Genomic DNA, 57671 nt, shown 5'->3' with positions numbered 1-57671 from the left:
CATCCGGCGGTAGACGGCTCGTTCGAGAAGTGCGCCTTTTCCGCGAGCGACATCGATACGCGCAAACTCGCTCTGTTTGCGGTCGAAAAATCGTCGATGACCGAATAAGGCTCCCCAATAAAGGTTCGTGCGCAGATTACCGGCCGCGCCGGCAGCCGGGCTCCCGCAATCGATTTGTTCATTCGAGCAGAGCGGCACGATGACGTGGATGACGAGCGGTGCACTGGCGCCTGGCTCGCCGGCTCGGGCGATTGGCATGGTCGAGCACACGAGAAGCGCAGTCGCAACGAGGAACATGGCAAAGATTCGAGCGTGCATCATGGTGGTTGCACGTTCATCGGACGAGCCGGCCATAGTGTGACGAGGTGACGGGATTTTTTGTCAATGCCCATGCTGCCCCCGTCACCCTCAAGGAAACGTCAATTTCAACACCTCGGTTTCCCAGCGTTTCTTGAATGCATCGAGGTCCTTTTCGCCAAGCACTTTCAGGAGCGTCGAGTAGCCCGATGGATCCGTCGTTCGGTCCTGCAGATACGCCTTCCAGAACGGCACGAGCTGCCCGCGCTCCTGCAAATAATGCAGCAAGTATCGGCTCTGCGCGTAATTCGTCCCTGGATCCTCATTGTAAAATTCGCTCCGCGTCGTGTGCGTGAGCGCCCGAAAACTCGGCACGGTGCCTTGGACGATGGCCTTTTGCAAGCTCGGAAGACGCCAATTCGTGAGCCCAATGATGTGCCCATTTCGCTCGGCAGATTGCTCGAAAAGCGACCCGAGCCCTTCATTGAGCCATGCAGGACATTCCGGAACGTTCGCTTCGACGAACGGATGCACGATTTCATGCACCAACGTGCCGCCCCCCGTCGCGATGTTCATCACCAGCGCGTGGTGTTCAGACGAGTAAAACCCGTACGGCGTGCTCGGCGAATTCTCGAAGTGCTTTCGAACCGCCGCGTCGTACGATTGTTTTCCTCCAAAAAGCCAGATCGTGAGAATGCGTTCCGGGTCCTTGGTGAAAAAATCCTTTTTCAAGTGCTCGACGGCCCAGCGTACCGTACCCGCGGCGTGTGCGCGCACTTTTTCCGGCGATTCGTCTCCAACGACGACGAACGGAGGTTCGATGACCACCGTATGCTCGCGGCGAAGCATGGGTTTGAGCTTCAAAACATGTTGCGCATAAGCGGCCGGGGAAAAACCATTCCATGGCTGCATGGGCGGAATCGATGGAGAACCAGCGAGCCGCATTCGAATGACCGTCCATTCATCGGATTTGTACTGGAGCGGCCAAAGGCGCAAGAATCGGCTACGCGCCATCCGCATGTATCCGCCATTGTCAATGGCAGGATCGCTGTAAATCACTTCATCCTTGTCGTGATCGTATCCGAGCACCAATCGAAAATGCTCGGTCGTTTGAGGCTGCTCGTCGAAATGCGTGCATACGATTGAAGGAATCCCTTGCTTCAAGTCTTCATGAAGCTCGCGGAAAAGATTGCCGAGATCCGCCTCCGCATGCGCCGCGCGGGCCACGAACCACACGCGGCCAACGTCGAGGCCGAGGTTCACGAGGCCCTGCGTCAATTCACGCGTCGTCGCCCCCATTCCTCGAGCCGGATCCATCCCCGTAATACCAAAAACAGCGTCCTGATCGAGCGATACACCCTTGGCTCGAAGAAACATCTCGGTTGCCGCCTCGCCACAAAAATCCGGCTTCTGGCGAACGTGCGGAATGCCGGACACGAGCACCGTGGCAAGCTCGGGCAGAGGCCCCTCGATATGAACGTTTGGTACCACCGAGGGTGACGACGCATCCGGAGGACTCGGCACGCTGCTGGTGCAGCTTCCAAGGGCGAAAGCGAGGGTGCCAATCAAGATGGCTCGGTACATGGCGGGCTTTGACGCAGCGCGAAGGATTGTCATTGGGTCCATACGCGACGTCATCGCGCGAGGCCCGGAAAGTGTGACCGGATTTGTTGCATGTCGTCGTGAAAAAGTTGGATGGACGGAAAACAATTTCTGTAACGCAACGGAAGTTTGCTCTTGAAAACATCAATATATCGCGTTTACCATGTTATCCATGCGTCGATCGCTGATTCTCATCGGCTCGGTCGTGGCGATGGCAAGTGGTGGTTGCGGTGGCGGTCACGTTGGCGATCTTCCGCTCGTCGTGGTGGATGGCGCACCGGCGATTCCCCCGTACGTGCCCGGCGGAGTGTCCATTGACGTGCCCGAGGAGCTCACGGCGCTTGGAGCCAAAGGTAGTCGTCTGCTCGTGGGCACGAATGCGACCGTTTATGGTCTCGGCGATGTCGTCGGGACGCTCGAAGAATTGTCGGTATGGAGTGACGATCCGACGGTCCCTGCGTCGACGGGCGCGGTGCATGCGGTCGGGCGAAGGTCGGCGAATGTGCTCGTCGCGGCCGATGCGGGCATTTTTCATACGTCGGGTGAAAAGCTTCTCGTGTCCCCTGCCAGCAATCAGCTCGCGGCATTGGGCATTTCGGGATTCGCGGCGGAAAATGCCAATGGAACCGAACGGTTATGGCTCACGACGTCGTCCGGGCTCTATGAGCTTTCGAATGGATCGCTCTCCGCGTGGACGGTCGAGGGCGAAAGTGGCGCGCCGACGATCGTGGAATCGAGCGGTCACATCGTATTCGTTGCATTTGGGGAAAAGCTTTACGAATTGAATTTGGAGACGAGCGAAGCTGTCCTGATTCCGCATTCGTTCGGAACGATTCACGGCATTGCTCATGGTGCCGCAGGCACGGTGTACATTGCCGCGGACCGAGGTTTGTTCGAGCGAGGTGCGGATGGCGGCTACACGCAATACACGCTTTCGGATGGACCGGACCCCGTAGCGGCGTACGCGGTGGTCTTCGATCCGAAGAAAGGTATGTTCGGCGTGACGGCTGCGGGTATCGTGCTTGCGCAACCCGGAAAAACGCCGGCCGGGATTACGGCATTTCCTGCGAGTTTGCCGGCGGAAGCTCCGCCCATGGCAACGGCGGACGACATTGGCAATGTGTGGATCGGTGCAGGAAACAAGCTCGAGGGATTGCGTATAGGCTCGACGCTCACGTTCGACGCCGACGTGGTTCCGGTATTTCAAACGTATTGCGGATCGTGCCATCTCGATGGAGCGGGCAACTCACCCATCATTGACATGACCGACTACGAAACGGTCGTCGCCATGTCATCGAAAATCGTTTCCCGCATCAGCGCGGGACAAATGCCACCTGCGGCCAGCACACCCATGCCGGCCGAAGCGTTCGAAATCCTTTTGCGTTGGGAGGCGAGCGGAAGAAACCGATGAGCCATCTCGAAAAGAATAAAATAGTATTGTCCGTTCTGGCGATGATGTGTTCATCGCTGGCAGCGTTGCCTCGGGCCCATGCGGCTGATGACAACGCGTGTCTGCTCCACCGCCCTGCGCCCATCGAGCGGCAATTGCGGCGGCTATCGATTACGCTTCGCGGCCACGTGCCCGATTACGAGGAATATGCATCGGTCGAAGGCCTCGACATCGTGCCCGATTCCATCGTCGACGCGTATCTCGCGAGCGACGAATTTCGTTTGCAAATGCGAAGGTTCCACGAACAGCAGTTGCATACCAATCCAGCGACGGTCGCTCTCCGCTACAATGGCATGACGCTTTCGGAATCCACGGCGGAAACCGCAGGCTCGTCGACCAAAGTATGGAACCTCACTTCCACTGCGCGACGCAAGGCCTATCGAGGTGGACTTGGGACCCATGTTTGCCAAGATTTGCCGCAGAGCGATGCATCGCTTGGTTATGTCAATGGAGTTCCGAAATGTAAAAACATTGGGCCTGATTCGAGCGGCAACGATGTATGTCTCGAAGGCTGGGTGAACGTCGCTCCTTATTGGGATCCGGCGAACCCCATCAAGATATGCGCCTTCGACGCTCAAGACGCATTGACGTACGAAAAAACGACGAACCCGAATCCGGGGACGTATGCGTGCAGTGACTTTTCCGCGCAGAGTCAGCCGCGATGTGGTTGTGGGCCGAATCTTTCGTATTGTATGCGGTCGACGCTCGAACCGACGATTTGGGGCGATCTGCGCGAGCAGCTCCTGCGCCTCGTGGACGACCATGCGACCGGCATCGAGCCTTATTCGGAAATGCTCACGACGAGGCGAATGTACACGAACGGAAGGCTCGACTTCTGGAAGAAGAACCTCGCACCGACGCTCACGTATTCGCGAACGTACAACGAATGGCATACCGGCGACGCGGCGCTCGAACAAAACCCAGATTGGCTGGACACGTCGTGGCGTCCGGTGATGCGCGAGGCGCCGCATTCGGGTATATTGACGCTTCCGGCATTCACCCTGCGTTTTCAGACGAATCGCGGAAGGGCAAACCGTTTCCGTATTGCATTCCTGAACCAATACTTCGTCGCGCCATCGACGCCTGATCGCGTAGGCTGCACGGACGACGCAGCCGATGTTACGGAACGCTGCTATTGTCGCGATTGCCATCGCGTGCTCGAACCGCTTGCAGCACACTTTGCCGTGGTATCGGAAGCGGGAAGCGGGCTGCTCACGGATTTCGACAAAATCGTGTATTCGCAGTCGGCATGCAATGCGCAGGTGCTTCCTGGTTCGTCCAGCGTATGCAATCGGTTCTATGCCAAAGGGCAAGCGCCGGACCCGGACGATCCGACGAAAACGATTCCGGCGTGGCGCTTGATTCCGCTCGAATATGCCGACGCGCACCCCGAGGTCGCGGAAAACTTCGACAAGGGACCGGAAGCATTGGCAAAACAAATCATCGCCGATGGTTCGTTCGCGCGAGCGACCGTGGCCCATCTATTCACGTTTCTCATGAGGCGTGAAATGAACCTCGACCCGGCCAGCGAAGACAACGAGATCCCGCTGCTCGACGAATTGGCAAAGGAATTCCAGGCGGACGATAACCTGCCGCGCCTGGCCAAACGCATCGTGCAGCTTGCGGTGTTCCGGAGGATGCCGTGAAAATCCACTTGTCTATCCTCGCGCTCGTGGCGCTTTCCGGGTGCAGCTCGGGTGACGCACGAGACGCAAATACCGAATCCAAAGGCACCGTGCCTGCCCTCGATGGTCATCCGATTCCCGGCGGCGGCGTACGTCGATTGACGGTCGACGAGCTCCAAGCGTCCGTGCCGGTGGTCGCCGGAATGGACGAAAATGGCAATGCCATTACGTGGACGGTAAAGAAAGGCTCGAATACGTACGAAGGGTTCTCGAACGAAGGTTACGGAGCCTCGCTGGGACGTCCCGATTACGTGGTGACGACCGCGGAGAACCCGGAACCGAGCCCGCTGTATGCCAAGTTTGCCCGCGACATGGCGCTCGACGTGTGCGGCAAAATCATGAAGGCCGACTTGGCGCGCGCGGCTGGTGAACCGACGACGCTTTGGCACATGACCAAGGTCGACGGCACGGCAACGGCTGCGACAAACCAGGAAAATACCAAATACCTCGTCCTGCGTTTCTTGGGATTGCGCCTCGTGGACGGCGATCCCATGCTCGCATCGCTCGAAAGCGTCCGAGCCGAGGCTGCGGCAAACCCGAAGGACCCGGCAGGAAATGCCGAGGCGCAAGGGTGGCACGCGGTATGTGTCGCATTGTTCCAGGACCCCGCATTTCACATTGATTGAGAGGGAGGACGACGTGTCGAATAAACCTTGGATGACGCGCCGCCGAATGCTCTCCACGCTCGGCCTTTCCGCCGGTGCGTGGCTCATGCGCGATCTGGTGCTGCCTACGAGCGCCAATGCCGATGCAGCAACGCTCGCAAAAAGGCCACTGCTCATTTTCGCATACTTCAGCGGTGGATGGGATACGCTCCTCACGCTCGATCCGCGCGACGGGACAAAATTCAATGATCCCGCCGCGAAAATCCAAACCGGATACGATCGCGTTTGCGACGCCGTACCGGCAATTGAAAACGTGATGATGAATTGCGGGGGCACCGGTTTGGTAAAACCTGCGCAATCCAACATCACGTTTGGGCCGGCGATCGGGAAAATTGCCCAGCAGCATTACCAGGATCTTTGCGTCGTGCGCGGCATTGAAATGGCCACGCTCACGCACGAGGTCGGAAGGCGATATTTCTTGACGGGGAAGTTTCCGCGAGGACTCGCCGCATCGGGGAGTTCATTGCCGACGTGGGTCGTGCACGACGACCCTGGAGCGTCGGTCATTCCAAACCTCGTGGTGGGCGGCGTCGAAACGTACAACGAAGGTCTCGATCCGCGCGCGACGGGCCTCATGATTCGGTCGTCGAGCGATCTTTCGGCCATTCTAAAACCGCTCGTGGCGGGCAATGAACCGAACGACGCGACGAAAGCAGCGCTCACGGCGTATGCGGGCCAGGATCACTGCATTCACGAACAAATCGGGACGACGGGCCTGGTCAAGTCGTATCGAGCGGCCATGCAAAACGCCGAGCTCCTTTCCGAAGGCACGCTGTGGCAAAACTTCGACTTCAAGTCGAATCCGAGCGATCCTGCCATTCAGGAGCTTTACGCTGCGTTTGGCATCAATGCGGCGTCTCCGTCCTCGGACCTGGCGGGTCCCAAAGGCCAAGTTGCCATTGCAGCGCAGGCGCTCACGAAAAACATCAGCCAAGTCGTATCGATTCAAGTGGCCACTGGGCTCGATACGCACGACGACGATTGGGAATCGGTGCATCCTCCGAAGCTCATCGCCGGATTCGATGCACTGTCGGACCTCATTTCGTACTTGAAAACGAAAACGGATCCGAACGGTCAGCCTTTCTGGAATCGTACCGTGCTCGTGTGTTTTTCGGAATTCTCGCGCACCCCGAGCATCAATGTGCGCGGCGGAAGAGACCATCATTTGTCGAATGCGTGTCTCGTCGCCGGCATGGGGATTGCAGGCAACAAAGTCATTGGCGCAACGGGCGTGGACGATTACGCGTCGCGTGCGATCAATCTCGCAACGGGCGAGGTCGAAGAAGGCGGATCGCCGATACGGCCGGCCGATATCCACGCCACGGTGCTCGAAGCAATGGGTCTCGGGTACGACCACATTTCCAACCAAAGCCCCAAGATCATCGACGCGATGTTGAAGGGCTAGTTTCCTGCCGGGTCTGGATCTGGACGCTCGCTTCGCGCGGCTTGATTCGGCGCTGCGGCGGGGCCCTGTTTTCGTTGAGGGGCCGAAGGCGGCGCGTCCCGGGTGCTTTGCGCTTCGCGCCGAGAAACAAGGCTCGCCCGAAGCTACTTATTCAACGAAGTGGCGGAGGATCGCTGCTCTAGGCTATCGCTCGATGCGCATTTTGTGCACGATAAGGCTTGACGCCTCGTGCACATTCTTGTCTCATCTGATCATGCCCGACGACCTCGTTCACGTTCGCCTCGAATCCGAAGACTTTTCTTGCGACGACGTGCAAATCTTCGAAGTTGCCGGGCGCGAAAGCTTGGGGCGCCTTTTCGAGATTGCCATCAGCGTCGTCACCACCGCGCCGGGAGGTCTCGACATCGCCGCGGTCGAAGGAGCAACGGCAACACTCGTCTTCCAAGTGGAGCAGCAAGACGTTCGTCGCATCCACGGAATGATTGCCGTGATCGACGACTTCCTCGATACGCAACCCGACACGCGTTCGTATCGATTGCTGCTCGTGCCGCGCGCCCATCGCCTGACGCTGGTACGCACGCAAGAGATCTTCATGGACTTGTCGGTGCCGGACATCATCAAGAAAAAACTCGAATTGGTGGGTCTCGGTGCAGCGGATGTCGAAATGCGTTTGTCCGATTCGTATGCGCCGCGCGAGTTCGTCGTGCAATACCAAGAATCGGACCTCGCCTTCATTTCACGTCTGGCCGAACACGAGGGCATCACGTTTTTCTTCGATCACGAATCGGGCGTGGACAAAATGGTGTTCACGGATCGCAACGTCGGTTTTCCCGCGCTCGCTGGACATGAAATGATTCCATTCCGCGGACGCGGCGACAAGCGGGACATCTATCGCGTGGAAAACACCTCGCGTGTCGTGCCTCGAGCGCACGTCGTGCACGATTACAACTATCGCTTGCCGCTCGTCGATCCCACGGGCAGCGCGGAGGCTCCATCCGGGTTTGGCGGCGGATTGGTCGAATACGGCGCGCATTGCAAAACGCCCGAAGAGGCGCTACGCCTGGCGACCATTCGCGCCGAAGAGACCGAAGCGAGGCACCGAGTTTTCACGCTCGAGAGCGATCTCGGCTTCATTGCTTCGGGAAATCGATTCACGCTCGAAGGGCATCCTAAATTGGGCGATACGGAATTTCTCATTACGGAAGCGGTTCACTCCGGGCGGTTTCCTGTCACCATCTTCGGTGGGAAGCAAGAAATGCCATATACCAATACGTTCCACGCGATCGAAGCGTCGATTCCCTTTCGCCCCGCGCGCACGACGCCCAAACCGCGCATTCACGGCGTGGTCAATGGCATCGTTGCGCATGAAATCGAGGGGACGGAGAGTCTGTTTGCACGCCTCGACGAACATGGCCGGTACCTCGTTCGTTTGATGTTCGACACATCCCAGACGGGTGATCGCCAATTCGTTTCACGCCGCATTCGAATGGCGCAGCCGCATTCCGGGGCAAACTACGGCCACCATTTCCCGTTGAAACCAGGCACCGAAGTGCTCGTTGGTTTCGTCGACGGCGACCCCGATCGCCCCATCATTCTCATGACGGCGCCAAACCCGATTACCCCTTCGCCCGTTGCAGCGAATTGCGCTCCCGCGCATCGCATCAAGACGGCCACCGGCATTCTCATCGAAATGAAGGACGCATGACTGTTTCGTTGTTTTGCCTCGATGGCGAGAAGGCGCCCGACGCAATCGCGGCCGATTTGCGGCTCGTAGCGAGTTTGCCCGAAAAGGCTCGCGCGCGATTCTGGGAAGCGCTTGGACCGGCGCTCCCCGAACCCGTCCCCGAATCCGTGGAAACGGCGCTCGATGCATTCTCCCGCGCCTTCGACGTCCCATCCAACGAGCTTGCACGAGCGCTCAGGGCAAGCCGATTCCTCGTGCGTGAAGCGAGCGCTCGGGGCCTCGACCGCACCCAATTCGAAGAAGACATCATACGCCTATGCGGCGGGACGCTTGCTCCCGAAGCTGCGATCATCGCTCCCATTCTGCTTTCGCGTTACGACGCAGCCCGAGCGTCTCTTGGGGCAACGGCATATCGCGAGACGATTGCAGACCACGGCTACGTGCTACGTTCCGTGGAATGGCGCATCGATTCCGTGCTCGCATCGAGCCGCGGGAATACCGGAGGCGCCCGCGTTGCCGTGCTGACGCTCGGATATGGCAGGAGTAACGAAGAAAAACAACTCACCGTGCATGTGACACCGGACAAACTCGAAGAATTACGGCGCGCGTGTGAACGAATGTTGCGTGTTTGATGAATTGATTGCGAAATTATCGCTTGCAGGATGACGGACGGGTACAATCGATCGAGGAGAGGGAATCATGGCAGACGAACTCACGGCAGCAGGTAAATACTTTTTGATTTCCGTGCCGGATTTCGCAAACGACCCCGTTGGCGATCCTTCGGCTGATCGTCGAAGTCAACCCATGACGTCATTCTTGCGCATGGGCGCATTTCACGAAAATGCAGCCAACGCCGGAGGTGCGGTCCAGCGCGCGTACGAACTGGCCAAACATGCGCAGGTCGTCAGCACGGTGCAAGGCGGGCACTTGACGGAACCCTACGGTGCGGAAATCGATACTTCGGAAACGGGCGTCGAGGGCAAAGGGGTTTTTCTTGCCGACCAGCGTAAATGGCACCCAGACGACGGCACGATTCCCGTCCCGAGCCGCCTCGAACAAAGCGGCGCGCTGCTCAATCGCGGTGGCTGGTGGGATCATTCCGATGGCAATCGCGTTTCAACGACGTACGGCGACAAGGTCGAAGTCATTCGCGGCAACTACAAAATGGTCGTCATGCACAGGCAAGACGACCCCGCCATGGGTGGCGGATTCGACATCTCCGGCGGCCATATACAAGATCTCGGCCCCAATTCCATGCCCGGAGCGAGCGTGCGCGTCGAGTTTCGTCCAGGCATGTTCGGCAAACCCGGCACCTGGCACCTCGAAAACACAACCAACAATTTCATTCAAACGAGCGATTACGCCGGTGACTTTTTCGAGCACTGGTATGGCAATTTGAAGCACTGCTTCGTCGGTTCGGAAAGTCCACAGGAGTGGAACGAAGCTCTCCAAAAACCATTCAACAACCCGGAAATCCTCGAAAAGACTTGGGCGCGCAAGATCGAAGGGTATACGGGCAGCTCCGCTTGGCGTATTCCGACGATCACCGAAGAAACCCACGCTGTCGTGACAAGCTCGCTCACGGACGTCTCGGTGAGCATTACGGAGACGACGTATTGCGACGGGACCATGACCTCCAAGACCGGAAGCGCGACACGCCGCGTTCCTGCAATGTTCGAGGAAACGTATGCTGTTGCGACCAATACGAAATCGGATGTCGGCAATTCGAATGACATGACCATCGTCGGCGCGGCCATGGAAACCACCATTGCCGGCGCGCTCGGAAGCTTGACGATCGCCGGCGCTCAGCTCGAAACGGAAATCGTCGGCCTCAAAGGCAGCGTCAGCATCGTCCCTTTTACGGGCGAATTCACGCTCGGCACGAAGGTTGGCTTGACCATCGGCGCGGGAGCCGAATTCCAATTTGGGCCGTTCAAAGAATTTTCTTTTCCAGACGACGACGAGACCAAGCTCGCTGAACAACGGCGCGCACTCAAACGGATCGAAATGGCGCTCGACCGCATCGAAATGAATATCCAGGAAAACCATACGGCCTTGTCGATGGCGTTCCAGGCGCTCGCCGTTCACCTCGGAATGTGATTTTTCGGGACCACGCATGCTCACGAAAAACCTCACACCCTTTCTCGTCGGTACGAAGCTCACGTCGCGGCGTCCGCCACAACCCGAAATGATGCTCGTCGTTCGAGCGTCGTATGCCATCGATCCGTCGGGCAATCTCACGCTCATCGACAAACCCGTAGACCAACGATTTTTGTCCAGTGAAACGTTTGCCGAAGGCGACGACGAACAAAAGGGCGGAGCGCTCTTTCCGAGCGACTTTGCCGATTTCAAGCTCAACGCCGAAGTTTTCTTGAAGGGTCATTGCCACGCAGCCGGAGGTATTCCGCTCACGGAATGCCTCGTGCGATTTGCGGTCGGCACGTGGTCGAAAACGCTCCGCGTGGTCGGTCGACGAGCCTGGTCGGACAGCCATATTGGAGCCGTCGCTTCCGCGCCGCTCGGTTTCAAAAGCGTGCCACTCACCTGGAACAATGCCTTCGGCGGGCCTGAATTTCCCGACAATCCAGCGGGCAAAGGTTTTGGCGACGATCTACCGAACATCGAATATCCTCACGAAAGCATCAAAAGCCGCTCCGACCGCATGACGCCTGCTGGATTCGGGCCAATCGCCGCTTCTTGGGCTGCTCGCGCCGGCAAAGTGGGCAAAGCGTACGGAAAATCCTGGAAGGACAAGCGAGCGCCCTTTTACGCCGAAGATTTCGATTGGTCGTTCTTTAGCGCGGCTCCCCGCGATCAACAAATCACCGGGTACTTGCGCGGTGATGAAGAAATTTCCTTTCAAAACCTGCACGCATCGGCGCCCACGCTCCGCACGCGCCTGCCCGGGATACGCGTACGCGCATTTGCGAACGACGACCAAAAGCGTTTTCGCGAAATCCCGATGTCGCTCGATACGCTCGTTGCCGACATGGATCGCAATGTGCTCGAATTGTCGTTTCGCGGCGTGACGGAAGTTCGCGAGCACGATTTGGAAGACGTGCGCACGCTGCTCGTCGTGTCCGAAGTTCTTGGAGACAAACCCAAACCCGAAACACATTACCGCGACATTTTGCTCGCATTCGAACAGGATCCCGTTGGTCTCTCTGCCGCAATGCCAGCCGACTTTGCCGACGTCATCGCTCGCGCAGAAGCGGAAAAACGAGGCGAAGCAGTGCCATTACGTGCAGACCTCGATCCAATCTCGGCGCGCGTCGATCAAAAGCTCGGCAAGTTCGGCGCAAGCATTGTCGACGAGATTGGAAAAAACATCGCCAACGCTCGTGCCAAAGCCAACGAAAACAACAAAGACATCGACGCTGATCTCGCCAAAGCTGCGCAGTCGATGGATGATGCACCTCCGCCCATGATCGTGCGCAAACCGGGCGTATTTCCGCCGCTTGGATTGCGGAAAACCATGCGCGGCATGCTCGAAGAAGTGGCGCGCATCAAGGAAGCGACGGCAAAGCAAGATCTTCCCGCGAACGAACGCGAGAAACTCGAAAAGAAAATCGCCGAGCTCGAGGCATTGCCGCATGATCCCCGTTGGCAAAAACTCGACCCTGCTTATCGCGCACCGACGGGCCCGTTGTCGCAAAACACGCCTGGTCCAGGGGCCGATTTGTCGGAGCAAGATTTCACGGGGCATGATTTGCGGGGGCTCGATTTGCGCGGGGCAAACTTCGAAGGTGCGATTCTCACGCGAGCCGATTTATCGGGTGCGGACCTTTCGGGGGCAAACCTTCGAGACGCAGTGCTATTCAAAACGAATCTGGATGGCGCACGACTCGTATCCGCCGATTTGCGTCGAGCCAACCTCGCCCGCGTGCGCGCTCGCAATGCCGATTTTTCCCACGCCATGCTCGAAACCGCGTTCCTCGAAGATGCAATCCTCGAAGGAGCGACCCTCACGCATGCAAGTGGCGCCTATGCGGTATTCGTTCGAGCGAACCTCGAACATGCGCGAGCCAATCGATCGTCCTTCGAACATGCTGACTTCACGGAGGCCAACATCGAGGAAGCTTCATTCGAGTATGCGACCCTTACGAATGCTCTTTTGGCCCGGTGTCGGGGCTTCAAGACAAGGTTTGTCGGTGCAGAAATCAGCGGTGCAAGTTTCAATGGAGCAAAGTTGACTCGCGCTTCGTTTGCCGACGCCCGCGGGAACAAAAGCATTTTCGAGGGAGCGAATTTGGACGATGCCGACATGTCGCATGCGGAGCTTCCCGGTGCACACTTCACGCGCATATCCGGCTCATTTACGTCGTTCGTCTGCGCAAACTTGCCTCAGGCACGGTTTTACAAGGCCACCATCGAAAGCGCAGATGCCACCAAAGCGAACCTCTTTCAGGCCGACTTCTCGCACGCCATGATGTCGCGCGCCAAGTTCGTTAAGGCAAACCTTTACGAAGCCAACTTCACGGCGGCCCGCGGGCAGGACGCCAATTTCCTCGACGCCAACCTGAAGCGTTCGACCCTGGAGCTCGAGACATGACACCTCAGGAGCTTGCAGCACGCCTTCGGGCGGGAGAATCGTTCGAGGGCGCTTCGCTCGATGGTATCGATCTGTCGGGGGAAAACCTTTTTGGAGCAAACCTCGCCAATGCTAGCTTGCGGGGCGCAAACCTCGCAAACGCCAAGCTTGTCAGGGCAAACCTCGACGGCGCGGATCTTTCTGGCGCCAATCTTCGTGGTGCGTCGCTCGTCCGAGCAAGCCTGCGCGGAGCTACACTACGCGGCGCGGATTTGACGGAAGCGGTATGCGAAGGCGCCTTGCTCGAACGCGCCGAGCTCGGAGACGCGCATTTCGTGCGCACGCTCTTTGCCGGAGCCAATTTGACGGACGCGCGTGCAGCGGGAGCGCATCTCGAGGGCACTGTCTTTACGAATGCCGTGGCGGTTCGAGCGGACTTTGGAGCCGCGACGTTCGACATCGTGATTTTTCACGAAACGGATCTGCGCGGAGCGACGTTGCCGCAGCATCTTTCCAAATGCCAATTCGATCGCGCCATCCTGAGCAAACTCGATCGTGATCGCGGCGAAGGCGTGGTGCTCGACGAAGTTCGTGGCGAGGCCGAACGAGCGGACTTATCGAACAAGGACCTCTTTTTTACATCATTGCGTGGGATTTGTCTACGCGGGGCGAATTTGGCGGGCGCGAACCTCGAAATGGCCGACCTGACGCGATGCGACCTCACGGAAGCCAATTTGACGAAAGCGAATCTGAAGCGCACGGTATTCGTTGAAGCGAAACTCGAAAAGGTGGACCTTTCAGGCCAGGACCTCGAAATGACGATGCTGAAGGGCGCGGACTTGTCGGGCGCACGACTCGAAGCAGCGCGGCTCGTCATGACGAACCTCAGCGAAACGAACCTCGACGGCGCCATTCTGTCGCACGCATTCTTGTGGGCCGCGAATGTCGCGCAATCATCCATCGACCGAGCAATCATCGATCGGACGACATTCAAGACGGTGGACTTCAGCGGTGTGGAGCTCAATGCATTGCGGCTCGCGGGGTTGTCGCTGCAGCGGTGCTTGTTTGTAAAGGCAAACCTTCGCGGAATGAATTTGACGGGATGCGATTTCACGCATGCCGATTTCACGGATGCGGACTTGTCCGGCGCGAAACTCACGAATGCCACTGCATCGCAGGCGTGTTTTTCTCGCACGCGGCTCGAAGCGGCGGATCTTTCCGGCCTTCAGGCGAAGGGCGCGTTTTTTGGCGGCGCCGTGCTGAATGGGGCTCGCTTCACCGGGGCGCAGTTGCGCCATTCCACATTTACCGGTGCGGAAGCAACGTTTGCTCGTTTTGGACAGGCGAATTTGCGCGAATCGATATGGATGAGCGCTGCGGCCAAGGGAGCGATCTTCTCCGGAGCGCGTCTCGAATGGGCCGATTTTTCGCATGCCGACCTGCGCGATGCCGACTTTTCCAATGCCGACATGACGCGGGCAAATCTGCATGCCGTGCGCGATAGCGGAGCGATTTTCGCCGGGGCAAGCGTGCTAGGCGTGCGAAGAACCGATGTCGACAGGCTCGAAGCCGAAAGTTACAGGCCGCCGGCACGCGAGCGGGTTTGACCAAGGAGGACCAATGACGAACGTGGCGCGATTACGAGTCGACGAAACACTGGAAGCGGCCATGTACTTGGGCCCGGCAAATGTCGTGCACGCTCGCGCGACCGAGGCGGACGTGGAGCTTTCGCGGGGCGATCGCGTCAAGGCGCGTTTGGCGCTGGCATACGCGTATGAACCGTGCATCGGTGACGAAGTGCTGGTCATTGGCAATGCGGACGGTCATTGGATCATTGGCGTCATCAATGGCAAAGGTCCAACCATATTGCGGTTCCCCGCAGATGCAGAATTGTCCGCTGCGGGCTCGCTGAAAATCACGGCGGACAAAGGGGTCGACGTGCGCGCGCACGAATTTTCCGTAACGACACAGAAGATCCGCTTGATCGCGTCGGAGGTTGCGCAATCGTTCAAAACGCTGCGACAACGCGTGCAAGAGCTCCTCAGTGTACAGGCAGGACAAACACATACGGTGGTGGAAGGCTCGATGCATTCACAATCGAAGAGCGCGACGATCTTGACGGAAGAAAAAGTTTCGATCAACGGCAAGGAAGTCCACCTGGGATAGGAGCTACCAATGCTGCCTGCAACGAATCGCGGCGTGGGAATGAATATCGGGTTTCCGGATGTCTGCTTGACTCCGGTAGGACCGGCGGTCGTGCCCATCCCTTATCCCAACTTCGCATTGACTGCCCAGGCGGCCGTTTTTTCGCCCATCGTGCGAGTGTCGGGGGTTCACGCGCTGAACTTGGGATCGATGATTCCGATGACGTTCGGCGACGAACCCGGCGTCGCTCATTGGACAGTCAAGGGCCCCGGACGATACGTCATGGGTAACCCGATTGTGTTCGTGGATCGATTGCCGGCGATCAATTTGACGTGTCCGACGATGGGGAACACGGGAAACAACGCGGTTGGCGCCGTGCTGGTTCCAAGCGCCGTAAATGTGTTTTACACGTACGCTCATTCCGTACCAGATGCCGTGAAGCCCAGCGTCGCCGCAGATCTCGGTGATCAGATGCTCGGGCGCGCTCCGGATGCTGCCATTTCGTGGTCGATGCTGGACGATGCGCGAGGTTACGTGCGAATCGGGGTCGTGACGAGCGACATCACGAGTCGATTTCACGTGGCCGTGATGGAGCTCGAGCGCGCGGGGGCTCGGGGACTCGTAATCGATATGCGTGGGTGTCCTGGCGGAGACCTCGATGCGGTCGTGGAATTGGCGGCGCGTTTTTTGAACGAGGGCGCAGAGATCGTACGCATCGAAGACGCCGACGGAGACGAGCTCGTTCGGCGCGCGGCATTGCCCGCTGCGTACACGATGCCGCTTGCCATTTTGATTGACGAGGGCACGGCGTCGGCGGCGGAGGTATTCGTCGCGAGCTTGAAGGCGCACGGTCGTGCGCGCATCATTGGACGCGCAACGTATGGCAAAGGGACGGTGCAACACCTCGTTCCTGGGCAAACCACTTCATTTGGTTATCCAACGGTCGCGCGATGGTTTGCCCCGGAACAGACTGCCATTGCGCAACATCGCGTCGAACCAGACGAACAGATCGATGTGGGCGCGGACGAATGCGCATGGATCGAAGCTGCGCGTTTGGCGTTGGATACTTCCTGCTAGCCCGGCCGGATGTCGCAATTTTCTTGCGCCAGCGGTCCCCCCAGACGCGCCCGCTGCGCGGGCTCGAACAGTGGGACCCACCGCTGGCGCGAGAAAGTGCCATCTGCGACCTCAATCCCGTCAAGTTTTCTTTTTCGGGGGCCCAAAGCCGCCGTAGATTGATTTGTTGACGGCAGGTTTCGCAGGTATTCGCGGCGGAGGTGCCTTGGGCGTGACGAGGGGCAATTCGGAACCCGTTTTTGCGTAAAAATCTTTTGGCGGAGCATCGCTCTTCGCCGGCGCCGGAACGTCCTGCGTCGATGGCGTGGTAAACACGGCGGACGGAGCAGCGGGAGGCGGTGCTGGCACGGGCGCGGGAGGCGCCGGGGGAGGTTGCGGCGGATCGAACAATGCAAATTCGCTGGGCCTCACGAATTTGCGCGTGGGTTCGTCGATGGGCGGGCGAGGTTGCGCATGGGAATCGGCAAGCGTGGATTCGCCAAGCGACAGCGACGCCATTTTACGCACGGGCACCGGAGACCAAGGGGCGCCTGGAATTGGGGTAGCTCGCTTCGATAGCGGGGTTTTCAATGCATCCGCGGCAAACGGCATGACGGGTTTTTCGCGTCCCTCATGGTGCGAGGCGATATCCATATCGATCGTCCCCTCGTCCTCGATATCGAATTTTTGGGCAAATGGGAGTGCGCTCGTGGAGCCGGCAGCATCGCCCAAAACGAGCGTTCCTTCCCCACCGCGTTGAGCGTCCACCTTTGGAGACACCTGAACCGTCGTATTGACGCGCCCCGCTCCCGCAGTGGGCGGACTCAGCATATGCGCATAAGAATGGTCTTCCGTTTCGACGGCTGCAACGATGCGCATCGTTTCGAGGCTACGCTCGTCCTCGATGGGCACGACGGCTCGTCCAATGACGGAGCAGGTGAGCTTGTCGGCGTCGATACGCAACATATCGAGCCGCGCCTGTACGGATATCGTGGCGTCGAGTTTTGCCGGATCGATTCCAAAAATCGTCGCAATGGGGCGCACGGTGGGCAATCGTGACGCAATACGCCTGTGCACCGGATGCATTCCCTCGATGACGATCCATTCGTTGCCGACGAGCGAAGCCAGTTGCTGGTCCGGCGGGGCCGCCTGAAAGTACGACCAATCGAAATCGGAAGGCAATTCGATGATCGGTTCGCTCAGGGCCGACGGTGAAACGTTTCCGAGCAGCGTTTTTCGTTGGCGAAGCGCTCGAGAAATAGGCCCAAAACCAGCAACCGAATTCGGATCATTGGGGTAGAGAATATTCGGAGGAGCGGATCCCGGAGCTTTCCCCGTACCGTATGGATTTTGCGCATCGCCGAGACCGCCGAGCGCGCGTTCGTAAATGAGCGGCATGCTTTCGAAGTGCACGATTTCCGGCCCATTCAAATCACCGTGCACTTCGAGAACTTTTTCGAGCAAAGCAATGCTGTGATAGACGCCAAGAGAAACCCGTTGCGAAGTGACTTTTTGTCCTTGCGGCGCCCGCGCGAAACCCGTTAGAACGACATCGACCCGCGGAAGGTACGGCACGGCATCGCTGGTTGCTCGAATGCTGCGTGATGGGTTGTCACGATAATGCATTTCGGCGCAAAACAAGTCTTCCGCGTGGACGAGCTTCATGGCTTCGTCGGGAACCAATTTGAACGTGCTCTTGAGGACGCACGTGACGTGCAGCTTGCCGTCTTGTCGAAACACGACGCTGCCGCCCTTGGATGCTCCAACGGTCGTAATGGCAACAGGCCAATTCGTAGAAGTAGCCATATCGTCCCAAGGCTCCGGTCGTGCGTGCGCGGCGAGTTTTCGCCCGTCTCGGTTCACGGTACTTGGTCGGCCACACGCTGACAAGAGGAAAGCGGAGCCGCTTTGCGCTGTTCGTCTTACCGCGCGAGATCCGCGGGACGGGCATTCAATGATCGGTCACACGTTCATCGACCCACGCGAACGTAAACCCATGTGTGTCATCCAGCGGTGTTTGCGCGATCTGGATTTACTCGTCGCCTTCGTCGTCTTCGGCGTCCTCGTCGTCCTCTTCATCGTCCTCGTCGTCTTCCTCGTCATCCACTGCATAGATCGTACGACGCCATCGCGCTTCATCGTCGATGTCGCACACTTCCAAATCGTCCTGAATGGCATGAACGAAGATGCGAAATGCGATATATGCGAGGCCTTCGGGGTCGTTATCCAAAAACCATTGCAGAAATAACGTGCCGTCATCGCGATGCGCTTCGTGCAGCTCCGGGTCGAATTCTTCCAAGCAACCATTATCGAAGGTGCGTAGCTCTTCCATGGTCAAGCGTAGCTCTTCCGGAAGCACGCGATTCAAATACGCCAGCATGTCGTCCCATTCGTCTTGAAGCAGACGATACTGCACGTTGGCGAAAACCGTAATGGATTCCAATTTCTCGCCAAAATGCTCGACCATGGCAGGAACGTGCTCTTCGATCTCCGTTTCGACGAGCTTTTCGAAGAGCGCCTTCGCCGTGACGTCGTGGCTGTCCGATTCGTAAAAACCGCGATCGTCATCGGGATCGAGATCGAGCAAGCTTTCGAGCTGCTCCAAATAAACGTGCTCGTTTTCTTTCGACGAAAGCCAAACATCGTAATAATCGACGACGAAACGCAACTCGCCAGCACGAGATACTCGGGCGAGGTTTTCGATGGGTATGTCGCGACGCACGGACTTCCACGCGTAGTAAAAACCTTCGGGGCCTTGGAGAATGCGGGCCATGGTTGCTCCGGGATATCTATCGTATGTTCAGTGATGGTTGATGAAACGACGCGGATGATGCCGCCTTCGTGCAAGCGCAGTCAACGCGAGCAAAAGCGCCCACACATGATTCGGTTGGTCGTGGTCGGCCACGTGACACGCACATCCTTTTGCGCCGGGGTTGACGGGCGGAGGAATACCACCAGGAGGAACAATGGCAAATGGCACGGGCCGGAAATCTCCAGATACCACGAATGCTGCCCAGTAGAAAGGATGTTTTCGCCCTTTTCCGTGCAAGAGCGCGAGCTGCGATGTTCGCAAAGCGTCCACGCGTCCTTCGCCGGCAGCCAATTGGTGATAATACTTGATCATCAAATCGCGCGTCGCCAGGTCATCCACTTGCCACAGGCTCATGAGCGTCGTTTGTGCTCCAGCCATCGACAATGCGCGCCGGAGACCATAAACACCTTCCCCCGCGGCGACATCGCCAAGACCCGTTTCGCAAGCACTGAGCACCACGAGCTTCGTGCCCCAAAGGTCCATGCCGGACGCTTCGAGCGCCGTCAAAAGACCGTCTTCCGCTCCTTCGCGACGATTGGCACCTGCCATTGCGAGCCCCGAACGCAGGAGCGGATTTTCCACGGGAACCTGCAACGTTTTGGGGCCGCTGCCGGTATTCGCGACATTCGACATTTCGAGCTCCAACGCGCGTGTGTTGCCCTCCATGGATTTGGGTTCGCCCCAGAAAAACCCGTGCGTCGCCATATGCAGCGCTTCGGGACCGCTCAGATCTTTGATGGTACGTTCGATGGCTTTGGTTTCGGTGACGAGCGTCGATCCTGGGAGCAATGCCGCAATGACTCGACCTTCTTCGATGGTTCCTGGAAGCGGCGGAAAATAAACGGCAAATCGTGTCTGCACCTTGCCCTTCGGCTGCCGCGGACCAAAATCAGGATTGGCCAAGACAAACGAGCGTTGCCTGGGCGCCGGAGCTTCTTCGGAAAAACGCAGCAGGTCTCGGCCCGTCGTGATGTAATCGAAAGCAAACGTTTCGATTCGGTGGCGTCCCGTTTCATCCACCAGCGCCCCGAATGGAACGAGATTGAGGCCCGCGTCGGGAGACAAGAAAATCATGCGCGGTTTGCCGCTCGGCGGAGGCGGCAAGGCATTGATCGTTTTCATGATGGGCCGCAATAACGTCTCATCGAGCGCTTTGGCCAATAGAGGCGCATCCGTACGCGACGAATCGGCGCACGCAGTCCGAAATTCTTTGACTTTCGCGTCGATTGCGTCCGCGGGCCCCAAGTCGAAAGCTTCGGGATCACCCGAGGGCATCACCACGTACGCTGCATACCGCGCAGGAGACCACGCTTCGTCGCGCTTCTTCCAATTCGGATTGTACGGATTGAAACGGATGAATTCCACGAGCGCCGAGCTCTGTGACAAGCTCGCTTGCACCTTTTCAATCGTCACCGCGTCGCCTCGGGCTCGAAATTCTGCGCTTCGTTTCGCAAGATCTTTTTCCAGCCCATCGATTCGCGCCCGCGCATCGTCCACGCGCCTCTTTTGCTCGGGCGATCCTGGCGGCGGCGCGCCAACGCCTCCGAGCACCGCGCGCGCGAGGTCCGCTCGTGCGGCCAACAATTGATCGAGCAGCTCCGCATCCGCGTCACTCATCCGCTTTCGCAAGGACGAAATGTTTTGCGAGACGGCATCGAGCACTTTGCCTTTACGGCGCAGTATCGTTCGAAGCGCAAGCGTACGCGCGGCTGGATCTTTTGGGGCCACTGTCAAATGAAGTGAAACGACACCTTCGGTTTGTTTTGCAATGCGTGAGAAAAAGTCGCGCTTCTGCGATTCGGAACCTGCCACCATGACCATATCGAGGTCTCGGTCATTGGCAGCAATCGCTTCGTCATATATATTCACCGCGGCCGCGATGTCGCCCATGGATTGGTGAACGTGGCCGAGCGCAGTCCTGGTCAAACTGATGCGTGGGTGGGATTCACCCAGGGCTCCGCGCTGTATCTTGATGGATTTTTCGATGAGCTCCTTGGCTTGGGTCAATTCACCTTTGGATTGGAGCACGTACCCGAGGTTTGCGATGCATTGAGCATACGAAAAGCTATTGGGGGCGGCGGTTTCAATCATGCCGCACGCACGCCGATCGATTTCTTCGGCGCGCTCGAGATCCCCCCGATGATGCGCTACGACGGCCAAATTCGAAAGTGTGGGCGCAATTTGCATGTGCTCTTTGCCGAGCAAGCCTTCCTGAATTCGCAAGGCGCGTTCCAAAAGCTCTGCCGCCTTGTCGAGCTCGCCTCGGGCAATGTGCAGATTCGACAGATTGTTGAGCGGCGCCACTTCGCCCATGGCTGCGAAGCCGGTGCTGCCGGAATGAATGGCAAGCGCTCGTTCGAGCATCGGCTGCGCGCGTTCGAATTGACCGAGCTGACGATAAAAATCACCACAGTCATTCAATACCATGGCAAACATTGTGCTCTTGGGACCATACGTTCTTTCACTGAGCTCGAGTTTGCGATCAAAAAGCTCTTCCACCTTGATCGTGTCGCGTTTCATCGTATACGCATTGATCAAGTAGCCGAGCGTCAAGAGAACGTATTCGTTGCTCTTGTTGGCTTCACTGATGGCGAGCGCTTTGTCGAGTTTCGCGATGGCCGAATCGACCTCGTGGCGCATCAATTCTTGCAAAGCTCGTTGGTGCAGGTCGAGCGCGTCTTTGTACCAGTTGGCGTCTGCCGGAGCTTTCGGCGGCGGCGCGGCGTGCGCAGACGAAACGGGCGGCACGAGCAGCGACAGCGCGAGGAAAATCGTGCGAAACATTTTCGAGCGCATGAGCATCGACGCGGAACGTTACCGAAGCACAGGCTCGCCGGGAAGTGCTCACGCGTCGTTAAGCGTGGTTTTTATTACGCTTTCGACACTTTTCTAACGCACCTGTCCGCCTTTTTGTGAGGCAAATTTCGTCAATAGTGAAACTCCAAGCGATAAGGAATGCACGCATTTGCATCGGGGTTGTCGACGCGAAACCACACTTGTGCATCGTCATTGACGCTGCCGCATTCGAGATTTACCGGGAATGAGCTCTCGGCGCAGCATCCAGATTGGCCACCGGGCGCGGTGGCGGGAGCCGATCCTCCTAGGCACGTGAGGTTCGTCGCGCCAGCGTCACACTTGAAAAAAGCGCAGAGTCGACCCTTCGTCCCATTGCTGATGGATTGGACGGGGTCCACCTCCGAAAAGAGGTCATCACTTCCTCGATACGTGAACCAATCCACGTCGCTCGTACCGCTCAGAATGGCACAGAAGCTCTTGCCCGCGGAATCGTTGTCGGATATCGTGCCGAAGTTTGTCGCGGTCGCTTGTGAGTCGTTCGGTTCGCCGTAACCATTGTCGGGACAATTGGCGCCCGGATCCGCGCAGGAGTCGCATCGGCCATCCGGATGGCAAATGGCGTTGTTGCTTCCGCACGACGTGCCGGTAGGTTTGGGCGTATGCACGGGGGCGCCCGCGTTGCACGAATCCACCGTGCATACCGCCGCGTCGCTCGGAACATCCGAATCATTGGGCGCGATGATCATGCTGCCCATGCCGTCACATTGAGCGCTCAGGCAATCTCCGGGAATTCCATTGTCGACGAGCGTTCCCGCCGCAACGGGCACGTACGTCGGCACGCCCTGTACACAGCCATCATCGGTGCAGACATTCGTGTCATCGGGCAGATCGGCATCATGTGCGACGGATATTTCGTTGCCCATGCCATCGCATACGATACGTTGACAATCCCCAATCGAAGGGTCATCGACGATCGCACCTTGTGCTTTTGGTGTTTGGGTTGGCATGCCCGCAATGCATGACGCATTGAAGCAGGCACCAACGTCGACCGGTATGTCGAGGTCATGAATCACGGTCATGGCTTTGCCCGAGCCATCGCATTCGATTTGCTGGCAGTCGCCAATGGGTTCCATTGTCACGACGAACCCGGCGGGCTTGGCTTCGAAAATGGGTGTCCCCGAAGCGCACGTCCCGAACGTGCAATCCGTATCGGCTGGTTTGTCGAGGTCGTCAATGACGGATACGACGTTGCCCGCGTCATCACATTCGCTGCGGTGGCAATCCCCCTCGACACCCTCGTCCACAACCGTACCCGCAGCAGCGGCGATTTCCAAGCATCGACCCGCGACACACTTGCTCGTTGCACACGGTGATGTGGACTCGACGCAATCTGCGATCGTGGAACATTCCCGAACGGGCGCTGGATACGTCTGGGTGTCGCACGCGCTCACGACGACAAATGCCACAATGAACAAAATCCCGTGCGGGAAGATCTCGAGACATTTGGTTTGCACGAGCATGAAAGCACCTCTCATAACGACGAGATGGCTCATGATACCCGAGTGCCTGCGGGAGGACCATCGACATTTCCAGCGTGACGCACTCGAGATCCTTTGCGGATCTTGCCTTCACGCGGACGCCAGCTCCTGATATTCTTCGCCACGAAGCCGAAAATGACGAGTAGCAACGCCGTCAGACAGCAGACGCAAGGGGGTTTGTCATGAGAGATCCAGCGCGAGGAATCCCAAAGCCTGCTACATGGTTGGTCATCGCTGGACTGCTGTCGGGATGCGGCGAAGAGGCTCCGCCTTATGATGTGCTGCCGCTGCGCGACGCCTTGCGTGCAACCCCCGAAGTGCTGGCGGATTTGCCATTCGAAACCCGTCACGCGATTGCACTGAGGCTCGAAGAGGCGCGCCCCAAAGATGGTGACGCGACGACGATCGTGGCGCCGCAGATTACGACGATCGATGCGGTGTCCATCGCCGTCGACGAAGCGCGCGATGACCTCGGACAAGACGCGCTCGTGCTCGGTGAGGTCGTTTCGAACGACGACATGTTCGTCGTGAGCCAACGCGGCATCGACGACGGCGCACTTGCCAGCATGACGAGTGGGCCATTTCTTCTGCGGGGTCATCCAAGTACGACCACGGCACCGCTCGAGGATGCAGCGTTACGCGGGCGTGCAGGACAACTGTTGCGCGAGTTGTCGAGACGCACCAATGCAAAAGAAATCATGCGCACGACGAATTTGCCGATGGGAGCGTGGGCAAAAGACGAGACGCTTTATGTGAATGCATCATGGCTCGTGGCCATGTCGGCGCTCGAGGAAAAGCCAGCACCAATGGCAACTCCCGGCGTGGGATTCGCGCCCGCAATCGATGACCCCGGCAAATCGCCATTGACGGTGGACTTCAATCCGTACAACTTGCCCGAAAGCCTCTTGCAATGCTGGGATCAGGTCGAGGCAACGTGTACGTGCGGTACGGTGTGCGCGCACGAGCCCACGGATCCATCCTTCGCGAATTCCGTCGAAGAATGCGCGTGGGTCAATCAGGATCCGGCGAATGGAGCCGTATTGTGCATTCTCGCGCTGCTCGATATCGATGGGGTCCGCGCATGCGTCGAATCGGGCCGATCGTGTTCGGCTCTACCCGTGACTTCGCGAGCCGACGCAATGCGATTTTTGACGAACGACACCTGCGTGAAGTTCCTCGACGACTGTCTTCGAGACGGGTACATTTCAGTCCCGCCGCCGAGCACATCGAGCGGCAGTGGCAGTGGCGGTAGCAGCTCGAGCTCCAGCGGAGGTAGCACCTGCGGCAGCGATTGCTCCGGATGCAACAATCGCTGTTCGCAATGCAATGACGATTGCAACGAATGCAATGAAAACTGGGACGAATGCAATGAAAATTGCAAGGACTGCAACGACAACTATGAAGATACCAAGGATTGTTCCCTGTACAGCGCAAAACGCGTAAAGCCGCACACGAATTCGGGACCACTTGGCACCTCATTTTGGCTCATGGCACCGGTCGTGTACGTGCTGTATCGAGGCAGACAGCGAGCATCACGGCACTATCGCCGCGATCATGTGAAGCGTTTTTGAGTAGTAATTTTATATACACCACGACGACAGCCAGCCAAAAATTGGACACATCGTTCAATTCGGTGCACGTACGTGCGCGTCTGCCATGCGTCACCACGTCCTTGCGCTCATTGCCATCGCCGCCGCGAGTCTTGGCGGTTGCCGTGATTCCAAAGGCCAAAGCCCATCGCTCATGGCCGCCGATTCATCCGCGGCTGCCCCCGCAGCCTCGGCTGACACGACACCCGCCTCCGATGTGCCCGATGCCGCTGCCTCACCGCCTCCAAGCGGCCCGACGCTCGTCGACTTGTCCGGCAACGTGCACCTTCCACCGCCCATCGCCGACGATGTCCCCAAGCTCGCAAGCATCGCCATGCGCACCGACGTGCTTGCTCGACCGGACCCGAACGCGCCGCGCGTGGGCTACTTGCGTGCCGGTGCGATCGTCGAAATGGAGCCTGAAATCGCCGGCACCGCGGGCTGCAAACAAGGTTACCGAAAAATCAAACCTTATGGATATGTGTGCATTGGGCCGGAAGCCACGCTCGACCTCGAGCATCCCATTGTAAGAGCCACCGCGCGACGTCCCGACATTACGCAAAAACTCCCTTACATGTACGGGGTTACGATGCGTGGCGGGCCGGTGTATACTCGCATTCCCACGCCGGAAGACTTGAAGAAGTACGAGCCCAATCTCAAATCACACCTTGCGAAGTGGGCCAAAGACAAAGAAAACGGCGCCACGTATGGGCTCGACGTGTGGATGAAATGGCAAAAGGACCCATCCCCACCGGCGCTCGAAGCGCTCGAGCAACGAATCACGGACCCGGACATTCCCTGGTTTTTGCGTGACGGCGGGCGCGTGCCCAATTTATCGGGCCTCATCAAGTCGAACGATCTCGTCAAAATTGGCCAAGTGGACCGTCGCAATGGCGTCGCCTTCGTCGAAACGTTTTTGCACGAAGGTCGCAGGTACAATGTTTCGACGGATTTACGCGTCATTCCCGCGGACCGATTTCGTCCCATTCGCGGCAGCGACTTCAAGGGTTATGAGATCGGCAAGGACATCGATTTTCCCTTCGCGCTCATTCGACGCACGGGCGCAAAACGATGGGAGTGGAACGAGGCCAAGAAAAAACTCGTTGCATCCGGGGAAGTTCCTTGGCGATCCGCCGTTGCATTGACGGGCAAACAAAAATTTTTCGGCGGCGTCTTGCATTACGAAATGAAGGATGGCGGTTATGTCGACGACCGTCATGCAGGCCGCGTCGATCCTGCCAAGAAAATGCCAGCTTGGGGCAAAAACGGCGAAAAGTGGATCGATATCAACATCACCAAACAGGTGCTCGTCGCGTATGAAGGCACGAAACCCGTTTATGCAACGCTCGTCGCGAGCGGCGAAAGCGGGCTCGACGATCCGGAAACGTCGAAGTCCACGAAGCGCGGCATTTTCCGAATCCATACGAAATACGTCAGCACGACGATGGATTCGGATGCGGTCGGCGAGGAATTCGAGCTGCGAGACGTGCCGTACGTACAATACTTCGAAGGCGGATATGCCTTGCACGGCGCATATTGGCACGACAAATTCGGTCGCCCGAAGAGTCATGGATGCGTCAACTTGTCGCCCGAGGATGCGCGCAGGCTGTTTTTCTGGACCGAACCCCAAGTGCCTTACGGATGGCACGGAGCCGCTCGGTCACTCACGGGAACGGTCGTCTTCATTCATCCGTGAAGTTCGAGGAACGGCCCCCTTACCCTAACCCCGCCACCTAAAGAGCCAGCGCGCTCTCGATTTCAATCTTTCCTGTCAGCATCTTGTGCACCGGGCACTTGTTGGCGATCTCCAAAAGCCGCTCGCGCTGCTCGTCCGAAAGCTCACCCACGAGCTTGACCGAGCGCTTCAAGTGGTAGCCGTCACCTTGCTTTTCCCCCGATACCGTCACCTCGACCGCCGAAAGAGGCCACCCTTTGCGGTCCGCGTACATCTTCACCGTCATCGACGTACACGCCCCGAGCCCCGCGAACACATGGTCGAACGGCGAAGGCCCCGTGTCGTCGCCGCCCAAGTCGTGGGGCTCGTCCGCCAAGCTTCGATGCGGGCCCGCGAGCACAAACTGTTGAAACTTCCCTTCACCCGTCCGAACCGTAACGCTTCGCATCTGCTCTCTATCGCTCCATTCGGGCACAAATCCAAGCGGGTCGATTTCAGCGCGGACGTAGCATGTGCTTTACACGGGCTTTCGCTTGTTCGACACTTGGCACCATGGTCGAACATGCCCCCCGAGGGTACTCTCTCATGCGAACGGAAGCTGCGCGCCTTTTCGCCCGGGCGCTCGAAAGCAGGTTCCACGCGACGCTACACGGTGCCGAACACTTGCCACGTTCGGGCGGAGCATTGCTGGTCGGCAATCACGCGTACTTCGGCATGGATGCCTGGGTGCTGACGGCCCTGCTTCTTCTGCAATGCAACGTTGTTCCACGGTTTCTTGGCGAGCGAAACTTGTGGAGAATTCCCATAGTGAAACAATTTCTCACGAGCGTCGGGGCCATTCCTGGCAAACCGGACGACGCGGTCGCTCTCCTCGAAGCCGGCGAGCTCGTCGCCGTGTATCCCGGCGGAGTCGACGATTCGTTCAAGTTATCGAGTCAAGCTTACACGCTGCAATGGAAAAACCGAGCCGGGTTTGCCCGCGTTGCAATGCGAGCGAAAGTCCCCATCATTCCGGTCGCTGCAACGGGTGTCGATGAGCTGTACCAGATCGACGAACGCGAGCCTTTCATTGGACGAGCTTTCGGAGGTTCGTCCAGGTACGATCTTCCCTTGCCCAAATCCCTCTCACCTCGCCGAGTTCCGCTCGATTATTATTTGCTCGAGCCCATTGATACATCGGGCGATCCCAACGATGAAGCAGCCGTCGAGCGTGTCAGGCATGCGACGGAGAGCGCCATTCGCAGCATTCTCGATCCGTATCGGGAACGCCTCGTTCACAAAACATTTTAGTACCTGGCCCTCGAATATTGGGAATTGAGGTCGTAGCGCGAATATTTCCGGCGCTCGAGGGGGGTCCCACTGTTCGAGCCCGCGGAGCGGGCGAGTTTGGGGGGAACCACAAGCGCCGGAAATATTCGCGCTACGGCCGAGTCAATCAAATCGAAATGTTATCGTATGCCAAACCCATTGAAAGCGGCAGCGTGCTCGACCCAAAAGAACCCTCCCCTGCCCCGCTTCAATCACCTACGGCCATGATGCCATCGGCCTGCTAGCATCCGCCTCGAAATGCTAGGCCGCCCCGCCGATGTCTATCGCGTTACGCGCAAAAAACACGACCAGGTGTGGAACACGTACGTCATGCGTCCACTCGCCGCGGTCGTCGTTGCGGCGATCCATCGAACGAGCATCACGCCCAATCAAATCACGCTCTTCAATCTCGTCGTCGCCGTCATCGGCTCCGCACTGCTCGCGCTCTTGCCCACCTACCACGGCGGCCTCGTCGCCATCCTCGTGCTCGAAGTCGCATACCTGTTCGATTGCGCCGACGGGATGCTCGCGCGGTACAAAAAGCTCGCTTCACCAACGGGTCATCTCTTCGACTTCTTCGTCGACGAACAAAAGGCCGTCTTGCTCGTCGCAGTCCTCGGCATTCACCTCTATCGCAAAGGTGGTTTCGGCATCGACGGTGCGCTTTGGACGCCCGGTTCTCCAGGCTTTCTCTTCGCCGCTGCCCTCGGCGCCGTCATCGTCGCATCGGCGATTGGATTGACGAACTTCGTTCGGCGTCCCGAGCTTTCGGGCGAAGCCACGAAGACCGAAGCGCACTACGAAACGCACGCGCAAGCTCGACCAGCATCCATCGGTGCGCTCGTGATGACCTTCCTGCGGTTTTTGAATCATTACCCGAGTCACATCTGGATATTCGCCCTCGCCGATAGGCTCGACGTCTTCTTCTGGATGTACGTCACGCTGAACCTCCTGTACCTCGCACGCGGATGGCTCGGCCTCGTGTTGCGCTTCGGCAAGCCCTGATCGAGTTCGCCCCGGACAAACCTCGTTCGACGAGGACAATCGCAGCGTTCGGAGTTGCGAGCTGCACGCGGGCGGGGTACTCCGAGCGTCACATGACGGCATCGTTTCTTGACCGACGCGTCGCTACATGGTGCTTGGTGCTGGCCGTGTTTTCGTCTGGCTGCGCGAAGAGTTGCGCAGGCTCGAAGAGCAGCAAGCGCGGCGAAGAAGAGTCGGTGACGACGACGTCGAACGACCTTCCACGCCCGAGCACGACGCCTGGAGATGCCGGTGCGGCTCCATCGTGCGGACGCGAAGTGCAACTGCACGGGCAGGGCTACGATGCGGCGGCACGCAAGTGTTTGTGGGACGCGTATCAAGCGAAAAAGCCTGCCGGGCTATCGCTCACACGGCACACGATCGAAGGTGATCCGATCACGTTTACGTTGCGTGTGCTCGAGGATTCGTCGATCGAAGTGGTCGAAGACAACCAAGACAGGTTCGGTGCTCGAGGTGTTCGCCGCTCCACGTGCAAGACGCTAGAGCAACGTCCATCGGCGGATGGGCGGAGCGGCTTCCTCCTGAGTGGCTGCACTGGCAGCGCCGAGAAAATCGAGGTTCCTTGATGGTTTGCGTCACGTGCGCGAGAGGCTCGTGGGCGAGGCGCCATGGAAGAAGTGATAGGGTGAGCGCATGCAGCTTGCAGTGATTGGGACGGGCTACGTGGGCCTCGTCGCGGGTGCTGGTTTTTCGGATTTTGGCAATGACGTGGCGTGCGTCGATGTGGACGCGGACAAGATCGCGCGGCTTCTCCGCGGCGAAGTTCCCATCTACGAACCCGGGCTCGACACGCTGATCGCCAAGAACGTCAAGGCAGGGCGTCTTTCGTTTTCGACGGACGTCGTCAAGGCGATCCGGGGCGCCGACGTGGTGTTCATCGCCGTCGGCACGCCTCCGGCTCCCGATGGCTCGGCAGACTTGTCAGCGGTTTACGCCGTTGCCGAAACGATCGGCAAGAACATGAACGGCTTCAAAGTCGTCGCGACCAAGAGCACGGTGCCCGTCGGCACGGCCGATCGCATCGAAGAAATCATTCGACGTCATACGAACGAAGCGTTCGGCGTTGCTTCGAACCCGGAGTTTCTCAAGGAAGGCGATGCCGTCAACGACTTCATGAAGCCCGATCGCGTGGTGCTCGGTTCGAACGAACCTCGCGCCATCGAAATGTTGCGTCACTTGTACGATCCGTTCGTACGGACGAACGATCGCATTCACGTCATGAGCGCGCGTTCAGCGGAGCTCACGAAGTACGCGTCGAACGCGATGCTCGCGACACGTATTTCATTCATGAACGATCTCGCAGTCTTGGCGGAAAAACTCGGCGCAGACATCGATCGCGTGCGCAAAGCGGTCGGAGCCGACGTACGCATCGGGCCGAAGTTTCTCTTTCCGGGGCCGGGGTTTGGCGGATCGTGTTTCCCCAAGGACGTCGCGGCGCTCGTGCAGACGGCGCGATCGGTCGGGCACGAACTGGAAATCGTGCAGGCCGTCGAGCGCGTGAACCAGCGACAGAAGCATCTGCTCGGGTCCAAGATTCGGCGGCACTTCGACGAGCAGCTAAAGGGTCGGACGATCGCGGTCTGGGGTTTGGCCTTCAAGCCGCAAACGGATGACATTCGCGAGTCACCTGCGATCACGCTGGTCGAAGATTTGCTCGAGGCTGGAGCAACGGTGAAGGCGCACGATCCGCAAGCGATGGAGCACATTCGTGCGCTGTTCGGGAGTCGCATCACGCTGTGCGAAACGATGTACGACGCTGCGACGGATGCCGATGCGCTCGCCGTCGTGACGGAGTGGCACGAGTATCGGCGGCCTGACTTTCAGCGCATCAAGCGGCTGATGAAGAACGCGTCGTTGTTCGACGGAAGAAACGTTTGGGATCCGGACGAGATCCGAACGCTTGGATTTTGGTACACGGGCATCGGGCGCGGTTGACGGAATCCTCGTTCAGCAAGCCGAGCAATTCGCACCTCACCCCCTAACCGGGGTGAGGCGCTATTTCCCGCCACCAAAGCTCGGGCCGCCGATGAACACGCCGCCGCCACCACCGCCGCCGCAGCCGTCGCAGTCCGCAAGCACGAGGATGAGGATGAGGATCACGATCGCGATGACGATGATCGTGCCGCAGCCTCCGCCCTCGCTGCTCGCCGATCCGCCGCTCGGTGCCTTGATGCCGAACGCCGTGCCAATTTCATTGGGGGACAAACGTTCGCAGAACGAATACGTGACTTCCTTGTTGTTCTGCTCGACGCTGACTTTGCCGCCCGATCCTTCGTATTCGGTCGCCTGAACCGATTCGCCGATCTCCACCTTCCAGTAGAACTCGCCGATGACGTATTCAGTCTCCGCTCGAACGCTCTGCTTCCAGTTGTAGTAGTTCTGCTTGTAGAGCGCGCTGCCGCCCGAGACGGCGACTTCGCCTGGAGGGATGGGCGTGACGAGCCACCACGCGCCGTCCTCTTCCATGAGCCACAAGTAGCCAATACGCGGGCCTGCATAGAGCAGGTACTCGCGCCACCTGTAGCGTTCGCCCTCGACGGTGCAGCCGCGGATGGTGAAGCCGATGCAGATGACGCGGTTTTGCCGCAGCGTGCCTTCGGTACCGAGCGGGATGTAGGGTTCGATGGGCGGTTTGGGCGCGGGACCGAGGGCCTTCAGGGCGCCGTTGGCCAAGTCGCTGGCCATACCGCAGTAGCGACAAACGACGCGTTCGGTTTGTCCTGGAGTAACCAGCGGGAGATTGCCGCCGCAGTTGGGACACGCAACGCTCGTGACTTTCGCTTCGGCGGCCTGCACCTGTTGGCCGGAATCGAGCGCCATGATGGCTGGGTCGATCTGGCGTCCGAGGTAGAGCTTGGGCGGGATGTTGCGTCCGTCGCCGTAATCGAGCGTGCCGAAGGCGCCGTTTGGCCCCGCGATGTCGACAAACCCCGTGGGCAAACCCGGCTGCGCCACCGCTGGCAGCTCGCCTTCACCCGAAACGACACGCCGTTGTCCAACTTCGGCAACCGTCCAAGCGCCGTACTCGCCAAGCTGAATCGTCTGGCCTGGGCGGAGCGAGTTGATCGCAGGTAGGCCCACGGGCGGAATGGGGAACTCGGTCGTCGAGTACCACCGGCCTTGAGCGCTTGCGACCCAGCACCATTTGCCGCTGTTCGGAAACGCGATGAAGAACTCTTGCCAAGGGGCCCCGGGGGCACTGGCACGATCGAGTTGCACGCGGCCGTCGACGACGAACGGCTCGGTGCCGTTCCATCGGCCCGTTGCGCCGAGCGTCAACGGAGACGGAATGTCGACGAGGTCGGCCATGCGGCCGACAGCGACGAGGTTGCGATCGGTGCGTGCGACGACGAAGTTGCAGCTTCGGCAAACCTGCGCCGCGGCTCCGGCAAAACGAAACGTGATCGGAGCCCCGCACGACGGACACGCCGCCTGGCGGTCGAACGGGTTAGTCACAGCCTGCGATGTTAGCCCGGAATCGTCACCCGTGGCGGGTCGATCGACCGAAGGTGTAACAGTCGGCGCACTTCTGCCGAAAAGCCCGCCTCGAACAACAGGCTCACCCGCCACGCCCTCCTAGTGCTACGAAGGCGCCGGATGCCGCTGCCGCGTCGCCTGATTCAGCCCGCGCTCCTGGGCATGGTAACCGTGATCGCCACGTCGGGGCTCGTCTACGAGCTCGTGACGGGAACGCTCGCCAGTTACGTGCTCGGTGATTCGGTCACGCAATTCAGCTTGGTGATCGGTCTGTACCTGTTCGCCATGGGGATTGGCTCGTACCTGTCCAAATTCCTCGAAGACAGGCTCCTCGAGCGGTTTGTCGAAATTGAACTTTGTCTGGCGCTCGCAGGTGGTTTGTCCGCACCGCTGCTGTTCAAAGTTTACACGGCGACCGCAGCATTTCGTCTCGCTCTTTACGGCATCGTGCTGCTCATCGGGACCCTGGTTGGCTTGGAAATACCCCTGCTCATCCGGCTCCTGCAATTTTCGTTGGACCTCAAAGAGCTCGTCGCCCGCGTCCTCACACTCGACTACATCGGCGCGCTCATCGCGAGTCTGCTTTTCCCATCGCTCTTGCTCCCACGGCTCGGCGTGCATCAGACGAGCCTCTTCTTCGGCATCCTCAACGCCATCGTCGCGCTGCTCGCCACGTTTCTGTTCCCACTCGACCGCTCGGTGGCGATTCGATTGCGCGCGCAGTGTGTCCTCATCACTGCGGTTCTCTGCGTCGGGTTTGGCTTGGTGACTCGCTTCGTGGATCGATCCGAAACGCTCTATTTTGGATCGCCGATCATTCACGTCGCGCAGTCGCCGTACCAACGCATCGTCATCACGCGATCCCCTCGAACGACGCGCCTGTTTCTCAATGGAAACCTCCAGTTTTCCTCGGATGACGAACAGCGCTACCACGAGGTGCTCGTGCATCCGGCGGTCGCGGCGCTCGGGCGCGACCCTCGCACGGTCATGGTGCTCGGCGGTGGTGACGGGCTCGCTGTACGAGAGCTGCTCAAGTACGAATCGATTGAACGCATCGTGCTCGTGGACCTCGATGCAGCCGTGACGGATGCGTTTCGCAACTTGCCGGTCGCGCGCGAGCTCAATGGGGGCGCGCTCGATGATCCACGCGTGACCATTCGCAACGAAGATGCCTACAAGTTTCTCGAAGAAGCGCGCGAAGCGTTCGATCTGGCGATCGTCGACTTCCCCGACCCTTCGAACTACGCCGTCGGCAAACTGTACACCGTCGCTTTTTACAATCTGTTGCGTGAACGTTTGTCCGTTCGAGGCGTCGCCGTCGTGCAAGCGACGTCGCCGCAATACGCTCGTGAATCGTTTTGGTGCATCGTACAGACACTCGAGTCGTCGGGGTTTCACACGGCACCGCTTCACGTGTACGTCCCGAGCTTCGGAGACTGGGGGTTTGTCCTCATTGGCGGCGACAATCTCTCGCCGCCAAGCTCGCTGCGCATCGATCCCGCGCGCCTTCGTTGGCTCGACGCGGCGGGGTTGCCCGAGCTGTTCCGCTTCCCGCGGGACATCGGTCGCGTCGAGACCGTGACGAACCGATTGAACGACCAGAAACTCGTGTCGATCTACGCGCGCGAGTGGGGCGTGTTCACGCGCTGATGGACCGTCGCGCTTTTCTCACGGCGCTTGCTACCGGCTGGGCGATCGACGCTGCCCTTCCCGACCGCAAGCCCATGGGTGGACGGATCATCGGCGCATCGCATGGCGTGGGACACCTTCTCCGGGACGGCGCAACGGCCAAGACAAACGATGCACCGGACGAAGCCGACGTGGTCATCGTGGGCAGTGGGATCGCAGGGCTCTCGGCTGCATGGCGTCTTGCACCGGCGGCGCTCGACGTGCGCGTGCTCGAGCTGGAATCGTTCGTCGGTGGAACGAGCACGTGGGGCGATGATGGAGCGCTAGCGTATCCGTGGGGCGCGCACTATCTGGCCGCGCCAAACCCGGAAGCACGAGCCGCCCTGCGGCTGCTCGAACAGATGGGTGCCCTCGTGGGTTGGGACGCCGCCAATCGTCCCCAATTCGATCCACGTCTGCTTTGTCACGCGCCTCAGGAGCGCCTGTTCTACCGCGGTGCTTGGCATCAGGGTCTCACGCCGCAAGACGAGCTCGATGATCACGATCGTGAAGACATCGAACGTTTTCAGGATCTCGAACACGAGCTCACGAATCGAAGGGGACGAGACGGAAGGCCCGCGTTTCAGATTCCGCTCGCATTCTCGTCGCGTGATCCGGACTTGCTGGCGCTCGATCGCATCGACATGCGGACATACTTGGAGCGCGAACGATTCACGTCGCCGTTTCTCCGCTGGTATGTGCGTTATGCGTGCTTGGACGACTTCGGAGCCGAGCCGGAGGAGGTCTCCGCATGGGCAGCGCTGCACTACTTCGCGGGACGAAAACTCAAGACACCCGAGCTCGAAGGTAGCCACTTTCTCGTGTGGCCCGAAGGCAACGGCAGACTCACCAAGGCGCTTCTCGAGCGATCGAACGCATCGATCAAGCTCGATGCACTCGTGACGGCGATCGAGGTTCTACCGGACAAACATGTCGAAGTTCAGTGGGTGGATGTGCGGCAGAAGCTCACGCGTCGCACGCGAGCGCGCGCGGTCGTGCTCGCATCGCCCGCGTTCGTGACGCGACGGATTTTCCCTCGCGCCTCGGAGCGCTTGCCCATACGCACGAGTTCACCGTGGGTCGTGGCGAACATGCATGTGACGCGACCGATCGATCCGAACATGGCGTGGGATTCGGTGCTGTATGACGCAGCAGGACTCGGTTACGTCGACGCGCGGCATCAGCTCACGGAGATGTCGGAACGCACTGTGCTCACGTATTACCGAGCGTACGGAGGGCCAGACGTTGCTGGGGCACGAACGTCGCTCTTGCGCGCTCCATGGACGCAGCTAGCGGACGAAGTGTTGCGAGATCTGCACCCTGCGCATCCTGATCTGCGCGAGCGGATCGAGCGCATGGACGTGTGCGTATGGGGACACGCGATGCCTCGACCACGTCCGGGCTTTCTGACCGATCGACCCTTCGAACCGACGTCCCTGCTCGATGATCGCGTTGCATGGGCACATGCCGATCAGCCAGGCATGGCGCTCTTCGAAGAGTCGCAAGCATCGGGCGTCCGGGCTGCAGAGGCGCTCGCATCGGCGCTTGGAGTCAAGCTGGGTCCGACGTGGTTGTGAACGTGATGTAATTTAATTTACATCACCTAGCTACTAGCTCGATTTTATTGGGGATTTTGGTGGGCTACGAGCCACTTGGGGGATGGTTGCGGAGCTTGCTCGGAGGAAAGTTTCGCGAACTGTTCAGCAAACTTGCACGCGAGGGGTTCACCTCGTCTACTGTTCGGCCATGCGAACCCGGTTCGCCGGGATGACCGACGTAGGCCTGATGCGTGAGCACAACGAGGACAACCTCCTCGTGATGCCCGAGTACCATGTCGTGGCAGTAGCCGACGGGATGGGTGGGCATCGATCTGGTGACGTAGCAAGCCGACTGGCAGTCTCCACCCTCTCAGACTTTTTCTCGGTAACCGTTGGGCGTGATGGCACGTGGCCATTTCCTGCTGATCCGAACCTGACGGAAGAAGAAAACTACATCGTGACGGGGCTTCGCCTTGCGAACCGTCGCATCTTCGACCGATCGCTGAAGACGATGGCGGACTTCGGGATGGGGACGACGATCGTGACGGCGATGTTCGACAAGACCGCGGCGCGCGTAACGATCGGCCATGTCGGCGACAGTCGTTGTTACCGCATTCGTGGTGAGACGATCACGCAGCTCACGCGGGATCACTCGCTCATCAGCGATGCGCAGCACATGGCGCCGTGGATGACGGCCGAAGAGATCCGACGGCTTCCGCCCAACGTGATCACGCGAGCGCTCGGGATCCGCGAAGACGTGCTCGTCGACAAGATGACGGAAGATACCGACGCCGGAGACATTTATCTTTTGTGTTCGGACGGTTTGTCGGGGCTCGTGAAGGATCCCGAGATGCGGGACATCGTGCTGAATGCCGCGTCGCTCGACGATGCATGCCGGCTGCTCATCGACCGCGCAAACTTTCACGGCGGATCGGACAACATCACGGTCGTTCTGGCGCGAGTGGAAGAAGACGAAGCGGGCTGAGCGTCTTTCATTGGCACTCAAACGAAAACGGCAACGAGCGCTTCGTTGCCGTTTTTTTATGTCGATCGATCTCAGAGAACGAAGTGATCGCCGAGCTTCATGACCTCGAGGTTGACGCCATCGAGCGCAGCGCACTCCTTCTCGACCTCGGCCTGGAACACTGGCTTGATGTGGTAGAGCAGCGTAGGCAAATCCTGCGGTGAGCGCAGTTTCTTGAGGTCCGCGTGAAGGGTCTGCGGCGTGTGATGGCCGCTGACCGTGGCAAGTCGCTGTTCGCGATTGGGAAAACTGACTTCCATGAGCAGGCCGCGCAGCGACGGTTGTTCTGCGAGAACTTGCCACAAGCGATCCGTGGGACCGGTGTCGCCGCTATAGGCGATCGCGCCCGTCTTCGTTTCGACGACGAACGCGGCGGACTCGATCGTGTGTGACACGAGGACGGCGCGCACCGAGCAACCCGCGATCGACAAGGGTTTTTCCGGGTCGAGCTCGACGTAGCGAATCGTTGGGTGCTGCGGCGTCGGGATGACGGAGAAGTCGGGCCAGAGCTCGTTGTTGAAGAAGTGTTTCTTGAGAATGCGGATGGTCTCTCGCGTGCCTGCAATGAGCAGCGGAGGAGCGGCCACTTGGCAACGATTGTCAGCGAGGGTCGCGAGATCTCGGATGTGGTCGAGATGCGCGTGGCTGACGAGGCATGCTTCGAGTTTGAGTTGCTCGGAAAGCTCGAGGCCACTCGTGAGCGCACCGGCATCGATGGCGAGACGTTCGTCGAGAATGAACGCGCTCGTACGATGTCGAGGAGTTTCGCCGCCGTGGCAACCTATGACGCGCAAGTCCACGTCGTCAGCCTTCCCCGCCGATGTTATGCGGCATTTCAAGAAATTCGACGAAGTCCTGCAGTCGCCCCACATCGGCAACGAGGATGCCGTCGGCTACTTCGTTCGCAAGACGTAGCCTGCGCAGACGAGTCATCACTTCGACCGCCACAGCAGCTTCGACGCCAACATCGCGGGCAAGCTCCTCCGAGCTCGTACGAATCTTGATCCCACCTTCGGTTGGCTCTCCAAACGCATCGGCGTGACGCGCAAGCGCAAGCATGATGCGAGCCTTCGGATCGCGATGCATGAGCAATTCGATGAGCGCGTCGGCCGCATCGATGCGCTTGGCGAGCTTCTTGATGAGGCGCATCGCGATCTCTGCGCTGCGCGTCACCATCGACTCGAGCGTCTTGGCTTCGATGACGAGACACCTTGCATCGGACACGACCGTAGCCGTAGCGACGCGTGGTTTGTCATTCAAGATCGCCAGCTCACCGAGAAATTCACCGGGCCCGAGAATAGCGATGACTCGATCGACACCGGCAACGTTCTTCGTGATTCGAATGGCGCCGCTTTGAATGACGTACATGTGATCGCCAGGATCGCCCTCGCGAAACAGCACGTCCCCGGCCGAGAACTCGCGACCAAACCGGGAGAAGAGGGGATCCGACATGGACACGAGTTTACTTCCATGCGCGGCGAGTGGCCAAAAAGCGGTCGTTTTCGGACGGTGCGATCGGACAAAAAAGAACCCCCCGGCACCAAAGACGCCAGGGGGCTCACGACCAAGACGGCGGGAACGACGAAACTCAGCCCATGTCGAAGTCGCCCATGCCGCCCATTCCGCCCATTCCGCCCATGCCACCCATGCCGCCGCCACCGCCCTTGGGAGCAGCCTCTTCCTTCTTCGGCTTTTCCGCGATCAAGGCTTCGGTGGTGAGCATGAGAGCCGCAACGCTCGACGCATTCGCGAGCGCGTGGTGCACGACCTTGGCCGGATCGATGACACCCGCGGCAAACAGATCCTCGTACGTGTCGGTTGCAGCGTTGTAGCCGAACGTGCCTTGGCCTGCGCGCACCTTCTCGACGACCACGGTTCCATCGACACCGGCGTTCATCGCGATGTTGCGCAGCGGCGCTTCGCAGGCCTTGCGAACGATGCGCACACCCACGTCGCGCTCGTCACCGAACTTGAGGCTGTCGAGCGCCTTCGAAGCTCGGAGCATGGCAACGCCGCCACCGACGACGATGCCTTCTTCGACGGCCGCACGAGTCGCATGCAGAGCGTCTTCGACGCGCGCCTTCTTCTCCTTCATCTCGACTTCCGTCGCTGCACCGACACGCACGACGGCAACGCCACCAGCGAGTTTGGCGAGACGCTCCTGGAGCTTCTCACGATCGTAGTCGCTCGTCGTCTCCCCGATCTGCTTGCGAATCGATTCGACGCGTCCCTTGATCGCGGTCTTGTCGCCAGCACCGTCGACGATCACGCAGTTGTCCTTGTCGATCTCGACGCGGCGAGCGGTGCCGAGGTCGCGAATCGTCGCGCTGTCGAGCTTCTGGCCAAGGTCCTCCATGAACGGCGTCGCGCCCGTCAGGATCGCGATGTCCTTGAGCATTTCCTTGCGACGATCACCGAAGCCAGGTGCCTTGACGGCAGCAACCTTCAGCGCGCCTCGAAGCTTGTTGACGACGAGCGTTGCGAGCGCTTCGCCTTCGATGTCTTCGGCGATGATGAGAATCTCGCGGCCTTGCTTCACGACCTGCTCGAGCAGCGGAAGCAGATCGGCCATCGCCGAAATCTTCTTCTCGTTCACGAGGATGAGCGGGTCGTTGAGCACCGTCTTCATCTTCTCCGGATCGGTGACGAAGTACGGCGAGAGGTAGCCACGATCGAACTGCATGCCCTCGACCGTCTCGAGCTCGGTCGTCATGCGCTTGTTCTCTTCGACCGTGATGACGCCTTCCTTGCCGACCTTCTCCATGGCGTCGGCGAGGATGTTGCCGATGTCCGTGTCGCCGTTGGCGCTGATCGTCGCGACCTGCGCGATCTGGGCCTTGTCCTTGGTCGGCACGGATTGTTTCTTCAGGTCCTCGAGCAGCGCGGCGACGGCAGCATCGATGCCGCGCTTGATGTCCATCGGGTTGTGCCCAGCTTCGACCAAGCGCAGACCTTCGTTGTAGATGGCTTGCGCGAGCACGGTGGCCGTGGTCGTGCCGTCGCCCGCCTTGTCGCTCGTCTTCGAGGCGACTTCGCGGACCATTTGAGCTCCCATGTTTTCGAGCTTCGAGTGCAGCTCGATTTCCTTGGCGACGGTGACGCCGTCTTTGGTCACGACGGGCGAACCCCAGCTCTTCTCGATGACGACATTGCGTCCCTTCGGACCGAGCGTGACTTTGACGGCATCGGCGAGCGTATTGACGCCACGAAGCACGGCTGCACGAGCGCTTCGGCTGTAAACGATCTGCTTTGCGGACATGACTTTTTACCCTTCGCGGCAACGCGTGCCGCACACGAAATCTTTTCAACGCAAACGAGTGTCTCGTAAAACGCGCTCGACGAGAAAGCCGCCTCGGCCTGCTCGGGACGCTTTACGAGGACCACGTCGACAAACTGTTGCGATCGACGTGCCAACTCGAGCGGTCTCAGCGCTCGCTCGAGCGGCAACGTCGATCCAACGTCAGCTCGCGGGTTTCGCGGGCTCGGTGACTGCCAACAGGTCGTCTTCGCGAAGGAGAACGAAGGCTTCGCCGTCGAGCTTCACTTCGTTTCCAGCGTACTTGCCAAACAGGACGACATCGCCGACGGCAACGTCGAGCGGACGGAGCTTGCCGTCCTTCAGAAGCTTGCCGTTGCCCACGGCGACCACGCGCCCCTCAATCGGCTTCTCTTTGGCCGAATCCGGAATGATGATTCCGCCCTTCGTCCGGTTCTCGCTCTCGAGACGCTTGACCACAATGCGGTCGTGTAGCGGCCTGATCTTCATGATGGCTTCCTCGTCGTCGTCTTCGACATGCGGGCGCGAACCCCGTGCGCCCCTGTTGGCCACCGGGGACATCGAGCACCAAAACTTTTGGCACTCTCCTACCCTGGTGGCTAAAACCGGGCGGGAAAATAGATCCCTCCTTTCCATCGTCAAGGTCGGGTCATGCGTGGTTGGTGTTTTTTCTAGACCCTGCGGATGAGGCTGCTCAATCTGGACGAAGAAGTGCTTGACAGGGCCGTCAGGTCGGCTAATTTCCGCGCCCCGTGAGCCACGAAGGTCGCTCCTTCACGGTCCCACGCGATCCTTTTGGGGGATCGTCTAATGGCAGGACGACGGTTTCTGGCACCGTCTATCAAGGTTCGAATCCTTGTCCCCCAGCTCATCGTCGGTTATGCTCCGCGCGTCCGACGATTGTTTGACAACTGGTCCCATCGTCTAGCGGTTAGGACGCCGGCCTCTCACGTCGGTAACGCGGGTTCAATTCCCGCTGGGATCGCTGCCTCACCCCCCGGCCCCCTCTCCCTACGAGGGAGAGGGGGAGTAAAGAGACACCTACAATTCGAACAGCGGCGCTTCTCACGAGGCGCCGTTTTTCGTTTGTGCTTCAACCAATCTCGACGCTTGCGCCAACCGTACGCATTTGAAACAAGCGTTCCATGAAGGCGCTCGTATGCACCGATCGAGGCGTCGTGCTGGACGACTTGCCGACGCCCGAGCTATCCGCCGGCGACGCGCTCGTCAGCGTTCGCGCCGCAGGCATCTGCAACACCGACCTCGAGCTCGCACGCGGGTACATGAACTTTCGCGGCGTCCTTGGCCACGAAGTGCTCGGACAAGTCGCCGCGATGCATCCGGATGACGAACCATTCGGTCACCCGCGAACGAGCGGTGAGCTCGCAGGACGTCGCGTCGTCATGGAGATCAACTGCGCGTGCGGTCGATGCTCGACGTGCCGAAGCGGCGGCCGCAACCATTGTCCCACGCGCACGGTGCTCGGCATTGTCGGGCGCGACGGAGGCATTGCCGAATACGTCCGCATTCCACTCGAAAACCTGCATGTCGTTCCGGACAGCATTGCCGACGATCACGCGGTGTTCATCGAGCCGCTTGCAGCGGCATTACATGCGTTCGACGAAGCACCGCTCAGGCCGGGCGACCGCGTTTGCCTTCTGGGCGACGGAAAACTCGGGCTGCTCATTGGCTTGGCAATGGCGGCCCGCCGAGGCGACTTGGGCCGCGCCATTGCCGTGGGGCGGCATCGTGCGAACCTCGATATCCTTGCCGCCGCGGGCCTCGACGTGGCGCTCGAAAAGAATTTTTCCGAAAGTGGATTCGATGTCGTCATCGAAGCGACCGGCCATCCTTCGGGGCTCGCGCGCGCCATCGAGATCGTGAGGCCGCGCGGCGTGATCATTTTGAAAAGCACGTATGCGGGTGAATCGAATTTGGATTTGGCGCCCATCGTGATTCACGAAATCAAGCTCGTGGGTTCGCGGTGTGGTGACTTTGCGCGAGCCATCGACGTATTGAGCAAAGGTGTCATCGATCCGACGCCGCTCATTGCGGCAAAGTATCCGCTTGCAGATGCGGAACGTGCATTCGCGCACGCGGGAACGCCAGGCGTGATGAAGGTGATGGTCGTGCCTTGAGGTTGAATCAGATACGCGAACGGTGCGAATCACTTCCTGCGATCGGCTATGCTTTACCCGCAAGGTGACGCGTTTTCTTCGCCAGGAAATGCTTGTATTTGTTTTTCCACTCGGCGTGCGGAAATGCCGAGCGATCGACGAGTGCCAGTGCATCGGGAAGTCGTTCGAGCATGGAATCGATGAGTTCGGCTGCTTTTAAGCGCTCGATTTGGCAGTATGCTTCAGCGAACGATAGCCAAATCTTGCGCGTGACGTTTTTCCGCTCGCCCCCCACCGGAAGCATGAGCCCCGTGCTGCCATAAGGTTCTGTGCACAGCAGATCGTATGCCGGCGTCAATGCGTAGCCGCCGTTGGGAGCTTCCATCATCATTAGGTTCTTGAGGTGCAGGTCCCCATTGCGCACCCAATCGGCAAAGACGAATAACCGAAACAGTGCGATTGTCGTCGATGGTCCTCCGTATTGGAGCGCAATCGACGCGCATTCTTCTGCGGTCGAGTCCTCTTTGTTCGTCGGGTCTTTTCCTGCGAGTTGGCAGAAGTCGAAGGCGTGCAGGCGTGGGCCTTTCGCTCCGGCCGGGCGATCAAAGCGCTTCGTCACGTACGCAATGCTGCCATCAGACAGCTCCACCAATCCGTGTTCGGCGACGTCGAGCCCCACAGCGCGAGCCAAACGCATGGTGAGATGCTCGTTTTCATTGATATAAAGATATTGCGGATGCGGCGGCTTGACGATGTGTGTGCTGTCTTTTTCGACGAGCACCAAACGCGTTCCGCTTTCATCGAGAGCCGCAGGGCCTTTGGGTTGATATCCGGAAATGGACAGGCGACCGCTATGCTCTTCCGCCCAGGTCGTGACGGTCAAGCGATCGAAGGCAACGGCAGGGACGTCCGAAACGCCGAACAGCGCGTCTACGCAAGCGCGGTGATAACGTCCGCCTGGTAGATCGGGCGGCGCTTCACCGAGGCATATCCAGCAGGCTGTCGTACGCTCCGTCAATTCGTCTCCTCGGGCAATACCTGCACCGCGCCCATCACGTCTTCACCCACGTGCAGAAGCATGCCGAATCTGTCTGTTTTTGGCAAGCCAAGGCGTCGAGCGGTCTGGTCGAAGATGGAGCCTTCGGGGAGCAAGTTTGCAAAGAATGGATGGAGCGTGTTTGGATCGTCGTACGGCTCCGCGCGCAGCGGTAGGTTTGGTGCAAGCGGTTTCGCGCCAGGTTTTTCGCGGTACGTCTTGTCGTAGGTGAATTTCGTGCCGCCATTGACGGTGATTTCCTCGAGCATGCCGGCAAATTGATTGTGGAGGAAAACCCGCGCACGACGCGGACGACCGACGCTGAGTAGGCGGTGGATGTGGGTGTAAAGGTCGAGGGCTTCGCGCGCGGACTCCTTTACGTTCGCATCATGTGCACGATCAGCGAGGTGGGCGAGCGCCTTCATGTTGCCAATGGTTTTTGCGGCGGCATAACGGGTCACCTCGTCGGACGCGTTTGCTGCAAGCGCTTCGTAAACACTGCGCGCTGCCGAATCATCAGCCCCGAGAGCTCCTGCCGCAGATAAGCGGTTACGTTCGGGCACCGTCGGGCGGAGACCAATTAGCATTTTTTGGCGCGCAATTTCACGCAATCCATGATTGGGACACCTTTGCAATATTTGACGTGCCGCACCAATTGCCGTCCATAGGTCATTAGAATCGAGCAAGATGCGCCAAAGATGCTGCAGTGGTGCCCCACCATGTTTGGGATCGAGTCTAAGCACGTCAATGACTGCCATGGTTCGGGTTCCGCTGTCCTTAATTCGTGGTAGTAACCAAGTGTACTGCGTGGCAATGAATTCCGCTAGCTTCGGCTCATTTACAAGAAAATGAAGACAACGTTGCGCACTCTTAGCGTTTTCCTTTCGCAACCTTTTTGACATCGCCTCGCGTGCAATAATCGGACACTTTCGCCGGATGCCGAAAAGAAATGACCATACATAGGTTCGCATTTCTTCTTGCTGTCGTACGCGAGGCGCAATCTCTTGTAGCGCTTTCGCAGCCTTCTCATTTACGTGCGCGAGGCGCATCAAATCATCGAGGCAGTTGACATCGTGCGTAGCGCCCGCAGCGATTGTGTCCAGTGCATCATCTATGAAACCCAAGCTGAGCAACATGCGCGCGGCCCCTCGACGATAATGAGCCTCGTTGCCGTAGAGGAAATTGCGCAGTATTGTCAATGCGGCCTCCCTCTGCACACCCGCCTTGAACATCGTCCACGCGGCGCGCATGCGTATGTCGGGAGCCGATGCTGACTCCATGAGATGTGAGAACGAGCCAATGATGGGCTCGTCGCCTCGGAATAGCATGCCGGGCGTATGAATTGTACACGCGAGAATATTGTATCGATTAAGTTCCTCATCTTCCAACGCAGCGGCTTCAACCAAACGATTTACTTCTTCTCCGCACCATGCTCCTAACCGTGCCGCCTCACTACAAAGAGGATATGGGGCACTCAAATCTGGTCCGAGCTTTGTTCGGCATACTTCCAGCGCATTCAATAGAACACGAAGTCGATCAGTTCGACCCGCAGCGGCAATCCACAATGGGTATGCCTCGTCGAACGATGAATTTCCCTCATCGATCCTCTTGTCGGTCGCGTATATCAATCGCTCGACATCAGGCCATTTACCTGCGCATCGTCGAAATGGCTCAAGGAATCTATGTGCTGATAACCAATGCGCGGGATCACATTGAATCTCATACTCCAAAATCCCATTGATCTCCTCCGCAAAGTCCCTCACGACCCCCCGCTCCAGACTCCGCAATTCCCCCAACGCCTTGATGCAAAAACAAAGGTACTCGTCCAGCTCCCGGTACACCACCGACCGATCCCCGCCGGGTAACTCCTGCAACACACGCACCACAAGCGTCGGACCTTGATCCACTTCGCGTAGCACCCCGCACGTGAGCAGCAGCGTCTCTTCCCATCCGGGCTCGCGCCAATGCCGAGCAAACCATTTTCCAAGCTCGACGATCCCGCCCGGACGTCCGTGTTTTTCCACTGCGCGGGCAGCGACCAAATATTCCAAAAAAGCGCGGTGGGAAAAACCATAAAGATCCCCGCCAAGCCACGCGAGCACTTCGTTGCGCCCACGTAAATCACCAATGAGCGCTTCTGCTCGCAGCCGTGCAGATTCCGCGGTTTCAGCCCACTTTTCTTCGCAAAATGCTCGCGTAAAATCGACCAGATCCGTTGCAACAATCACATTGCCCGCCTCTGCGCCGCCAGTTTCCATCATGTACCACGCTAGTCGCCGCAAGAACGACAATTTGTCGGGCAGATCAAAACGAAACGACGTGGTGCGATGCGCCAAACCCTTGTTCGCATTCCACTGATGCGCCAATCGCTCCAGGATTCTTTGGTACAGCAAATGCCGCCCCTCGGGCAGTTCCTCGTCCCGATTCAAATAGGCAAGCAATGCGCAACAAAGAGGATTGCCGCACAACATGCGCAATGACGGCGATGCCTCCAGCGCCCACGAAAGCCGCGTACGTCGATGTCGCAATACCTCCGGCTCGTGCGCAAAGACGAGCGCATGCCACGCATCCAAAAATCGATCCTGCTGCGCTTCCGTGAAGTCACGCAACGTGTAAGTCGTAAACCCCGACCCCTCGAAAACGGCCTGCGCGACTTCCGCTCCAACCACGCGATTCGTTACGACCCCGCGGCAGCGAGCGTATTCATCGGCAAGCGCCAGCCCCGAAATCATCTCGGCATACGTGCGCCTCTGCTCCTCGTCAATGACTTCGTCCAGACCATCGAAAAGGAAATAAAGTCGCCCCTGCTTGGCGAGCTCTCGCAACGGTTCGCCCCGTAGATTCAAAAATCGCTCGGCTAGCATTCGGTCGAGATGATCGAACAATGAATACTGACCCGACGCCTTGCGATACGCGTCGTCGAACAGGCGCATATCGATGCGCATGGGAACCAAGTCGTCCGCAAAACCTTCGATTCGTTCACCGGGTACACAAAGTGACAACAAAATCCATCGCGTGAGTGAGGTTTTTCCTGCGCCGGGTGCGCCAAGCAAATACACCCAACCTCGGCTCAGCGCCGTCGTCACCGAATCGGCAAAGCTGCCCAGGGAAAATGCGTCGTCGCGAACGTCGCGCTCGCCGAATGCGTCTTGTTGCACGTCGGAGACCGCAGGCTCTTCTCCGTGCAGCCAATCGCGCGTGCGCTCGTGCCTGAAGTGCCTCGCGGGATCTTCACGCATGACGTCTTGCGGCACGAAAAGCCGCAAGACATCTGTGGCGGTCATCGGCGCACCGAGCACATCTCGCCCGAGCAAATCGCCGACCGTTTGCATCCGCTGATCCTTGACGATGGACCTGCGATACTGCTCCACGAGCGCACTCAAGTCCGCTTCGCGTTTCGGCGCTGCGGCTTGCCCCAACGCGTCCACTCGGTCGAATGCAACGGGAATCTCCACAATGGTTGCAGTCCCAGCCGCATCCGCTCGTGCACTCGGCAAAAATCGACTCTGATCCGGCGCATACGCACGCAATGCGCGACGCACGCCCCCTGCATGGACCTGCAGGAGCTGATAAACATTGGGGACTTCGGCGGGGCGTTGTTCGAGCTTTACACCCAAGCTTCCAATGCCGAAAACCGGCAAAGCGACACCAAGTGCTTCATCCGTTTCCTCGTGAATATCCCCATGGAGCAGCACATTCAGCGAGGGTGAGAGAAGCCTTTTCAAATCCGATTGATCTCGCTTCGTCTCGCCACCACCGCGACGATCGCGCGGGTCGTGATGCATGACGCCTAGGCGCAAGAATCCGCGTTCCTTGTAGGAGCGTAATTTTTCAGCAAACCAGCGCAACTGTTCTTCGCCCAAGTAGCCAAAATGGTCCTCGTGGCTTTCAGCGATGACCGAATTCATTCCAGCGACCACCACACCAAGCTCGGGGTACTCGAACAAGCTCCACGGTTGTTCGTCCGTGAATACGATGTCCCTCTCGCCGCTATAAAAAACTGCGAATGCTTCTTGAAAAAACTTCAGCTTTTTGGCATAAGGCCGCTTGGGCGTTTCTTCGTTTGCGATGCATTCCTCAAAATAGCTTTTACTCAAGCTCCAATTGATATCGTGATTTCCAGGTACGATGACGACACGCCTTGCGGGCAGCTCGAGCGTTTGGGAAAGTTTTTGCAAAAATCGCGTTGCCCTCTCGAATTCCGCCTTTTTGCCATATTCGGCCAGATCGCCACTCACGATGATCAAATCCGGACGAAGCCCCTCGTTCGCTCGCAGCCCATCCAAATCCACGCGCAACCGTTCGAGCAAGCTGTCCTGGCCCCCATCCGAGCTGAACCGATGGTACCTCCCGAAATGCAGGTCCGACAAATGCAGTAGGGTAACGGTGCGTGGCTCGCTCATGGTTGGTCGAGGTTATGGTTGGCGATCGGAACGAGGTTGGCGCTCACCCGCCGATCGAACGCACGGGGACGTTGTATGGAGAACGCGACGAAACACATCGTCTGGCAGCATAGACACGCTGTGCGCGAAAGTAAAGTTTTGCCGGCGGGTCTGCGACGAACGGCCTACCACCGCCAGTACGTCCAATTGGAACCAGTCCAAAGAAATCGGGCCGCCCAATGTTCCGGCTCGACAAGCCAATCAAGTCGACGAAGCTCAACCCTTCACGATCGGTGCTTCAACCTTGCGCACGACGATATCGCGCAAGTGAATTTTGTGATCCGATCCCGCATATGCGAGCATCGTCCCGGTGGGGTCATACGTGACCGTACAAACGACGCACGACGCCTTGATCACCGCTTTTTCTTCGCCCGATGCGACGTCCCACAACCGAATCTGCTCGTCGGATCCGCCAGAGACGAGGGTGTGCCCGTCGGGACTGAACGCAATCGATCGCACGTCGTGTCGATGGCCGCGCAGCACGGCACGGCAGCGGCGTTCCCGTACATCCCAAATGCGTATGGTCGAATCGTCTGAGCCGGTTGCGAGAAGCCCACCCTCCCTATCAAAAACCACGGTGTTGACGCCTGCCTCGTGTTTGCCGAGCGAGTGCACACCCGAAAAACCCCACAGGCGCACGTCGCCGTCCGAAGAGCCCGATGCCAACGTCTTCCCATCACCCGAAAACGCAATGGCCTTGAACTCGATACCCTCCTTTTTGATCACCGCCCAAGGCGTCGCATCATCGAGATGTGCCATGCCTGCGTCGTAAAGCCGAATCTTGCCGTCATCCGTCGCAATCGCCAAAACCGCGCCGCCCGGACCATGCACGATGGATGTCGCGCGCGCGAACGCGAACGAAAGAGCGCTCTCGTTTTTCCACATCGTGATGGTCCGCAAAACGGGGTTTTGCGAGCCTGTCTGCGTCGTGTTCGCAAAGACGATATTGCCATTATCGAACCCCACGATCAGACGAGCGCCGTGCGGCGCGAACGTAACCGCGACGGCCCCATGATCATTTGCCTCTGAAAATGTATGGATCACGCTCGCGGTGCCAACGTCCCACACATTGGCCTTTCCATCATCCGACGCCGACGCGAGCAACGCACCATTCGGGCTGAACGCGATGGCTCTCACCCAATTCGTGTGCCCCCCTGTGAAAACGGCCCGAACGAGCCCATATCGGGCCACGTCGACCCACTCCCTAGCAACCTCCTTCGCGACGTCCAGCGCCCTCTCGGCAGCTTCGTAGGTCGTTGATTCGGCCAATGCGCGCTCGCCTCGCTCGAGCATTGCCACGAAATGTTTTCTGAGCGTATTCGACGAGATATGGTCGTCAAGCCCAGCGCGGACGCTGGCAAGCATTGCAGACGCTTCACTCCGCGCGCCGTCCCGCTGCGGCAACTTGAGCGCCGCCACCTTCGCCTCGAGCTCGCATATCTTCGCCGGTAGGGCCACATAATCAAGGTATGTGCCTTGCGCGATCAGCGCGACAACTTCTTCCCGCAGTACCGTAAGGCTCTCGCGCGGCTCCGCGGGCAGCACGTAACCGTCGAGCGTGTCGCAAAGCGCCGACCACGACCCTTCGACGAGATGCTTGGCCTCGGCTCGCAGCCGCTCCAAAAGCGTGACGACCGCTGCCTCGATCGTGACGAAATCCGGATCAAGACAAACTTTGACGGCAAACCCTGCATCGGCGCGAATCACCCGCTCGAGGCTCGGAATGGCAACGTCCGCGCGCTTCGCTGCGGCCGCAAACTTCGCGTGACTGTACGAGGCAATGAGGAACGCCGGACGAATATCGCTCGCCCGTCGCGCCTGCTCGATCGCGTCATTGTCCTGCCCCTTCAAGTAGTGCACGAACGCGGTGAACATATGCGCGAGCGCAGTATGATAGAGGGAATGGGGCGCCGCGTATTTCGCTGCCTTGAGGTAATACTCGAGCGCCTTGTCGAGATTCGCCGGACGTACATGATAAAGGTATATATTACCAACGAGCTGATGCACCGCGAAGTCGTAACGATTCTTCTCTTCCGACGCGAGCAGGTCCTTCAATGCGTCGTCGTACCAGCGCTGGCGATATGCGAACTCCGCGCGTGCTCGCAGCTCCTTCGCCTGCGTATCGAGCGGGGCTTGAAGCGTCTTCAGAATCGCCTTCAGCGTCTCGTTCTGCTCCTCGAGCTGCCAGACCACTGCGCCGAGGCCCCAATGGAAATCCGACCTGAGCGCGTCGATCGCGCCCGAAACCTCGCCGAGCTTCGCGACGGACGCCGATAAACCTTTTTCGAGAATCTGGCTCATACGGTCTGACGTCATCACGAGCTTTCGCACCCCTTCGTCGAGCGTGCGTGCGGACATGGCCTTCGTGCGGTCGTCGCCGACCTTTTTCATGATCGACCCGAAGTCCTTGGCGAGCGCCGCCCACCCCATGGGGTCCCCCGTGTAGATGCGCGCCGCATCGAGCGCCACAGGCAATGCACCTTCCGCGACACGAGCCACGGCCTGAACGAATTCCTCCCACGCAATGCTATTTCGCGAATACTCGACGGACATGGCAGGACCCTACACGTCCCAGGGTACGTTATCAACGTCTTTGACGATGCGCACGCGGGAACGCGATGCGCACGCGGGAACGCCAGGCGTGATGAAGGTGATGGTCGTGCCTTGACGCTCACCCCGCGACCAACACGATACGCGTCACTTCCGGGGGCGATCCCAATCGAGCGGGCGGACCGGCCGTGCCAAACCCTCGATTGACGTACAATTGCGAGCCGTCTCGTTCGTAACGACCCGCCACGTATCCATACGGCAAAACGAGATCTATCGGGCGCAGCGGCCCCAAACCGATTTGACCACCGTGCGTGTGACCACTCAATTGCAGCGCGACTTTACCCGCCGCCTCGGGGAAAAACACCGGATTGTGACACAAGAGCACACGCGGCAAATCTACCGGGACGCGCGAAATGGCCATGTCGAGGTCGGGCCTTGCATTCGGGTTGCGCCTGCGAGCCCACACGTCTTCCACGCCGAGCAGCGCAATGCCGTCCTTGTCGCTGCCAATCACGAGCCCATCATTACGCAATACGCGCGCCCCGCCCTCCTGCGCTGCACCCATCGTCGCGTCGATACCCGAAGACCAATCGTGATTTCCAGGAATCACCACGACCCCGTCACGAGAAAGCGGCGACAACCTTCTCACGAGGCGCCCGAGCATTTCGGCATATCGCGCATTGTTGTCCACGAGATCACCCGTGAGAACGATTTTATCGGGGCGCGCTTTCCGCACGAGATCCTCGGCGGCACGCATTTCGGCTTCGCCCACGTAAACTCCAAAATGAATGTCCGATAGCTGCACGATCGTGTATCCATCGAGCTTTCGAGACATTCCTGGAATACGAATCGGCACCTCCTCGACCGTATAATCCAGCCGGCCAAAAAGTGCCCCATACACCGAGCTGCCCGACCCCAAGACCATGGCCGATCCCGTCACGGCTTGGCCGAGAAAAACCCGCCGCGTGCTCGCCAAAGGATCGCTCGCCAGCACCTCCTGTTTTGGCAGCTCACGAGGCGCGACTTCTGCAGCGTCTTCGTCAATCGGTGCGGACAATGGTACCGGCGCCGTCGCGAGCTCATTCGAATGGGCTGCCGCTTCGCTTTGGCTGGGACGGGTTTTCGTCAATAACAATGGCAAACGAATGCCCAGCTTCACGAGATCCACGAGCAGCAAGAGAACAGTCGTGAGCAGGATGGCGAGCGTAATGGTGAAGGCGACTTGCCCGATCGGGCGGACATGCAGCTTACGCGCGATCAACATGGCCACGATGCTGCCGATCAGGATGGCAATGCCTACGATCTCGGCACGGCGACCAAACCCAAACGCCTGCTTTGCCCTTCGCCCCACGTAAAAACTGGCTGCGACGAGAAGAAGCGACACCAGCGTGAAAAACATACCAAAACGCATGCTCTGCTCGACCTCGAAAGGAAAGCTTAGCACCTCTCGCGCGCTCGGGCTCGGACGTCCGAACCGTTTCGGGCGGTGAACACGAGCGCCTGGGACAAGGTGCGAAATGTCGCCCCCACGTCGAAATCACCACCGAGATCCGTCATTTGCTTGGCGATTTCATACCGAATTCCCGAAACGATACACCGACATCCGAGCAGCGATATCGCACCGTGAAGGCGCACGAGATGCGCGACCGCGTCCGCATCCATCGATTGGATACCCGTCAAATCGACGATGACGGCTTTGGCCCGTTTTTCAACGACCGCCGGCAACAGTTTTTCCGCCACGATCGTAAACCTCTCCGCGTCCATCGTTCCGATGAGGGGAAGCGCCAGTACGCCATGCCAAACCTCCATCATCGGCGAAGCAAGCCGCCGCAGCTCTTCCTTTTGCTGCTCGATGAATTCAACCTTGCGCAAAAGGCGATCTTCGTTCGTTATGCTCCCATACGTCGTCGCAGCAATTTGACAGGCAAACCCGAGCACCGATACGTGCAAGTCGCTATAGGCATGCGTGCGCATGGCAGCAAGCCCCATGGCCCCCACGCTCGCTGCATTGTACACGATTGGCATCCAGAGGCGCGATTTCACCTGAAATGACCGGCGGCTCTCTTGCGAATTCTTTTGCTGATCCGCAACGACATCCGGAATGTGCAGCGTTTCCCGCGTCCTCATTACACGTCCCGGGTGACGATCTTTGGCCGTGCGCAATGCTGCCGCGCGCTCCTCTTCCGAAAAGTTTCGCGCATAAGGCAAAACCAAGTCGCCCGTACGATCGTCCACGAAATAAATACTCAAATATTCGGTATCGACCAAACGGTCGACGATGGCGATCAATGCCTGCGCGAGGCCGTCAATGTCTTTCGCCAAGGAGATCTCGGCCACGACCATCGACAAAAAGTCGACGAGCGTCTGCGTTTGAGCGTGATCTACGAGCTGTTCCAACGCCATGGGCGTCGTGACTCCAAAATGAATGCGGCGATCGGCGGCTCTGCGAGAAGTCCGCACGATACGCCGATTGCAAGCAGACTCAATCACATTGGCGCGCGGCCCGAGCCACGCCGTCCTTCACCAACACGTCTGACGCACCGCCCATGTCCATGGTATCTCTGCAAGCATGGTCGTCATGCCCGTCCTCGAACGCGTCACGCGCGCCGTGCTCGTTCGCCGAGGCGTCGAAAGCCGCCACATCGACACGCCCATCGCCCGCGTGCACGTGTACGACGCACCCGGCGAAGGCTCGCGCAAACCCGTCGTGCTGCTGCACGGCATCGGCGCATCGGCGTCACCGTTCGCCCCGTTCCTCTCTCGGCTGCGCAAAACGAGCCGCCGCGTGCTCGCCATCGATGCGCCCGGGCATGGTTTGTCCAGTCCACCTCGCAGCACGCTCGACCCCGAACGCCTGTTCGAATCCATCATGCACGTGCTCGACCGCGAACTGCGCGAGCCCGCGCTCGTCGTCGGCTGCTCGCTCGGCGGCGCGATGGCCCTGAAGTACGCTCAGCACGCCGCAAACCGAGTCGCCGGCCTGGTGCTCGCTTCACCGGGAGGCGCGCCCGTTGACGACCCGCACGAACGCGAGCAATTCCTGCGCCTGTTTCAAGTGGAAAACATCCGCGACGCGCACGCGTTCCTCGAAAAACTGCATCACCAAGTGCCTTGGTACGGGCCGCTCATCATCCCCGACCTCATCCAGCTCTTCAAAAATCCGGCCGTTCGTTCCATCTTGCGCACGGTTCGTCCGGAACATTTTTTTCAAGCCGGAAGATTTTTGTCGCTCTCGATGCCCATTCGCGTGCTCTGGGGAAGGTCGGATCGCGTCATTCCCACGTGTTGCCTCGAGTTTTCAAGCAAAACTTGCCCGCGCATACGGTCTTCGAAGAGCCGCATGGAGGGGCATTCGCCACACGTCGACGCTCCGCGCCTCTTCATGGCGGCCATTCACCAAAGCTTGGACGACGCATCAAAGCGTTCCGGTGAATGCTGCGACGCTGACGGCTACGGACAGTTGACGAGCTCTAAAGCGGCGGGAGATTCACATTGTCCGCACGGCAATCGCCCAGCGCAGGCTGTGCCGCCCATGTCCCACCGTGAATCTCGATATCCAATACATTGACCGGCACTGGCGGGGGCGACACTTGCATCCGCGTGGTCCACGTCTTGCCGTCCGGCGCCGTCTCCCAATACAGCGTATTCGATGCCTCGCGAATCCTCCACCATCGATGATCCGTCGGAGAATAAAGGACGGAGCCGAGCTTTGATGAGTGTCGGCAACTTCAACGCCAATTTGAGCTTACCTTGCTCCACCACCATTTCGACGTCGTTGTCGAAAGGACCATTGAGCTGCAAACCCATGTGCGCTTGCGCCGATTCCGGCGGGACGACAGGAACCTCGATGACGATGGAGCTGCCAGTCAGGTCGAATGCGCTGGCCGAAACCAGACCCGCATAAGCTTGGGCATTCGGGACATAGTTAATGACGAACTGCCCGTCCTGCTCGGCAAGCATGCCATCCTGCCCTTCCCAAGAACGGGCCCAGTGCATGCTCCTCGGCTCCATCGGCGAAGTCGTCGGTGAGTGAGCTCATGGGACAATACTTCTGCTTGGGAGCACCTCCGCCATTCAATTTATCGAAACGCACTTCACCCGGACTCGCTTGCCCGGCAGCCGCACCACCGCCGAGCGCGACCTGCACGAGGTCGACGGGAAACAGATCTGCCGTCGGTGTCTGCGCTCGAATGGCCCAATTCTGACCATCGGGTGACGTCTCGAAATACGTGTCGCCACCGCTTTCGCGAAACTGCCAGAAGCGGTGCGACGGGGTCGTATTGAAACTTGGCGAGCTCGGTGTACGAATTTCCGACTTCACGACCAAAAGCAGGAATCCACCCCTCCTGGTAAATTTCGACGTAATTGTTTTCGTCCATGGTGACGACCAAATACGCCCACGCTGAGCTCGACGGATCGGCCGCGCTCGTGACTTCCACCGAGACGAAGTCACCTCGCAAATCGTAATAATGCGTGGATTTGAGGTATCCACCGGATTCGCCAGCGCTCGCCATGGGCAGGCTGACAACGAACTCGCCGCCCGTTTCGAGGCGGTCGCGCCGCCTTAGTCGCCAGCATCCCAGAGCCCACCGAGGTTATTGCCTGAGAAAATCGGCTGCAAGCGCGCTCGTCCCGCCGCAATCGACAACACCTCCGCCCGAGCCTCCGGCGCCTTCACCGCCCATGCCTCCTGCGCCAGCGCCCATTCCACCAGCGCCCCCGGTGCTCGCGCCCATCCCGCCCGTGCCGCCCGTCGTCGTCGGTTCTGCGCCGCCGCTGCCTGCAAGCCTGGGATCATAGTCCTCCCACGCATGGCTGCATCCTACGAGCGGGCTGCCCGCGACAATCATCGCCAACGCTGCTCAATGAACGAGACGCGGCGAATCGAGCAGGGCGCTTTACGAGCGCGTAAGCGTTGATGGCCTTCGATGTGCGCATCATCTGCGCGTGAACATCTCACTTCGGCAGGCCGACGTGATTCCGGAAATCGCACGAGCTGCTACGGCGCGTGCAGCACGAGCTTGCGCACGATAGAGTTGTTGCGGGCCCTACGAATCGCAGCGGCCTGTCTGATCGACACACGACCGACCACGCGTTGCACTCGTCCTGAATCGTCGATGCCTGCACCAGCGCCACTGAATCCGGCATGTCCTTCGGTGCCCTGCTTCAGCCGCCCGCTCAGTGCCGAGCAACCGCGCCTTTGAACGCATCCAAGTCCATCCCCGTCATCTCGCCCAGATCCTCGAGCTTCAGAACAGTCTCGTCACCGCCTGCTCCATTTCTCGATCGACGAGCGCCTGCACACGCGCCGCAAACGCCTCGGGAGAAAGCGTGACCAACCGCGGACGCCCATCGCGAAGCGCCTCGTCCGCATGCACCCGCCTCGCAAACGAAGGCAACGTCTCCTCGGCTTTGCCGCAACCGGAAGGATTCCCGTCAAGTGCGCGAGCGGATGTTTCACGTCACCGAGCGGCGGGGGCCGAATCAGATGATACGTCCCGGGCGATCGCCGTGCGTCGCAGAGGGGTCAGCGTTAAGAGCGGCGACACGCCCTCCGTGTTCCGACAACGCTCGAGCCATCAAGTTACCCGCTCGCGCTTCGGGCAAACGCGCTTTGAATCCTGCAGTGTTTATCGCCGCCGCACGCCTTCGCGCGTGCAGCAACCGATACACCCATGCGATGAACACCAGCTCCTTGCGATGGATCCCGTCCTTCAATCTGTTCGCAGCATGCTCGACGGTCCACGCGGAACGCTGGTGGACCGCAGTGTTCTGCAAGATCGGCGGGTATCATTGTTCGAGCATCGAGCGCGCGTACACGAGCACTGCGGCAGCGCCATCGGACGACAGAGGTCCGCACGCTTCGTAGACGTCGTTGGCGCGCCTGACTGACTGGAGGAGGGTCCGGGGAATGGGGTGCCGGCGACATGTTCGTCCTCCTCATATATTCCGAGCCAAACCGCACGTCCACCAATATCCTGGCATTTTGACGGACGCTGCAATCGTTGGTGGCCAAAACCCACCCGCCGACAAACCCCCTCGACTGGCAAGATCGAACCCCAAATCCTAATGTAATCAATCGCCGCGCTCGCACCTTTTCACGTTCTGCTACGTCCGGGGACAAACATACCGTACTATCCACCACATGAATTGATGCTTACCGTGTATCCCACAGCAATTGGACAAAAACCGTAGGCCGGTCGTTATCGCACCACGAGCAACTACGCACGCAGAGCGACGATACGATTGGAACATTTTTGTATTTTCTGATGTGGCGTGCGCACCCATTCAAGGATGGAGCGACACGGACCGGGCAGAATGCGTTTTGTTCGTCATTCGCAACCCATGCCCTCGGCTGGCGGGGCATAGTCCACCCAGTCGCGAGGTGGTGGTGCGTGTTGTCGATTGTCTTCGGCGGACATCGTCATGCCGAGCGGCAAGCGGTTGCTTCCGACCACCAGCCCCATCCGCTTCCAGCGCGGCGTCATCGTCATGCCATGCAGCTCGCGCGTGTCCTCGAACGGGAGCAGCGGATATGGAGTGCGCCCACCGCGGGTCTTGATGACACGATTGGCAGTTGTTCTGGAGCACGGTGAATACGTCGCAGGGAAAGTCACCCACGGTGGGAGTGGTTTCGCACGACGAACCTCCGCTGCTCGAGCTACCGAGGAACCCGAAGACGTAGCACTCGCCGCCGAGGCAACTCTTCGAGCCTCGAAAGTGGCGCATGCCGTGCCAGCTATCGCGAAGACAGTATGTTAAGCCAGAACCCAAAATTGACGGGAATGCATTCGTCGTGAAGAGCAGCGGGGTGGACACGGAAAGCAGGGGCGCAAAAGACGATTCCGAGGGGGGTCGAACGAACCCCGCGACAGTGCGAAACCGTCGCAGGGTTCGGTGCGTTTTCTGCGCAGCTCGTCACATGAGAGTGAGCTCGTCACATGCAGGTGGGCGATTGCGTGATCGTGCGTGGACAGTGCGTCGCCGCCTGCGTGGCATCCGTCGCTGCAACGGAGAGGTGATAGGTACGGCACTTGGTCGTGTTGTCAAGCCGTGGAACGACGTGTTGTACGGCATCATCGCGCTGGTCCAACCTCACATGACGTCGTGCAACTTGCCGTGGTCCTTGAATCTATTGGGGCATACGACGGTCGCGATGGCGCAAAACCTTCGTAGGTCTTGCTGCACGCTAACGTTTGACAGCGGGGCCAGCGTGCACACAATGCGTCGCCGCATCGCCCGCTGCTGCGCCCGTATGAT

Annotated in this window: 43 protein-coding genes and 2 tRNA genes (1 of these 45 running past the window's edge); 24 read left to right on the top strand and 21 right to left on the bottom strand. The window is 59.1% G+C overall.

What is annotated here, in order from left to right:
- Both IPM54_17820 and IPM54_17815 read right to left on the bottom strand, forming a co-directional pair.
- Positions 1 to 321, bottom strand: the beginning of a protein-coding gene (locus IPM54_17820) for a hypothetical protein (protein MBK9261649.1). It extends 495 nt beyond the left edge of the window; only the first 321 of its 816 coding nucleotides appear in the window; the start codon lies at positions 319 to 321; its stop codon lies beyond the left edge, outside the window.
- A gap of 87 nt (positions 322 to 408) precedes the next feature.
- Positions 409 to 1866 carry a C39 family peptidase gene (locus IPM54_17815; GenBank protein ID MBK9261648.1) on the bottom strand — a complete coding sequence of 486 codons (1458 nt, stop codon included), beginning with the start codon at positions 1864 to 1866 and terminating at the stop codon, positions 409 to 411.
- Positions 1867 to 2071: 205 nt separating this feature from the next.
- On the opposite strand from IPM54_17815, the gene IPM54_17810 reads away from it, so the two are divergent.
- The 11 genes from IPM54_17810 (at position 2072) to IPM54_17760 (ending at position 16541) form a co-directional block, all read left to right on the top strand.
- Positions 2072 to 3310 (top strand): hypothetical protein, encoded by a 1239-nt coding sequence (locus IPM54_17810; protein ID MBK9261647.1) that lies wholly within the window; start codon positions 2072 to 2074, stop codon positions 3308 to 3310.
- Positions 3307 to 4995: a hypothetical protein gene (locus tag IPM54_17805; protein ID MBK9261646.1), complete on the top strand. Its 1689-nt coding sequence runs from the start codon at positions 3307 to 3309 to the stop codon at positions 4993 to 4995. The genes IPM54_17810 and IPM54_17805 overlap by 4 nt, the downstream gene beginning before the upstream one ends.
- Positions 4992 to 5660 carry a hypothetical protein gene (locus IPM54_17800; protein ID MBK9261645.1) on the top strand — a complete coding sequence of 223 codons (669 nt, stop codon included), beginning with the start codon at positions 4992 to 4994 and terminating at the stop codon, positions 5658 to 5660. Before IPM54_17805 ends, IPM54_17800 begins: the two co-directional genes overlap by 4 nt.
- 13 nt (positions 5661 to 5673) lie before the next feature.
- Positions 5674 to 7104 (top strand): DUF1501 domain-containing protein, encoded by a 1431-nt coding sequence (locus IPM54_17795; protein ID MBK9261644.1) that lies wholly within the window; start codon positions 5674 to 5676, stop codon positions 7102 to 7104.
- A 253-nt stretch (positions 7105 to 7357) separates the two neighbouring features.
- Positions 7358 to 8809 (top strand): type VI secretion system tip protein VgrG, encoded by a 1452-nt coding sequence (tssI, locus tag IPM54_17790; protein ID MBK9261643.1) that lies wholly within the window; start codon positions 7358 to 7360, stop codon positions 8807 to 8809.
- Positions 8806 to 9420 (top strand): hypothetical protein, encoded by a 615-nt coding sequence (locus IPM54_17785; GenBank protein ID MBK9261642.1) that lies wholly within the window; start codon positions 8806 to 8808, stop codon positions 9418 to 9420. The genes tssI and IPM54_17785 overlap by 4 nt, the downstream gene beginning before the upstream one ends.
- 67 nt (positions 9421 to 9487) lie before the next feature.
- Entirely contained in the window at positions 9488 to 10888 is a 1401-nt protein-coding gene (locus IPM54_17780) for a hypothetical protein (protein MBK9261641.1), read from the top strand.
- Positions 10889 to 10904: 16 nt separating this feature from the next.
- Entirely contained in the window at positions 10905 to 13340 is a 2436-nt protein-coding gene (locus IPM54_17775; protein ID MBK9261640.1) for a DUF2169 domain-containing protein, read from the top strand.
- A complete protein-coding gene (locus tag IPM54_17770) occupies positions 13337 to 14926 on the top strand; it encodes a pentapeptide repeat-containing protein (GenBank protein MBK9261639.1) in 1590 nt (529 codons plus the stop codon). Before IPM54_17775 ends, IPM54_17770 begins: the two co-directional genes overlap by 4 nt.
- 13 nt (positions 14927 to 14939) lie before the next feature.
- Entirely contained in the window at positions 14940 to 15485 is a 546-nt protein-coding gene (locus IPM54_17765) for a DUF3540 domain-containing protein (protein ID MBK9261638.1), read from the top strand.
- Between the two features lie 9 nt (positions 15486 to 15494).
- The gene (locus IPM54_17760) at positions 15495 to 16541 is read left to right on the top strand and encodes a DUF4150 domain-containing protein (protein ID MBK9261637.1); all 1047 of its coding nucleotides are present in this window, start codon (positions 15495 to 15497) and stop codon (positions 16539 to 16541) included.
- Between the two features lie 120 nt (positions 16542 to 16661).
- Here IPM54_17760 and IPM54_17755 read toward each other — a convergent pair whose 3' ends face one another.
- From IPM54_17755 to IPM54_17740, 4 genes are all read right to left on the bottom strand, one after another.
- Positions 16662 to 18326: a DUF2169 domain-containing protein gene (locus IPM54_17755; protein ID MBK9261636.1), complete on the bottom strand. Its 1665-nt coding sequence runs from the start codon at positions 18324 to 18326 to the stop codon at positions 16662 to 16664.
- Positions 18327 to 18552: 226 nt separating this feature from the next.
- Complete coding sequence (locus IPM54_17750) at positions 18553 to 19293, bottom strand: hypothetical protein (GenBank protein MBK9261635.1); 741 nt, start codon at positions 19291 to 19293, stop codon at positions 18553 to 18555.
- A 27-nt stretch (positions 19294 to 19320) separates the two neighbouring features.
- On the bottom strand, positions 19321 to 22128 hold the full coding sequence (locus IPM54_17745; protein MBK9261634.1) for a CHAT domain-containing protein: 2808 nt from the start codon (positions 22126 to 22128) through the stop codon (positions 19321 to 19323).
- A gap of 131 nt (positions 22129 to 22259) precedes the next feature.
- Positions 22260 to 23648 (bottom strand): hypothetical protein, encoded by a 1389-nt coding sequence (locus IPM54_17740; protein MBK9261633.1) that lies wholly within the window; start codon positions 23646 to 23648, stop codon positions 22260 to 22262.
- 200 nt (positions 23649 to 23848) lie between these two features.
- Here IPM54_17740 and IPM54_17735 point away from each other — a divergent pair, with 200 nt between their 5' ends.
- A complete protein-coding gene (locus IPM54_17735) occupies positions 23849 to 25237 on the top strand; it encodes a hypothetical protein (GenBank protein MBK9261632.1) in 1389 nt (462 codons plus the stop codon).
- Positions 25238 to 25322: 85 nt separating this feature from the next.
- A complete protein-coding gene (locus IPM54_17730) occupies positions 25323 to 26951 on the top strand; it encodes a L,D-transpeptidase (protein MBK9261631.1) in 1629 nt (542 codons plus the stop codon).
- A gap of 37 nt (positions 26952 to 26988) precedes the next feature.
- Here the strand turns inward: IPM54_17730 and IPM54_17725 are convergent, their stop codons facing one another.
- Positions 26989 to 27378, bottom strand: coding sequence for an OsmC family protein (locus IPM54_17725; GenBank protein MBK9261630.1), 390 nt, complete (start codon positions 27376 to 27378; stop codon positions 26989 to 26991).
- Positions 27379 to 27515: 137 nt separating this feature from the next.
- Between IPM54_17725 and IPM54_17720 the strand changes: the two genes are divergently transcribed.
- The 4 genes from IPM54_17720 to IPM54_17705 all read left to right on the top strand — a co-directional run bounded on the left by IPM54_17720 (position 27516) and on the right by IPM54_17705 (position 31217).
- Positions 27516 to 28220: an acyltransferase family protein gene (locus IPM54_17720; GenBank protein MBK9261629.1), complete on the top strand. Its 705-nt coding sequence runs from the start codon at positions 27516 to 27518 to the stop codon at positions 28218 to 28220.
- Between the two features lie 276 nt (positions 28221 to 28496).
- Complete coding sequence (locus IPM54_17715; protein MBK9261628.1) at positions 28497 to 29243, top strand: CDP-alcohol phosphatidyltransferase family protein; 747 nt, start codon at positions 28497 to 28499, stop codon at positions 29241 to 29243.
- A 146-nt stretch (positions 29244 to 29389) separates the two neighbouring features.
- Positions 29390 to 29848, top strand: a complete 459-nt coding sequence (locus IPM54_17710) for a hypothetical protein (protein MBK9261627.1) — start codon at positions 29390 to 29392, stop codon at positions 29846 to 29848.
- 67 nt (positions 29849 to 29915) lie between these two features.
- Positions 29916 to 31217 (top strand): UDP-glucose/GDP-mannose dehydrogenase family protein, encoded by a 1302-nt coding sequence (locus tag IPM54_17705; protein MBK9261626.1) that lies wholly within the window; start codon positions 29916 to 29918, stop codon positions 31215 to 31217.
- A 60-nt stretch (positions 31218 to 31277) separates the two neighbouring features.
- Here the strand turns inward: IPM54_17705 and IPM54_17700 are convergent, their stop codons facing one another.
- The gene (locus IPM54_17700; protein ID MBK9261625.1) at positions 31278 to 32738 is read right to left on the bottom strand and encodes a DUF4178 domain-containing protein; all 1461 of its coding nucleotides are present in this window, start codon (positions 32736 to 32738) and stop codon (positions 31278 to 31280) included.
- A 141-nt stretch (positions 32739 to 32879) separates the two neighbouring features.
- On the opposite strand from IPM54_17700, the gene IPM54_17695 reads away from it, so the two are divergent.
- From IPM54_17695 to IPM54_17685, 3 genes are all read left to right on the top strand, one after another.
- A complete protein-coding gene (locus IPM54_17695; protein MBK9261624.1) occupies positions 32880 to 34409 on the top strand; it encodes a polyamine aminopropyltransferase in 1530 nt (509 codons plus the stop codon).
- Entirely contained in the window at positions 34409 to 36004 is a 1596-nt protein-coding gene (locus tag IPM54_17690; protein ID MBK9261623.1) for an FAD-dependent oxidoreductase, read from the top strand. The genes IPM54_17695 and IPM54_17690 overlap by 1 nt, the downstream gene beginning before the upstream one ends.
- A gap of 169 nt (positions 36005 to 36173) precedes the next feature.
- Complete coding sequence (locus IPM54_17685; protein MBK9261622.1) at positions 36174 to 36950, top strand: serine/threonine-protein phosphatase; 777 nt, start codon at positions 36174 to 36176, stop codon at positions 36948 to 36950.
- 71 nt (positions 36951 to 37021) lie between these two features.
- Here IPM54_17685 and IPM54_17680 read toward each other — a convergent pair whose 3' ends face one another.
- The 4 genes from IPM54_17680 to groES form a co-directional block, all read right to left on the bottom strand.
- Positions 37022 to 37789, bottom strand: coding sequence for a 3',5'-cyclic-nucleotide phosphodiesterase (locus tag IPM54_17680; protein ID MBK9261621.1), 768 nt, complete (start codon positions 37787 to 37789; stop codon positions 37022 to 37024).
- A 4-nt stretch (positions 37790 to 37793) separates the two neighbouring features.
- Positions 37794 to 38441 (bottom strand): Crp/Fnr family transcriptional regulator, encoded by a 648-nt coding sequence (locus tag IPM54_17675; GenBank protein MBK9261620.1) that lies wholly within the window; start codon positions 38439 to 38441, stop codon positions 37794 to 37796.
- Positions 38442 to 38577: 136 nt separating this feature from the next.
- Positions 38578 to 40248 carry a chaperonin GroEL gene (gene groL, locus IPM54_17670; protein ID MBK9261619.1) on the bottom strand — a complete coding sequence of 557 codons (1671 nt, stop codon included), beginning with the start codon at positions 40246 to 40248 and terminating at the stop codon, positions 38578 to 38580.
- Between the two features lie 201 nt (positions 40249 to 40449).
- Positions 40450 to 40755: a co-chaperone GroES gene (gene groES, locus IPM54_17665; protein ID MBK9261618.1), complete on the bottom strand. Its 306-nt coding sequence runs from the start codon at positions 40753 to 40755 to the stop codon at positions 40450 to 40452.
- A 307-nt stretch (positions 40756 to 41062) separates the two neighbouring features.
- Between groES and IPM54_17660 the strand changes: the two genes are divergently transcribed.
- The 3 genes from IPM54_17660 to IPM54_17650 all read left to right on the top strand — a co-directional run bounded on the left by IPM54_17660 (position 41063) and on the right by IPM54_17650 (position 42404).
- Positions 41063 to 41133 (top strand) — tRNA-Gln (locus IPM54_17660).
- 46 nt (positions 41134 to 41179) lie between these two features.
- Positions 41180 to 41251 (top strand) — tRNA-Glu (locus IPM54_17655).
- 160 nt (positions 41252 to 41411) lie between these two features.
- Complete coding sequence (locus tag IPM54_17650; protein MBK9261617.1) at positions 41412 to 42404, top strand: alcohol dehydrogenase catalytic domain-containing protein; 993 nt, start codon at positions 41412 to 41414, stop codon at positions 42402 to 42404.
- 46 nt (positions 42405 to 42450) lie between these two features.
- Here IPM54_17650 and IPM54_17645 read toward each other — a convergent pair whose 3' ends face one another.
- From IPM54_17645 to IPM54_17625, 5 genes are all read right to left on the bottom strand, one after another.
- A complete protein-coding gene (locus IPM54_17645) occupies positions 42451 to 43401 on the bottom strand; it encodes a HipA domain-containing protein (GenBank protein ID MBK9261616.1) in 951 nt (316 codons plus the stop codon).
- On the bottom strand, positions 43398 to 47822 hold the full coding sequence (locus IPM54_17640) for a HipA N-terminal domain-containing protein (protein ID MBK9261615.1): 4425 nt from the start codon (positions 47820 to 47822) through the stop codon (positions 43398 to 43400). The genes IPM54_17645 and IPM54_17640 overlap by 4 nt, the downstream gene beginning before the upstream one ends.
- A 255-nt stretch (positions 47823 to 48077) precedes the next feature.
- On the bottom strand, positions 48078 to 50414 hold the full coding sequence (locus IPM54_17635) for a hypothetical protein (protein ID MBK9261614.1): 2337 nt from the start codon (positions 50412 to 50414) through the stop codon (positions 48078 to 48080).
- A 118-nt stretch (positions 50415 to 50532) separates the two neighbouring features.
- Complete coding sequence (locus IPM54_17630; GenBank protein ID MBK9261613.1) at positions 50533 to 51822, bottom strand: metallophosphoesterase; 1290 nt, start codon at positions 51820 to 51822, stop codon at positions 50533 to 50535.
- A gap of 26 nt (positions 51823 to 51848) precedes the next feature.
- Complete coding sequence (locus IPM54_17625) at positions 51849 to 52814, bottom strand: GAF domain-containing protein (protein ID MBK9261612.1); 966 nt, start codon at positions 52812 to 52814, stop codon at positions 51849 to 51851.
- Positions 52815 to 52989: 175 nt separating this feature from the next.
- Between IPM54_17625 and IPM54_17620 the strand changes: the two genes are divergently transcribed.
- Positions 52990 to 53979, top strand: a complete 990-nt coding sequence (locus tag IPM54_17620; GenBank protein ID MBK9261611.1) for an alpha/beta fold hydrolase — start codon at positions 52990 to 52992, stop codon at positions 53977 to 53979.
- Positions 53980 to 54336: 357 nt separating this feature from the next.
- Here the strand turns inward: IPM54_17620 and IPM54_17615 are convergent, their stop codons facing one another.
- The 4 genes from IPM54_17615 to IPM54_17600 form a co-directional block, all read right to left on the bottom strand.
- A complete protein-coding gene (locus tag IPM54_17615; protein MBK9261610.1) occupies positions 54337 to 54732 on the bottom strand; it encodes a hypothetical protein in 396 nt (131 codons plus the stop codon).
- Positions 54733 to 55006: 274 nt separating this feature from the next.
- Positions 55007 to 55261, bottom strand: coding sequence for a hypothetical protein (locus IPM54_17610; protein ID MBK9261609.1), 255 nt, complete (start codon positions 55259 to 55261; stop codon positions 55007 to 55009).
- Positions 55262 to 55660: 399 nt separating this feature from the next.
- Positions 55661 to 55810 carry a hypothetical protein gene (locus IPM54_17605; GenBank protein MBK9261608.1) on the bottom strand — a complete coding sequence of 50 codons (150 nt, stop codon included), beginning with the start codon at positions 55808 to 55810 and terminating at the stop codon, positions 55661 to 55663.
- A 933-nt stretch (positions 55811 to 56743) separates the two neighbouring features.
- Complete coding sequence (locus IPM54_17600) at positions 56744 to 56899, bottom strand: hypothetical protein (GenBank protein ID MBK9261607.1); 156 nt, start codon at positions 56897 to 56899, stop codon at positions 56744 to 56746.
- Positions 56900 to 57671: the final 772 nt, after the last annotated feature.

It is taken from the genome of Polyangiaceae bacterium, from assembly GCA_016715885.1.
Taxonomy (GTDB): Bacteria; Myxococcota_A; Polyangia; order Polyangiales; family Polyangiaceae; genus Polyangium.
The sequence above is the reverse complement of the archived record's forward strand: the minus strand, read 5'-3'. Positions and strand labels throughout refer to the sequence as shown.

Excerpts from the sequence above, each read along its gene's own strand:
- IPM54_17750 (MBK9261635.1), bottom strand. The coding sequence starts at position 19,293 with ATGGCCCGCATTCTCCAAGGCCCCGAAGGTTTTTACTACGCGTGGAAG.
- tssI (MBK9261643.1), top strand. The coding sequence starts at position 7,358 with ATGCCCGACGACCTCGTTCACGTTCGCCTCGAATCCGAAGACTTTTCT.
- IPM54_17810 (MBK9261647.1), top strand. The coding sequence starts at position 2,072 with ATGCGTCGATCGCTGATTCTCATCGGCTCGGTCGTGGCGATGGCAAGT.
- IPM54_17765 (MBK9261638.1), top strand. The coding sequence starts at position 14,940 with ATGACGAACGTGGCGCGATTACGAGTCGACGAAACACTGGAAGCGGCC.
- IPM54_17740 (MBK9261633.1), bottom strand. The coding sequence starts at position 23,648 with ATGCTCGTGCAAACCAAATGTCTCGAGATCTTCCCGCACGGGATTTTG.
- IPM54_17720 (MBK9261629.1), top strand. The coding sequence starts at position 27,516 with ATGCGAACGGAAGCTGCGCGCCTTTTCGCCCGGGCGCTCGAAAGCAGG.
- IPM54_17755 (MBK9261636.1), bottom strand. The coding sequence starts at position 18,326 with ATGGCTACTTCTACGAATTGGCCTGTTGCCATTACGACCGTTGGAGCA.
- IPM54_17630 (MBK9261613.1), bottom strand. The coding sequence starts at position 51,822 with ATGCGTTTTGGTATGTTTTTCACGCTGGTGTCGCTTCTTCTCGTCGCA.
- IPM54_17695 (MBK9261624.1), top strand. The coding sequence starts at position 32,880 with ATGCCGCTGCCGCGTCGCCTGATTCAGCCCGCGCTCCTGGGCATGGTA.
- IPM54_17775 (MBK9261640.1), top strand. The coding sequence starts at position 10,905 with ATGCTCACGAAAAACCTCACACCCTTTCTCGTCGGTACGAAGCTCACG.
- IPM54_17780 (MBK9261641.1), top strand. The coding sequence starts at position 9,488 with ATGGCAGACGAACTCACGGCAGCAGGTAAATACTTTTTGATTTCCGTG.
- IPM54_17635 (MBK9261614.1), bottom strand. The coding sequence starts at position 50,414 with ATGTCCGTCGAGTATTCGCGAAATAGCATTGCGTGGGAGGAATTCGTT.
- IPM54_17745 (MBK9261634.1), bottom strand. The coding sequence starts at position 22,128 with ATGCGCTCGAAAATGTTTCGCACGATTTTCCTCGCGCTGTCGCTGCTC.
- IPM54_17770 (MBK9261639.1), top strand. The coding sequence starts at position 13,337 with ATGACACCTCAGGAGCTTGCAGCACGCCTTCGGGCGGGAGAATCGTTC.
- IPM54_17725 (MBK9261630.1), bottom strand. The coding sequence starts at position 27,378 with ATGCGAAGCGTTACGGTTCGGACGGGTGAAGGGAAGTTTCAACAGTTT.
- IPM54_17735 (MBK9261632.1), top strand. The coding sequence starts at position 23,849 with ATGAGAGATCCAGCGCGAGGAATCCCAAAGCCTGCTACATGGTTGGTC.
- IPM54_17675 (MBK9261620.1), bottom strand. The coding sequence starts at position 38,441 with ATGTCGGATCCCCTCTTCTCCCGGTTTGGTCGCGAGTTCTCGGCCGGG.
- IPM54_17730 (MBK9261631.1), top strand. The coding sequence starts at position 25,323 with ATGCGTCACCACGTCCTTGCGCTCATTGCCATCGCCGCCGCGAGTCTT.
- IPM54_17685 (MBK9261622.1), top strand. The coding sequence starts at position 36,174 with ATGCGAACCCGGTTCGCCGGGATGACCGACGTAGGCCTGATGCGTGAG.
- IPM54_17705 (MBK9261626.1), top strand. The coding sequence starts at position 29,916 with ATGCAGCTTGCAGTGATTGGGACGGGCTACGTGGGCCTCGTCGCGGGT.
- IPM54_17805 (MBK9261646.1), top strand. The coding sequence starts at position 3,307 with ATGAGCCATCTCGAAAAGAATAAAATAGTATTGTCCGTTCTGGCGATG.
- IPM54_17640 (MBK9261615.1), bottom strand. The coding sequence starts at position 47,822 with ATGAGCGAGCCACGCACCGTTACCCTACTGCATTTGTCGGACCTGCAT.
- IPM54_17715 (MBK9261628.1), top strand. The coding sequence starts at position 28,497 with ATGCTAGGCCGCCCCGCCGATGTCTATCGCGTTACGCGCAAAAAACAC.
- IPM54_17620 (MBK9261611.1), top strand. The coding sequence starts at position 52,990 with ATGCCCGTCCTCGAACGCGTCACGCGCGCCGTGCTCGTTCGCCGAGGC.
- IPM54_17600 (MBK9261607.1), bottom strand. The coding sequence starts at position 56,899 with ATGACGCCGCGCTGGAAGCGGATGGGGCTGGTGGTCGGAAGCAACCGC.
- IPM54_17690 (MBK9261623.1), top strand. The coding sequence starts at position 34,409 with ATGGACCGTCGCGCTTTTCTCACGGCGCTTGCTACCGGCTGGGCGATC.
- groES (MBK9261618.1), bottom strand. The coding sequence starts at position 40,755 with ATGAAGATCAGGCCGCTACACGACCGCATTGTGGTCAAGCGTCTCGAG.
- IPM54_17650 (MBK9261617.1), top strand. The coding sequence starts at position 41,412 with ATGAAGGCGCTCGTATGCACCGATCGAGGCGTCGTGCTGGACGACTTG.
- IPM54_17610 (MBK9261609.1), bottom strand. The coding sequence starts at position 55,261 with ATGATTGTCGCGGGCAGCCCGCTCGTAGGATGCAGCCATGCGTGGGAG.
- IPM54_17625 (MBK9261612.1), bottom strand. The coding sequence starts at position 52,814 with ATGGCGTTGGAACAGCTCGTAGATCACGCTCAAACGCAGACGCTCGTC.
- groL (MBK9261619.1), bottom strand. The coding sequence starts at position 40,248 with ATGTCCGCAAAGCAGATCGTTTACAGCCGAAGCGCTCGTGCAGCCGTG.
- IPM54_17785 (MBK9261642.1), top strand. The coding sequence starts at position 8,806 with ATGACTGTTTCGTTGTTTTGCCTCGATGGCGAGAAGGCGCCCGACGCA.
- IPM54_17760 (MBK9261637.1), top strand. The coding sequence starts at position 15,495 with ATGCTGCCTGCAACGAATCGCGGCGTGGGAATGAATATCGGGTTTCCG.